The sequence below is a fragment of the Streptomyces doebereineriae genome (assembly GCF_031845645.1).
In the GTDB taxonomy this organism is placed as follows: domain Bacteria; phylum Actinomycetota; class Actinomycetes; order Streptomycetales; family Streptomycetaceae; genus Streptomyces; species Streptomyces canus.
In genome coordinates, this window is the sequence record NZ_JAVREZ010000007.1 from 457980 (window position 1) to 514294 (window position 56315).

A 56315-nucleotide genomic window follows, 5' to 3' on the forward strand; every position below is an offset into this window, starting at 1 on the left:
CCCTCGCAACGGACGCCGAGCACCTCGCGCCGTACCGGGAGGAATTCCGCCACCGTCTCCCGAAGTCGCTGGAGGGGGGAGCTTGCGCGGCGGAAGGCTGCCGCCCGGCGAAGTACGGTGAACTGCCCGCTTAGATGCACGAGTTGACCGAACAGGAAAAGCCCGCGAGCGGTCAGGGAGAATCCAGTTCCCGAACTGCTTCCAGCATGACGTCCTGAGCCTCACGTCGTCTTGGGAAAGGCCCAAGGAGGACCCGCGCAGTGGTGATGGTCCGCTCGGCATCCCGATAGCCCAGTTCGCGCAGCTCGTTGAGCCTGCGAGCGGAGAAATCCAAAAGGCTGATGGCGTTGCCGGTCACGCCGGGTGAGACCAGCGCCTCTGACGGCCGGATTTCGAGGACCGTTGCCGTGGGATAGCGGCTGGCGTCCCACAGCACTCCGCGTTGAAGATGCGTGACCAAGATCAAGTCGAGTGGGCTCTCAGCCATCAGCGACCCCAGTGGCGCATTGGCGTAGACGCCTCCCAGGGCACCATCGCGGTAGAGACGGTCGTCCACACGCCGCCCGGGGACGATGAATGGAAGAGCCGCACTGGCCAGAACTGCCTCCTTGCGCTGGGCCATTGCAAGGTCGTTGACCTTGATCCATTCTGATTGGGCGCCAGTTACCGAACGCACGATGTCGGCAAACCAGTTGTCGTCGGGCACCCCAGGGAAGGCAGCGACCCAGAACGGGAGGCACAGCTGTGCGAGGTCAACGTGTCGGTCCAACACGCCGTCAATGAATTCTGGGTGCAGGACCGGGCCTCGCGCCAGCTTGACGACATCCGACACCGCGCCCAAGCCGGAGTCTGCGTGCCCAGCCGTACGTCCGACCTCGTCCCACACATTCACCAGGTGTTCGACCGCCGCGTCGGGCGACCCCTGTGCGGCGACCACCGCGCCGTTCAGCGCACCGATGCTGGTGCCCGCCACCGCCGCCAAGGAAATATCCACTTCGGCCAGGTATTCCATCACTCCGACCTGGTAGGCCCCTCGGGCTCCCCCGCCGGCCAGAACCAGTCCGATGCGTGCGGCACGTGTGCTGTTCTTCACGACTGCCGCCAGTGGCTCGCGGCCAGTTCGAACTGCTCCTGCACCGCAACGTCCACGATCCTGCGCGCGGTAGCACCCGCATCAAGGTGGGCCACCCGTCGTCGGCTGAGCTCCAGGGCAATCCCGGCCGGCCGCTCGGGCCTGACGTCGTCAGCGAGTGAGGCCAGCTCCATCGTCATCGCGGCCATGTGGTGCAGCGGGCGGCTTGCCAGAGCAAGCCCAGGAACGAGCCCGATGTCGAGCAGTTCTCCTACGAGAGCGCGCTGTTCGGGCCAGACAAGCATGCGCCAGGCTTCTTCGAACTCAGTGGCCAGGCTGATCGTGCGACCGGGCGTCTGGGACACCTGGGGAATCGCGTCCGCTACCGCTCGGGCGGTTCGACTGCGGTACTGCGTGTCACCAGATTCTGCGTACCACCGCCCGCACGGGCCGCTCGCCAGGTGGCGCCCGAGCAGAATAGCCTGGTAGGGCCACGGAACTCCGCGCAGCGATCGTTCCGCACTGGCCAGCGCGCGGTCCGCGAAATCCCTGGCGGCATCTTTCAACTCGACGGCGCCGACCCGGCGTTCGAGGAGCGACAAACGCTCTTCGGTCGCCTTGATGATCTCTCCGACCTCATCAGCGAGCTCCTCATGCGCGCGCTGCAGGTTTGACACCTGCTCCCTCACGGACTTCAGATGCCCGGCTACTCGCGCTATGGCCAGGTCGGTGACCCGGCCATATTCACTGGTTTCGACCGCGAGGGCGGCCAGAGTTTCCTGACCGTTGACCAAGTGACGGATGGTCAAGAGCTGGGCCCTCTGGCTGCTGCCGGTAAGGTCCGCGACCAGCCGCGCGACGACGCCTGATTCTGCACGGTCGGCAGTGATTGCGCGAGCGACGCCGATACCGTTCGCCAGCTCAAGCAGCGCCCTGTCGTGCACCCCAGGCAGACGAGTGGCCAACTGCAGAACTTGGGCATTCATGAAGAGCTCGGAACCAGCCTTTCCACATTCAGGCCGTGAGTCGACACAGGTAGTCGTCAAGCGTCTCGGCTTCCGTCACCAACTCCGCCTCAAGAGCCCTGATCGTCTTTCCGTGATCGATACGCTGCTCCTCGCTCTTCTGATGGACCCCCAGAGAGCTGGTAAGGACATCGTGGTAGCCCTTGAGGTAGTCACCAAGTCCGTCGTAGTAGGCAGTGAGCTCACCGGTGAGCTCACTGCCGACGTATGCACGCAGAGAGTCACGCATGTCGTCGATCTGGGCGTCGAAGAGCTCCCGGAGCTGACGCTCGATGCTTGTGCACGAGACGACGTAGACAGACACCTTGACGGGACGGGTCGCGGTGACCGTCACCTCCTCCGTGGCAATCCACAGAGTCCACCAGATGCGCCTGGTCCGAGTCTCCTCGTACTCCTCTTCGCTTACACGCATCCGCTCTGCGGGATCCTCAAGCTCGACGCGGAACTGCTCGTGGATACCGGGAGGAGGGGGTTTGACATCGACATCGAACGCATTCGAAAGGGTCCGTGCGGCGCGTTCGATGAGACCGCGCACCTTTGACTCCTGCTCATTGACGATGTCGACGGAGGTGCGTCGGACCAGCTTGTCCAGGTCGACGCGCCCCTGGTCGAGTAGTTCGCGGAGCTGCGCGGTGACTGCTCCAGCGATCTCGTCCTTCAGCCGCGTGGCCTCCTCAAGCGTCGGGAACTCGATCTCGTCAGAGACCGATCTGTTCGAGCTGACCGCGTCAAACAACTTCCTTACGATGCTCTTCGTCTGATCCACCAGGGGAATATTTGACTTCTCTGTCCTGGCAGACTCCATTCCCACCGTCTGGATGATCTGGTGACCGTTCGCTTCCAACTCGCTGGCGAATCCCTCGATCTCCCGCCGGAACCGCTCCTGCAACTGCACGACGGTCGGAAGCCGTTCCCTGTGGTCGGCCAGCTCCTCCATTTCACTTTTCAGCTTGGCCAGTTGCAGCTCGATCTCCTTCGCGTCGTGTTCTGCGGCACTCCGTTCCAATGCGAGGCTGGTCCTCAACTCCTCCACAGCAGCCTGGTACCGATGCAGTGCAGATTTCATGACCGCAGGAGCCGCATCACCCCGTAGCTGGTCAATCACCTTCTCGATCAGCGGCACGACCTGGCTCTTCACTAACAGGCGCTCAGCCGTGCGGGTCAGCGCCACCGGAGGCGTATCTCCGAGAAGGGCCTCCAGTTCGGACGCGTCTTCGAGTGGATTGAGTTCACGCAACACGGCAATGGCCGCCTCGCTGTCAGCATGCCTGAACCGGTCCCCCAGCAGGCGTTGTTCGGTCAGGACCCGGGAGCCGAGCAGACCCCAGTTGGCCACGACCTCATGTACCTGTCCCGCGGAGATTGCGAGGGTGTTGCGGACAAGCTGACGCGTCTCATCCGCACTCAGATCATCCTCCGTCTTGCGCGCGTCCACCTTGTTGACCACGGCATACAAGCGCTCCTTCCCAATGACCTCGACGTGCCGACCGAGACGGTTCTCGATGTCGACTGCCGCTTCGCTACCCATCTGGGTGTAGTCGAGCACGACCAGCAGAGCGTGGGCGTCGTGGAGTTGTCGCTCAAGAGCGGGGCCAAGCCTTGCGGCAATGGCGTGTTCGTTGGGGCCGGGTGTGTCAATGATGACGAGCTGCCCGCCCCGCACCCCTCCTGCGGTGAAAGGATGCAGGTGCCCTGTGCGCAGCTCCGGCAGGTCTAGCATGTAGCTGAGATAGTCGTCATTGAGAGCCAGCGAGGCGAGCCGCATCTCATCGTTGATCCTGGCAAGAGCCTTGTGAACGTCGGCTGCTCCAATGTAGCGACGCTCAAGGCGTGGTAGCACTGTGCGGTTGAGGCGTTCGGCCAGATCAGTCAGGTAACCGTGTATGGAGCCGACGGTCCAGCCGCTGCGCAGGCGCCCCAGGAGCTTCCTCTCCAGAGTGTCGTAAAGGCTGAGCAGGGAGTCGGGAATGGTCAGCTCCGGCCTGTCCAGAGCCATACCTTCGACAAGGATGATTCTCGTGGGTACTGTGGTCATAGGATTGGCTCGAGCCGGCAACAACTGATATCCGACGATCGCATTGATCAGTGTCGACTTGCCTGCTTTCATCGGTGCCACGATCGGCATGACGAGCTGCAGTTCCCGTACCGACTCCAGGTGCCGATTGAGCTCTGCTGCTTTCCGCTCGACTTTGCTCTTGAGCGCTGCTCCCTCGTGGTTGTTGTTGCGTTCCAGCCTTGCCGATCGCTCGAACAGAGCAACGACTCGTTCGAAGCCGCGAATGAGGTCTTGATGAAGATCCGCCAGCCGGCCGCCGCGTTCAGAGTGATCCACGGGCGCATCCCCCTATTCCTCACGCTCCGCTATCGACGGGAATACTAGCAGTGACTCTGTCTCCGTAACATGGAGTCGGTAGAATGACTTGTCCTTAACAACGGCTAACACGATGACCCGAGTTGAGTGCGGCTCTTTTGCAGCGCGTCCTGGGACGTCGTCTGGGAGGCGGGGGTGTCGGGTCGAGGAACTCGACCGCCAGGAAGCTGCCGTGCGGGAGGGGATCGCCGAACTGCGGCTATGAATTGCGGAGTTGACAGGCGTCTTGCCGCGAAGGAGGAGGCGTCCCTGCTGGAGATCACACGGGAGACGATCACCGAGGTCCTTCGGGGGCGGGGCGGTAGCGGGCGCCCGCGGGAGCAGGGGTTGTTGAGGAGTGCCGGTCCGCGGCGGGATCCCCGGTCGGGGCGCGACTGGTTCGGCCAGGACGTCGTCGTGCGACGCCTCGTTCAACCGGTGCCCACGCTGCGGAAAGCGCCCGGTCGGCCGTTTGCTGAGCTGGTGTGAGCTCGCGGCCCGGTGGACACCTGAGGGGTGTGGTCACCCACGAGCCGGCTCCCATGTAGGCCCGTTGGGCAAGGATCGGGACACCTTGGCGCTCACGGATGCGGGTGTCTGCGTACAAGTGAACGTGGCCCTGGCAAGATTTTCGTGAAACGGCGGTGTGCCACCGTGCGCCGGTGACGCTCCGTCACGGGTAGTGGCGTCGGAGAGGCGCCATGAGGACGACGCGGTGGCGCAGGAGCGGAACGCCGGCGCGGCCAGCCATGATCCTCTTCTGGAGCTTCAGGTCCGTGATGCGGCCTTCGTTGACGCCGAGGTTGTACGGGGTGGTGATGCCCTGCACGACTGCCTGCTGGTCTTCGCGGATGGTGTTGGCCAGGCTCGCCAAGGCAGACAGGCCAGAGGCCGCGAGTTGGTCGAGCCAGGCCGGCAGCGGGGCGGCGTCGCGGGCATCGAGGCAGGGCTCCAGGGGCAGCGGGACACCGTCATTCTCACGGTCGGCAGCAGAGCTGGTATGGGCCTGATACCCCAACTCGGTCGTCATGGTGATGGATCGGCAGACAGACCCGCAGGCACGGCTCCTGGTGATCATGGAGTGCCGAGTTAGCTGGTCGTTACAACGGAAGACCTTGCCCGCTTTCCCCGAGCGAACCGTCAGGGCCGCAGATCATCAACCGAGCCTGCTTGGGACACGATCACGGGATCTGGATGGGCGGCGAGCCAGCGCTGCAGTTCGGCGTGTCGGAACTGGTACGCGGGACCGGAGTAACGCATGAGGCCGGCAGAGCAGGCCCAGTCCAGGAAGCGGCCCAGTCGAAAGGGCAGCAGTCGGCGCGAGCACAACAGAAAGACCAGGTAGCGCCGCGCGGCGCTGAGACCCGATGCCTGGCCGGATGCGACAGCGGTGGCCGCTCCGACGACAAGACCCGTTCTCGGCTCCAGCAAGAGCGCCACGGTGCCGCCAACGGCCAGCCCTCCGAACAATCCAGTGGAGACGGCGTAAACCAGCCCGTACACAGTATCGTCGTGCAGCGCGACGGGAGGACTGACGGCCCTCGTCGGTGCCCCACGCAATCCGGCTGCCACACTGAACCGGTAGCCTGCGCCGAGCCCGGCGACCCAGCTCACGACTGCCCCAGTGGCTAGCGCGGCCGAGGAGCATCCGGCCGCGGCGAGCGCCGCGCCGACCGCGAGCCCGGCAGCAACACCAACGGCCGTGGCGAGGACGGGATTGACGACAAGGCCCACCACGAATCGGCCCCGCAGACCGGGCACGTGCCGCTTCTGCCAATCCAGCCTGCTGGGGCTGAGAGCGAGCGCGGCCGCCAGACCGGACGCCCCAGCCAGGGCCAGCACACTGGATGCCACCTCGGCGGCCCGGGGGGTCAGCCAGGCTACGGGGAGGACAGCGGTGGTCAGGCAGAAGGTCAGCAGCGCGTCCGCCACTCGGACCGTGCGGGGCCCGGCCAGCGGCCACAGGCTATGCACGGCGATGTCGGTCGTAGGAAATGCCGTGGCGCCGGTCCCCGCCAGATGCCCAGTGAGGTGATGCAGCCAGCGGTGGACCTGATCCGGCCGGTAGGAGGGTGGGGCAGGGTCGCCGAACGCCGGTTCGACAGCAGCCGGTATGTAGCGGCCTAAGAGATGCCGGTCGAGCGCATCCGTGTCGTGCAGCGCCAGCAGGCCCGCCGGGTCACCGTGATAGCGGTAGACGGTGGCGGTCAGCCCGAGCCGCCAGGGGGTCGACAGGGCCTCGGCGTGTATGCCGGAGGGGAAGGCAGCAAGGTGGTCCAGCAGCGGCTGCCAGCGAGTGTGGTCGCGGCAGCGCTCACGCAGATAGGTGAGCGCGGGTTCGGTGGCCACCGGCGAGATGACCGCCAGCGCGGAGTCGATCAGAGGCTCGCACGCAAGGAGCGCTTCGAAGTTCGCGATCCGGCTGGTGAGGACGAGCGGGCCTGCGTTCAGGCCCGCTTGGTGGGCGTTCAGGTGCTGCACGGCTGCCCTTGCCCGGCGTGCGTTCGGGTCCGGCGAGCCGTCGGCGCGTGGGGGATCCATTTCGTCCAGGCCGTCGAGGACGGGCAGCACCATGCCATGGGCCACCAGGCTCTCTGCCATCTCCCGGGGCCAGTCCAGGGCCTGCGTGAGATGGTCTACCAGCAGTTCGGACAGAGTGTGGGCGGTGTCCCACTGAGCCATGGGGATTCGCACCGGCACTGGGTCGACGTCGGCGCGGTCGGTGGCCAGGGCCAGGACCAGTTCCAGGGCCAGGACCGTCTTGCCGGAGCCGGGGACGCCGGCGATGACGAGTCGCTGGGGTCGGGTGGCCCTGAAGAACCCGGCGATGTCCGGATCCGTTCCGGGACTCCCGGAGCCGTGGAAGGTTCGCCCAGCCATCGGGGCCCGGGCCGTGCGCCCCGGCACCGTACGCAGCGTGTAGTGGAGGTCGATGCGCCGGATATCACCACCTAACAACTGGTGCCGCAGCTTGCGCTCGTTCTCCTGCACCTGAACGGCCAGCGTCGCTGCCCACTGCCGCACCAATTCGGCGTCCGTGCCGTTCCAGGGGCGCTGCAGCGCCGCCACCGCGGCCACCAGTCCCGCCACGCCGAGTGGCAGCCCCAGCAGCCCCGCGGTGTCCGCCGGTCCGAGCCCACCGCGCACCAACTGGGACACCGCGTACCCGGCAGTGGCCACTATCAGCACCGCACCGAGCACGACCCCCACGCGGCGCCGATCCCGTCCCCTTCGTCCCCCGATTCCCGCCATGCCTTGCTGCATACCCGTCAGCGGCACCGAACTCCCCCCTCCGCGGCGGCAGCGACACTTGCCCGGTCGAGCCCTCGCACGCGGCAGTTGGCGTCACGGGGCTGGGCCGAGATACCGCAGGACGGCCTTTGGCAGTCAGCCCGTTCCGCAGTCACCGGCCAGCAGGCGGGATACGGCGGACAGAGTCTGGAGAGGGCTGGTCAACGGATCCTGCTGGCAGCGATCCGGCAGGAGGGTCCCGTCGAGGATCACGTACGCCTTCGTCGACACCGCTCGTGCGGCTTCGCTGAGGGTGGGAGCGAGGGCGGCCGGGAGGTTGACGGCCTCGGTGATGTATCGGTAGGCGGTGGTGGTGCCGACCCCGAATCCGGCCGCGAGGGGGACGAGTTGCTGCTCGCCGCCGGTGCCGAAGTAGTAGGCAGCATCGACGGTGGGCCACCAGCTCTGCCGACGCCAGTCGCTGTCGGCGATGAGCCGACCGGCAGGGCCGGTGGTGATGGTAGTGAACACCACGGCGTCCCGGACGAGCCGGTGGATATGGCGTTCGACGGCCTCCGGGACGCGGGGGTGTTCCACCGCTGACCACTCCGCGTCCGCGGGCACCTGACGGTCCCCCTCCTCGCTTCGTGGGTGCCGACCAGATCACCCGGTCAGGCAGCTAACCCACCCAGTTACTCGTCGATCGCCGCAAGCCGACAGAGGACTATGGGGATCTCGTACTCCGCACCTCTCCTCAGGGTCTCTGCTGGGGAGAATTTGGGGAGTATGAGCGCCGCTGGGGAGCGCGTGGGGAGAATCAGCCGTGTAACGCGCAACGACCAGGAAAGTCGGAGAAAGATGCGTCTGCGCAGGTCAGGGTCGGCCGCTCTCACATTGCCGCAGGTCAGCGCCACCGAGTAGACAACTTCAAGAAGATCTCGTCGTGGGCGGCGATTCTCTTTGCTCCGACGCTCGTGGGGACCATTTACGGGATGAACTTCGAGCACATGCCGGAGTTGGGTTGGAGCTTCGGGTACCCCTTCGCGATCGGTCTGATGGGGGTGGTCTGCGTTGGTCTGTACGTGCTTTTCAAGCGACGGGACTGGCTCTAGAAACCGTGAACGTCGCGTCGAGGGCCAGGAACGCCATCGCCCGCGCGACCTCGCTGGTGGTGCCGGACGACCATCACCTGGCCGGCCGCGACTCGGCGTCGCCGCTTCGAGGACGCGCTCGAACTAGTCGCGAGCGGACAGGCGGTCACGGTCCTGCCGGTCGGCGCCCGGCGCGCCTCCCTGCGCGGCGACCTGGCCACCGTACCGGTCGAGGGCGTCCCCAGGAGCAGGGTCGTGGTCGCTACCCGGGTCGGCGACCCGAACCCGCTGGTGGCGGGCTTCGTCCAGGCCGCCCGCGCCCACCTCACTGGGTGCCCTGAGCATCGTGGAGACCGCCGATAAGGAGGTCCAGAGGAAAGCCCGCCTGGTGGTACCCGTCCGCGGCGTGACACGTGCCCGGCCCCGAGGCCTCATGGACAATGGCCGTGCAAAGGCCGGGGGAGGTCTTGGGGCGCCGGGCTTACAGGACCGTTCTTGACCCTCACACCGTGTCAGGCGGTCAACTCGGAGACATCATGTTCACCATCGGAGACTTCGCCCGGCACGGCCGCGTCTCAGTCCGGATGCTGCGTCACTACGACGCGACCGGCCTGCTGCGCCCGGCCCACGTCGACCCCGCCAGCGGCTACCGCTACTACACCGCCGCCCAACTCGCCCGCCTCAACCGGATCATCGCGCTCAAGGACCTCGGATTCACCCTCCAGCAGGTCCAGGACATCGTCGACGAGAAGGTCAGCGCGGAGGAACTGCGCGGCATGCTGCGGCTGCGGCAGGCCGAACTGGAGACCGCCATGGCTGCGGCAGGAGCGCGGCTGATCCAGGTCGAGGCGAGGCTCCGAGCGATCGAGAGCGAGGGGCGCATGCCCACGAACGACGTTGTGATCAAGAGTGTCCCCACCGTCCGGGTGGCGGAGCTGACCGCGACCGCCGCGAGTTACGAGCCCGAGGACATCGGCCCGGTCATCGGGCCGCTGTACGACGAGCTGTTCCGGCGCCTGGGCTCGGCGGGTGTCACCCCCACGGGCCCCGGTGTGGCCTACTACGAGGGCGCCCCGGAGGGCGGTGGCAGGATCAGCGTCCACGCCGCCGTCCAGGTCTCCGCCCCTCTCCAGGAGGGCGACTTCCGCATCCTCGACCTGCCGTCCCTCGACCAGGCGGCGACCATCGTGCACCGCGGCTCGATGGACACCGTGCTCCCCACCGCCCAGGCCCTGGCCCGCTGGATCGACGCCAACGGCTACCAGTCGACGGGATACGCCCGCGAGATCAACCTGGAGTGCCCCGAGAACCGCGACGACTGGGTCACGGAACTGCAGGCACCGGTGACCCGGATCTGACGTGAGAATCGGACTGTGAGGCGGCGGTAGCCGAACAGCCGGGCGATCTCCCGCTCTTCGCTGTTCATCATCGCGGACTCGGTGATCGTCGGGTTCGACGACGACCTGGTCCGCGAGGCCACCAGGCGCGGGTGCGTTCCCCGATGGGACGGGCGGCATCGGCCACCGCATGTGTCCACCTGTTTGAGAACGGCCAGGCCGACGTGGCGCCAAGTCCCGGCCCGCGGGACGACTGGCCGCGATGCCGCCGGTCGCAGATCCCGTCGACGCCTCGCCTGCCGCACCCCGGCCGCCTGAACGACGACGACGTCCATCTTGCGCAGGCCCTGGCGGACTCCGCGGCACTGGCCCTGATGCACTGGTCCACCGAGCCCGCCCGGGCCGACGACGTCATCACCCGCGTGCAGAGCGTCATCGCCTCCAAGGCCACCCTGGAGATCGCCAAGGGCATGATCGCGCAGTACGCGGACACCACCATCGCCGAAGCCGCGCAACTGCTCACCGCCTACGCGAGGCAGCGCCGGCTCCGTCTCACCGACACCGTCCAAGCCCTCGTCACCCGCGACATGAACCCGGCCGCCGTCGTCGAGGCAAAGCCCCGGACGTGACACGCACCCGTGTCGACCGCTGCGGTTGAACGTGCAGCGGCGTGCGTGACGGTGTGGAACCGGAAGTCGTCCGCGCCGTCGACCTGCGTGACCATGCCGATCCCCGTCCGCTTCATCCACGCGCTGCGGCTGGCGCCGAACGGGCCCGGACCGAATTGCCTGCCACCGGAGAGACGGCCCGCAGGCGGACGGAGTAGACCTCAGATACCGTTCCTGTGGACTGAGCGGGAGTGAGTCCGTTCAGCCGCGCGCCCCGAACGGTCTTGGGCGAGCTGGTCCCCGGCGTACTCGACCCCGGGTGGCGACACGCATCCTGTGCGTGATCCGGGCCCGGGAGGCCAGTTCCCTCACGACCTGGCCATGTGGGTACGGCCAAAAGAGACGGGGAGGCCCTGAACCATCCTCTGGTGGAGCAGGGGCCCCGTACGCTGACGCCGCACCCGGTGTCCCAGGTCGCACGACCACGTTAACCCGATCGGCCCAGGCCGCCGCAAGCCCAGAAGCCGACCATCACACGATCGAGCTAATGCGGCCTTGTATGCACTCCTTGGTGAGCAGCACCAACCCCCCGCGATCGGCACACCGGGGCCCGCGAGACCCGGGTCACATTCTCGTTGCGGGCAAGGTCACAGCCCTTCCCCCTCCTGCTCCTTTGGGGGTCTGGCCTAGCATCCGAGCATGACGGTCCTGCCTGACGACGGGCTCTCGCTGGCCGCCGAGTTCCCTGACGCGAACCTTGAACAGTGGCACGGCCTGGTGGCCGGTGTCCTGCGCAAGTCGGGCAAGGAAGTCTCCGGCACGGCAGCTGAGGACGCCCTGTCCACCGCGCTCGAGGACGGGCTGCGCACCCGCCCCCTGTACACGGCGCACGATGCCGCACCCGACCCCGGCTTCCCCGGCTTCGCACCCTTCGTGCGCGGCGCCCGCGCCGAGGGGAACACCACCGGCGGCTGGGACGTACGGCAGCGGCACGCGGTCGCCGACAACACCGCGGTGCTCACGGACCTGGAGAACGGCGTCACCTCGCTGTGGCTGGTCGCGGGCGAGGGCGGCATCCCGGTCGCCTCGCTCGGCAAGGTCCTCGACGGCGTCTACCTCGACCTCGCGCCGGTCGCCCTGGACGCGGGTGGCCAATTCGCCTCCGCCGCACAGGAGTTGCTGCGGCTCTACGACGAGCGCGGCATCGACGGGAAGGCCGCGCGCGGCAGTCTCGGCGCCGATCCGCTGGGCCACGAGGCGCGTACGGGCGAGGCCTCGGACTTCGCGCCGGTCGTCCCGCTCGCCCGCCGGTGCGCCGAGGAGTACCCCGGGCTGCGGGCGCTGACCGTGGACGCGCTGCCGTACCACGAGGCCGGCGGCTCGGCCGCGCAGGAGCTGGGCGCCTCGATCGCCACCGGTGTCGCCTATCTGCGGGAGCTGACCGAGGCCGGACTGAGTGTGGAACAGGCCTGCGCCCAGCTGGAGTTCCGGTACGCGGCGACGGCCGACCAGTTCCTGACGATCGCCAAGCTGCGCGCCGCGCGCCGGCTGTGGGCGCGGGTCGCCGAGGTGTGCGGGGCGCCCGCTGCCGGCGCTCAGGCGCAGCACGCCGTGGTGTCGCCGGTGATGATGACCCGCCGCGACCCGTGGGTGAACATGCTGCGCGCGACGATCGCCACCCTGGCCGCCGGGGTCGGCGGGGCCGACGCCATCACCGTGCTGCCCTTCGACCACGCGCTCGGTCTGCCGGACGCGTTCGCCCGGCGGATCGCCCGCAACACCTCGACGATCCTGGTCGAGGAGTCGCATCTGTCCCGGGTGATCGACCCGGCGGGCGGCTCCTGGTACGTGGAGCGGCTCACCGACGAACTCGCCGAGGCCGCCTGGCGGTTCTTCCGGACGATCGAACGCGACGGCGGCCAGGCAGCCGTCCTGCGCTCCGGCCGCCTCCGCACGGACCTGGCGACGACGTGGGCGCAGCGCTCCAAGAAGCTCGCGACGCGCCGTGAACCCGTCACCGGCGTCAGCGAGTTCCCGTTCCTGTCCGAGAAGCCGGTCGTGCGGGACCCCGCCCCCGGGCAGCCGGCGGGCGGTCTGCCCCGCGTCCGGCGCGACGAGGCGTACGAGGACCTGCGCGCCCGCTCCGACGCCCACCTCGCGGCGACCGGGTCCCGGCCGCGGGTCTTCCTGGCCGCGATCGGCCCCGCCGCCGCCCACACCGCGCGCACGACCTTCGCCGCCAACCTCTTCCAGGCCGGCGGCATCGAGCCCGTCACCGAGGGCACCTTCGAGGAGAGCGGCGCCACCGAGGTCTGCCTGTGCTCCAGCGACGCGCTGTACGAGGAACGGGCCGAGGACGTCGCAGGGACCCTGAAGGCGGCAGGCGCGCGGCATGTGTTCCTCGCCGGGCGGCCCGGGCAGTACGCCGACGTGGACTCCTATGTCTTCGCGGGCTGCGACGCCGTCTCCGTGCTCACCGCCACCCTCGACCGCATGGGAGTGTCCTGATGGGAATCCCCGACTTCACCGGCATCGAGCTGGGGACCCCGACCACCGCCGGCGGCGCCGACGAGTGGCGTACGGCTGTCAAGAACGCCACCGAGGGCGCCGAGCCCGTCTGGGAGACGCCGGAGGGCATCGAGGTCAAGCCGCTCTACACCGGCCGTGACCTGGAGGGCCTGGACTTCCTGGAGACGTACCCGGGTGTGGCCCCGTATCTGCGCGGGCCGTATCCGACGATGTACGTCAACCAGCCCTGGACGATCCGCCAGTACGCGGGCTTCTCCACCGCCGAGGAGTCCAACGCCTTCTACCGGCGCAACCTCGCGGCCGGCCAGAAGGGCCTGTCGGTCGCCTTCGACCTGCCCACGCACCGCGGTTACGACAGCGACCACCCGCGGGTGACCGGTGACGTCGGCATGGCGGGTGTCGCCATCGACTCGATCCTCGACATGCGGCAGCTGTTCGACGGCATTCCGCTGGACAAGATGTCCGTGTCGATGACGATGAACGGCGCCGTGCTGCCGGTGCTGGCGCTGTACATCGTCGCCGCGGAGGAACAGGGCGTACCGCCCGAGAAGTTGGCCGGGACCATCCAGAACGACATCCTCAAGGAGTTCATGGTCCGCAACACCTACATCTATCCGCCGAAGCCGTCGATGCGGATCATCTCCGACATCTTCGCCTACACCTCGCAGCGGATGCCCCGCTACAACTCGATCTCCATCTCGGGCTATCACGTCCAGGAGGCGGGTGCCACGGCGGACCTGGAGCTGGCGTACACCCTCGCGGACGGCGTGGAGTACCTCCGGGCGGGCCGTGAAGTCGGCCTGGACGTGGACGCGTTCGCGCCCCGGCTGTCCTTCTTCTGGGCGATCGGCATGAACTTCTTCATGGAGATCGCCAAGCTGCGCGCGGCGCGCCTGCTGTGGGCCAAGCTGGTCCGGCAGTTCGACCCGCAGAACCCCAAGTCCCTTTCCCTGCGCACCCATTCGCAGACCTCGGGTTGGTCGCTGACCGCGCAGGACGTGTTCAACAACGTGACGCGCACCTGTGTCGAGGCGATGGCGGCGACGCAGGGCCACACCCAGTCGCTGCACACCAACGCCCTCGACGAGGCACTGGCGCTGCCCACCGACTTCTCCGCGCGCATCGCCCGCAACACCCAACTGCTGATCCAGCAGGAGTCCGGCACCACCCGGGTCATCGACCCGTGGGGCGGCAGCGCGTACGTGGAGAAGCTGACGTACGACCTCGCCCGCAAGGCCTGGCAGCACATCCAGGAGGTGGAGGCGGCGGGCGGCATGGCCAAGGCGATCGACGCCGGCATCCCCAAGCTGCGTATCGAGGAGGCCGCGGCCCGCACCCAGGCCCGTATCGACTCCGGGCGCCAGCCGGTGATCGGCGTCAACAAGTACCGGGTCGAGACCGACGAGGCGATCGACGTCCTCAAGGTCGACAACTCCTCCGTGCGGACCCAGCAGATCGAGAAGCTGCGGCGGCTGCGCGCGGAGCGGGACGAGACCGCGTGCCGGGACGCGCTGGACGCGCTGACCCGGGCCGCCGACGGCGAAGGCAACCTCCTGGAGCTGGCCGTGCACGCGGCCCGCGCGAAGGCCACCGTCGGCGAGATCTCCGACGCCCTGGAGAAGGTGTACGGCCGGCACGCGAGCCAGATCCGTACGATCTCCGGCGTGTACCGCAACGAAGCAGGGGAGTCCCCGTCCGTGGACCGCACCCGCGCGCTCGTGGACGCCTTCGACGAGGCCGAGGGCCGCCGCCCGCGCATCCTGGTCGCCAAGATGGGCCAGGACGGCCACGACCGCGGCCAGAAGGTGATCGCCACCGCCTTCGCCGACCTCGGCTTCGACGTCGACGTCGGCCCGCTGTTCCAGACCCCGGGCGAGGTGGCCCGGCAGGCCGTGGAGGCCGACGTGCACATCGTCGGCGTCTCGTCCCTGGCCGCGGGACACCTCACCCTCGTACCGGCGCTGCGCGAGGCGCTCGCCGAGGAGGGCCGGGAGGACATCATGATCGTGGTGGGCGGGGTCATTCCGCCGCAGGACGTGCCGACCCTCCTCGAGATGGGCGCGGCGGCCGTGTTCCCGCCGGGGACGGTGATCCCGGACGCGGCGTACGACCTGGTCGAGCGTCTGTCGGCCGACCTCGGGCACGGGCAGTGATCGATCTCGACGCCTATGTGAAGGGAGTACTCGACGGGAAGCGGGCGATCGTGGCCCGCGCCATCACCCTCGTCGAGTCCACCCACCCCCGACATCGGTCGCAGGCACAGGAGTTGCTCACCGAGCTACTCCCGCACAGCGGCCGGGCGCGGCGGATCGGGGTGAGTGGGGTGCCGGGCGTGGGCAAGTCGACGTTCATCGACGCGTTCGGCACGATGCTGACCTCGCTCGGGCATCGGGTGGCCGTTCTCGCCGTGGACCCCTCCTCCAGCCGCACCGGGGGCTCGATCCTCGGCGACAAGACCCGGATGGAGCGCCTGGCCGTCGACCCGGCGGCCTTCGTACGGCCCTCCCCCAGCGCGGGCACGCTCGGCGGAGTAGCGAAGGCGACCCGGGAGTCGATGGTCGTGATGGAGGCCGCCGGCTACGACGTGATCCTGGTCGAGACCGTCGGCGTCGGGCAGTCGGAGACCGCGGTCGCCGACATGGTCGACTCCTTCCTCCTGCTGAGTCTGGCCCGCACCGGTGACCAGCTCCAGGGCATCAAGAAGGGCGTCCTGGAACTCGCCGACGTGATCGCGGTCAACAAGGCGGACGGCCCGCACGAGCGCGACGCCCGCTCGGCCGCACGTGAACTGGCGGGCGCACTGCGGCTCATGCACGGCAAGGACGCCTTCTGGACTCCCCCGGTGCTGAGTTGCAGTGCCCGCGAGTCGACCGGCCTCGACGTGGTGTGGGAGCGGCTCGAGCAGCACCGGACGCTCCTCGACTCCACCGGGCGGCTCACCGCCAAGCGGCGGGACCAGCAGGTCGGCTGGGCCTGGGCGATGGTGCGGGACGAGCTCCTCGGCCGCCTGCACGCCGACCCGGCCGTGCGGTCCCTCGCCCCGGACCTCGAACAGCAGGTCCGGGACGGGCAGTTGACGGCCACGCTGGCCGCCGAACGGATCCTTGAGGCGTTCGGTCAGGACACCGAGCGCAGGTAGGTGGGTTCCGCTCGACGCCGCTCTCCCAGCGCCGCCGTGGGCCCCGGCGGTCAGGCCCGTGGAATGTCCCTGCCGGTCGGCCGGTACTCCAGCAGCAGAACCCGCCCGTCCAGGGCCCGGTGCCCGATCATGGCCAGGTCGGCAGAGGCGGTGCCCGCGAAGAACGGCTCGCGGCCCGACGCCCCCAGCAGCAGGGGGAACGTCATGAGCCTGAGCCGGTCGACGAGACCGGCGCCACACAGCCGGCGTGCCACGGAGAGGCTCCCCATGGTGCGGATCGGTACGTCACTCTCGCGCTTGAGCCGGCCGACCTCGGCGACGACGTCGTCACGGCAGACGCGGGTGTTCGGCCACACGGCCGCCTCCAGCGTCCCCGAGAACACGATCTTGTTCAGCTGGGCCAGCCGATGCGACGACGCGTCCCACGCCTCCTCGGGCAGGCCCGCGAGCGCCTCGTAGGTCCGTCGTCCGAGGATCACGAGTTGCGGCAGGGCGAGTTCGGCGGTGATCCACTCCTCGAGCTCGGGGCCGGGGTATCCGAAGTAGCCGGGCGAGGTCGCCCCGCCCGCCCATCCGTCGACCGAGAGGAACACATCGACGGTCACGGGTTGTGTCCGGGTCTGCATGGCCGGTCCTCCGGGTTCTCCTGCGTCGTGGCCCTTGCACCGGATACGTCGAAGCCGAGCCGGACTTCTCGACACGCACCGGAGGTCGGTCCACTCGGCACACGCCGGCGGTCGGACTTCCCGGCAGGAGCGGCCCGTTCGTTCCCCGCGGCGACGCCCCGGGCGCGAGCCCCGTCCCGCCGACCGCGGCGCTGCGTAGGGCGCGGAAAGGTCCTCGGGCGGTCCGGCCTTGAGGACGTAGCCGCGTGCGACCGCCTCCTGTGCCCGTACGACATCGACCCGTCCGGAGAAGCCTGCGAAGATCACCACGGGCACCTCTGGAGCCCGGGCGGCCGACGCGGACCGCTTCGACCCCATCGGCCACGCCCGTGCCTCGCGCGGCACCGCGTCGTCCGTACGACCAGGTGGGCCAAGTCGTCCTCCCCGCACCGGAGTTGACGGGTCGGCAGCGGAGGTGCTCCAGGCACTCCGCGCCGGCCGCGAAGTGCCGCTCGTCGGCAGCGGTCGGCGTCGGAGTCTCCGACGCGGTCGGGGGAACTCCTGGGCGTCACACAGCCGGTCGGGGCGGGGGGGTCTGAGACTCCGGCCCCGCCTCCCGCACCGGCACGTCGTCGGACGGGATCGGTGAGGTCTCCCGCACCTTGGCGACGGCCACCGCCATCTGCTGGCGCAGCTCCTCCGGCACCTGGGCGCCGTGGACGGCTCTCATCAGGTCCTGCGCCAGGTGGTGCAGCTTGGTGTTGGTGTTCTGGGAGGCGCTGACGAGCACTGTCCAGGCGTCCTCGGCGCTCAGCCCGAAGGTGGCCATGACGATTCCGCGGGCCACGTCGATGGTCGGCCGAGTCCGCATCGCCCGGCGCAGCTGGTCCACCTCCAGGCGCAGCTCCTGATCGACGTCCATGGCCCCGGACCGCTCCTCGGGGACGGGCGCGTGCCCGGCGGCCGGGGCGTCGGAGTTTCCAGAGTTCTCGGTCACGAACAGCTCCCGGGCACCGGTCAGCTCGAGCAGGCGTCCGACGGCCGGGCTGTACGCCTGGACGGTGACCGTCTTGCCCTGGGCCAGGGCCTCCCGGCGCAGGTCCAGCAGGAGGTTGAGGCCGCCGCAGTCGCAGAACGCGACTCCGTCCAGATGCAGATCCACCCCGGTGGCCGAGCGATCGAGGACGGCGTACAGCTCGGACTGGAGCGCCTGGGCTCCGATGTCGAACTCACCGCGGCAGGTGACGTTCGTCCGTTCCCCGGCCACCACGGCCTCGATCGTGGCCAGACACGGCGGACGCGCGTCCAGCGTGGTGAGGCGCTGCGCCGAGTGCGCAGGTTCCGGCATGGCCCTCTCCCTCATGTGCTCGGCTGCCTCCGCCTCTCAGATTCCCTCTCCCCACCCACGTACGTCAACCAATACATGAAATTAAGTTCCGGTTTTTGAATGCGTGAACATATGGTCGCTAGACTGCTGCCATGGATGGAGTGCCCGAATCTCACACCGGATGGACGTTCGTCACCAATCACGCGCGGGTGCTGGCGGTGATCGCCGACAATCACAGCGCCCGGATCCGCGACATCGCGGCGCACTGCCGCCTCACCGAACGCGCCGTCCAGAAGATCATTTCCGACCTGGAGCAGGACGGATACCTCTCGCACGTACGGGAGGGTCGCACCAACACCTACCGCATCGAGCCGGGCAAGGTCCTGCGCCATCCCGCCGAGGCCGGCCTGACGGTGGCGTCACTGCTCTCCCTGCTCGTCCAGGACGAGGCGGACCGCAACCCGCTCCCCGACAGCCGGCGGCACACGCCGGCCTGATGCGGCGCACGGGACCCACCCGCCCCGGCAGGCGTCTGCTGTAGCGGAAACACACCTCGACGCGACCTCGATCAGCGGGGGTGAGATTCCGGAAACGCCGTGTTCATGACACTCGGGCCCGCAGGTAACAACCGCTTTCTAGCGTGACGGGCCGTGGGATCCGAGTCGTATACAGGGTCATGAACCGCTCATGACGGCCCGTCGACCTCCCGGCCTGCCGACGACGCCAAGGCGGGGCTCCCACGCATCCCCCACCGCCCGCACGAGCAGCACCGGGAGGCGTGACATGAGCACCACAGAGTCGCGGCCGGCAACGGCAGACCCGTCGAAATCCGCCGATCAGGCTGTCAAGGAGACCCTGGAGGACTACACCCTCCGGTTCGCGCCCCGCAGTTACCGTCGCTGGACTCCCATGGTCGTGGCCACCACGGCACTCGGCGGCATCGCCTACATGGCCGACTTCTCCATCGGCGCCGGCATCGGCCTGGCCCATGGCACCGGCAACGCGCTCGTGGCGATCGCGGTCGCCGCCGTCGTCATCTTCGTCACCGGCTTCCCTCTCGCCTACTACGGCGCCCGCTACAACATCGACCTCGACCTGATCACCCGCGGCTCCGGCTTCGGCTACTACGGGTCGGTCCTCACCAGCGTCATCTTCGCCAGCTTCACCTTCATCTTCTTCGCCCTCGAAGGCTCGATCATGGCCCAGGGCCTCAAGCTCGGCCTCGGACTGCCCTTGTGGCTGGGTTACCTCGTCTCCACGCTGATGGTGATCCCGCTGGTCATCTACGGCATGAAGGCGCTCAGCAAGCTCCAGGTCTGGACGACCCCGGTCTGGCTGCTGCTGATGGTCGGCCCGCTGGTCTATCTCGTCGCCACCGACCCGGGCACCGTCGACCGCTTCCTCGCCTACGCGGGCACCGACGGCGACGGCGGCGTCAACACCGCCTCCGTGCTGCTGGGCGCGGGTGTGTGCCTCTCGCTCATCGCGCAGATCGGTGAGCAGATCGACTATCTGCGCTTCATGCCGCCCAAGACCGAGGCGAACAAGCGCACTTGGTGGACCGCGGTGGTCATGGCCGGACCCGGCTGGGTGGTGCTCGGCGCGCTCAAGCAGGCCATCGGTGTCTTCCTCGCCGTCTACATCCTGGCCAAGGTCGGACCGGACGTCGCGCCCGAGCCGATCCAGCAGTTCAAGGGCGCCTTCGACGCGATGATGCCGTCCTGGCTGGTGCTCCCGCTGGCCGTGGCCCTCGTCGTGATCAGCCAGATCAAGATCAACGTGACGAACGCCTACTCCGGCTCGCTCGCCTGGACCAACTCCTTCACCCGGCTCACCAAGCACTACCCCGGCCGCATGGTCTTCGTCCTGGTCAACCTGGGCTTCGCGCTGGTCCTGATGGAGGCCGACATGTTCAGCTTCCTCAACGACATCCTGGGCTTCTACTCGAACTGCGCGATCGCCTGGGTCGTCACCGTCGCCACCGACATCGGCATCAACAAGTACCTGCTGAAGCTCTCCCCGCTCCAGCCCGAGTTCCGCCGCGGCATGCTCTACGCCGTCAACCCGGTGGGTGTCGTGGCCTTCGTCGCCGCCTCCGGGCTGTCCATCGCCATGTACTTCCACGGCCTCGGCGACACCCTCCAGCCGTACTCCCCCGTCGCCGCCGCCGTCATCGCCTTCGTCCTCACCCCGCTGATGGCGATCGTCACCAAGGGCAAGTACTACCTGCGCCGCTCGGACGACGGCATCGACGAGCCCCTCCTCGACGCGGAGGGCAACCCCAGCGCGGTCACCTACGACTGCCACGTCTGCCACCAGCCCTACGAGCGCCCGGACCTGGCCGCCTGCGCCACCCACGACGCGGTGGTCTGCTCCCTGTGCCTGAGCACGGACAAGACCGGGGACCACGTCCTGCCCGCCACCGTCTGACACCACCCGGTACGCCCTCCAGTCGGGGGGCGTACCGTGCCGGCGGCGGGAGCCGGTTGCCGCCAAAAGGCGCTCCCCGCCGGTCACTTGACCTCCCCCTCGGTCTGCCTCACTCTCGGGCGGCCGCGCCGAACCACCTGGGCAGCCGGTCGAGCAGTTCCCGCTGGTCCTCGCCGACCCACGCCACATGGCCGTCCGGTCGCAGCAGTACCGCGGGCGCGTCCAGTTCCTCGCTGACGTCGACGACATGGTCGACCCGGTCCGACCAACCGGCCACCGAGAGCCGGCCGGTCTGGTCTAGCAGCAGTCCGCGGCCCGCGTGCATCAGCCCGTAGAGGCGGCCGCGCTTCAGCGTGAGGTCCCGCAGGCGCCGGCCGAGCAGTACATGGCCCGCACCGAAGTCGTAGCGGACACCGATCGCGGTGATCTTCTCGATCAGGTACCGGTTCACCTCGTCGAAGTCCATCAGCTGCGCGAGCAGCCGACGCACCGCCTGCGGCCCCGGCTCGGTGGACAGCAGCTCCATCTGCGCACGGGTGTTGCTCAGCACGTCGGCGGCCACCGGGTGCCGTTCGGCGTGGTAGCTGTCCAGCAGGTCCCGCGGTGCCCAGCCGGCCACCTCGGCGGCCAGTTTCCAGCCCAGGTTGAACGCGTCCTGGATACCGAGGTTGAGGCCCTGCCCGCCCACCGGCGGGTGGACGTGCGCCGCGTCACCGGCAAGCAGCACCCGGCCGATCCGGTAGCGCTCGGCCTGCCGGGTGGCGTCCCCGAAGCGGGAGAGCCAGCGTGGTGAGTGCACGCCGAAGTCCGTGCCGGCGACCGCCCTGAGCTGTCGCTTGAAGTCCTCCAGGGTCGGCGCGACCGAGCGGTCCCCGGTCACCGCCTCGGCGGGCACGACGACGCGGTACAGCCCGTCCCCGACCGGACCGAGGCCGAACAGCTTCTGGGTTTGCCGGACTTCGCTCACCACGGCGGCCACCGTCTCCGGCGGCACGCCCACCTCCATCGCGCCCAGCAGGATCTCGACCTCGGCGGGCGCGCCGGGGAAACCGACACCGAGCAGCTTGCGCACCGTGCTGCGACCGCCGTCGCAGCCGACGAGATAGCGCGAGCGCAGCCGTGTGCCGTCGGCGAGTTCGGCGCTCACCCCGTCGGTGTCCTGGCTCAGCCCGACCAGCTCGCAGCCGCGCCGGACCTCGGTGCCGAGCTCGACGGCGTGCTCGGCCAGCAGGCGGTCGGTGACCGTCTGCGGGATGCCGAGGACATAGGCGTGCGCGCTGTCCAGCCGGGCAGGCCAGGGCTTGTCGATGGCGGCGAAGAAACCGCCTGCCTCTAACCGCTTTCCGTGCGCGAGGAACCGCTCCAGCAGCCCGCGCTGGTCCATCACCTCGATGCTGCGCACGTGCAGGCCGAGCGAGCGGACGATCTCGGTCGGCTCCGCCGCCTTCTCCAGCACGACCACCCGCACACCGTGCAACCGCAACTCGGCGGCCAGCATCAGACCGGTCGGTCCGCCACCGGCGATGATCACGTCGAACACTGAATCCCCCGTTTCCGCAGGTTCTGGCCTCGGACGGGGATTGTGCGGCACCACCGGGGCCTTGCCGCAAGGCCCCCCGTGGGCTATACGTTGAAGAGGGCAAGGAGGTGTGACCTCCTTGCCTTTGCTCATGTGCCCACGCGGCTCATGTGCCCATGCGGAACGCGGATCAGGGCGAGCCGGTCCGCCGAGTCGGGGCCGCCCCGCGGTCAGGCGGCGGCCGGTGTCGGCCCGACCAGCTCGGACAGGACGTCCTCCATGGTCACGAACCCGAGGACGGCCCCCGTCTCCCCCGTCACCGCCGCCAGATGACTCCCGTCGGCGCGCAGCGCGGTGAGGGTGTCGTCCAGCGGGGTGTCGATGCGGACCCGGGTGACCGGGTGCAGGGTGGCCCGGGGGAAGGGCCGGTCGCGGTCGGTGACGCCGAGGGTGTCCTTGATGTGCAGATAGCCCAGCAGGGTGCCGTCCGGGCCGGTGACCGGGAAGCGGGAGTAGCCCGCCTCGGCGGCGATCCGCTCGAGCCGCGCCGGGGTGACCGAGACGTCCACGGTCCGCATCTTCTGGGTGGGGACGAGGATCTCGCCGACCGGCCGGGTCCCCAGCTCCAGCGCGTCCCGCAGCCGCTCGCCGTCGACGGGCGAGAGCAGTCCCGCCTCACTGGCGTCGACGACCATGCGGGCGAGCTGGTCGTCGGTGAACACCGACTCGACCTCGTCCTTGGGCTCCACGCGCAGCAGTTTCAGCAGGGTGTTGGCGAAGGTGTTGATGCCGAACACGAAGGGCTTCAACGCACGCGTGAGGGCCACGAGAGGCGGTCCGAGCAGCAGGGCGGTCGGCACGGGGGCCGCGAGCGCGATGTTCTTCGGGACCATCTCACCGATCAGCATGTGCAGATAGGTGGCCAGCGACAGGGCGATGACGAAGGCGATCGGGTGGATCAGGCCCTGCGGGATGTGGGCCGCGTGGAAGGCGGGCTCCAGCAGGTGGGCGATGGCCGGTTCGGCGACCGCGCCGAGCACCAGCGAGGAGACGGTGATCCCGAGCTGGGCGGTGGCCATCATCGCGGAGAGGTGTTCGAGACCCCACAGGGTCATCCGGGCCCGCTTGTGGCCGGCACGCGCGCGTGGCTCGATCTGGCTGCGGCGCACGGAGATCAGGGCGAACTCGCCGCCCACGAAGAAGGCGTTGGTCAGCAGCGTCAGGGCGCCGACGAGCAGTTGGACGGTGGTCATCGGGTCTCCTCCCCGGCCTGGACCAGGTCCCGGGCGGGCTCCGGCGCGGTGATGCGGACGCGGTCGGCGCGGTGGTGGCCGACTTCCAGGACCTCCAGGCGCCAGCCGTCCAGGTCGAGGTCGTCGCCCTTGGCGGGGATGCGTGCGAGGCGGGTGGCGACCAGTCCGGCCACGGTCTCGTACGGCCCCTCGGGCGCCGTGAGCCCTATCTCGCCGAGCCGGTCGACGCGGACCGAGCCCTCCGCCTCCCAGGCCCGCACACCGGCGGGCCGCAGGTCGGGTATCTCCACGGGGTCGTGCTCGTCGCGGACCTCTCCGACGACCTCCTCCACGATGTCCTCGACCGTCGCCACGCCCGCCGTGCCGCCGTACTCGTCGATGACGACGGCCATGGTGCGCATCGCCCGCATCCGCTCCAGCAACCGGTCCGCGGTGAGGCTGTCGGGAACCAGCAGGGGATCGGTGGCCAGTTCGGTGACCGGGGTGACGGCCCGCTTCTCCGGCTCCAAGGCGAGCACGTCACGGATGTGCACGGTGCCGATGACCTCGTCCAGGCTGTCCCGGTAGACCGGGAAGCGGGACAGGCCGGTGGCGTGGGTGAGGTTCGCGGCGTCGGCTGCGGTGGCGTGGGCTTCGAGGGCCTTGACGTCGACGCGCGGTGTCATGACGTTCTCGGCGGTCAGCTCGCCCAGGTGCAGGGTGCGCACGAACAGTTCGGCGGAGTCGGCTTCCAGGGCACCCTCGGCCGCGGAGTGCTCGGCGAGCGCGACCAGTTCCTCGGGGCTGCGGGCGGAGGCCAGCTCCTCGGCGGGCTCCAGGCCGAAACGCCGTACGAAACGGTTCGCGGTGTTGTCGAGATGGCGGATGAAGGGGCCGAAGAGGGCGGTGAAGGCGCTCTGCGGTCCGGCCACCACCTTGGCGACGGCCAGCGGGCGGGAGATCGCCCAGTTCTTCGGCACCAGCTCGCCCACCACCATCAGCACGACGGTGGACAGGGCCACGCCCAGCGCGGTCGCCACCGGCGCGGCGCCTCCCCCGAGGCCGGCGGCCTCCAGCGGGCCCCTGAGGAGCACCGCGAGGGAGGGTTCGGCGAGCATGCCGATCACCAGCGAGGTGACCGTGATGCCGAGCTGGGCGCCGGAGAGCTGGAAGGTCAGCCGGCGTACGGCCCTGAGCGCGCCCTCGGCGCCGCGCTCACCCGCCTCGGCGGCCCGCTCCAGGTCACCGCGCTCGACGGTGGTCAGGGAGAACTCGGCCGCGACGAACACGGCACAGGCCAGGGCGAGGAGCAGGGCCAGCATCAGTAGCAGGATTTCGGTCACCGGTGCACCCCCGCCCGTCCGTGTGGGGGAATCGCGGCGCGGCCGGTACTGGGAGGCTCACCCATTGCGGAACTGTGGCTCCTTCTTGGCGGGGCAGGTTGACCCAATAGTAAAGGATGGGCAAAGCAACCTGAGGCACTCCCACGTCGGCTGCATCACTTGGCCTTCCCCTTCGCCCCCGGTCTGCGGGTACGCTGCCGGTCCGGCGGGCGTCTCGTCCGACCCAGGTGCCCACCTCTGACGGAGGTCTTCCCCCATGTTCGGACTGAGTGAGCTCGCGATCATCCTGATCGTCGTCATAGCGGTCATCGCCGTCAGGAAGGGTCCGGAACTGACCCGTACCGCGGGCAAGTCGGCACGCATCCTCAAGGCGGAGGCGCGTGCGGCGAAGGTGGGCGGCCCAGAACCCCAGGTCATCCAGGGGGAGGTCCTCCGGCCCGGGACCGCCGCGGGGACCGAGCAGAGCCACGGCACGCGCTGAGAAAAGGCGACGCCGGGAGTACGGGTTTCCCCTGCCGTCCGGCCCCGCGATGCCCCATGATGAGCGGGCCATGTACCTGCCGATCACCACGACTCGCGCGCCTCTGCCCGTTCTGCGGGCCGCGGTGTTCGCCGTCGTCGGTACGGTGCTCGGGATCAGCGCCCATCATCTGCTCGCCGAGGGCCCGGTGCCCTGGAGGCAGGGTGCCGCCGCGACGGCCGTGCTCTTCGCGGTGGGTCTCATCGGGGTGCAGCGGCCGCGAAGCCTGGCGACGGTTGTCGCCTGCAGTGTCGCGGGACAGTCCGGGCTTCATCTGTGGCTGACGCTCAACGCGGCCGGGCATCACCATGGCGGACATGTGCACGACGCCCACTCGGCGTGGCACGAACAGCTCTACGGCTCCCTCGCCATGACGGCGGCCCACTCGCTGGTCGCCGCCCTCGTCGCCGTCCTGCTGCACCGCGCGGACGCGGCCTGCTGGACGGTGGCCCGCGGGGTGACGGCGGCGCTCGACGCGGTCCGGGACCGATTGGCCGCCGCCCGGCTGCTGTTCACCCGTCCCGCGTCACCCGCGCCCCCGGCCGCGGTGGTCGTCGTACCGACGTACGACGAACGGCCGCTCACGGAACGGCCGTTGCTGGCGCACACGGTGGTACGGCGGGGTCCTCCGGCGGCGAGCGCAGCTCTCGCCCGCTGACCCCACCGGGAAGCGCCGGTCCGGCCCCGCCGGACGGCCGTCCCGCCGTACCGCCCTGCCTGGAGACCTGCATGTCCCGTATCACCCTGTCCCGCCTTTGCGTTGCGGCCGTCGGAGCCGCAACCGCCGTACTCCTGACCGCCGTTCCGGCCGCCGCCCACACCGAGGTCGAGGCCGACAAGGCGCAGGCCCTCGCCGAGAACGTCACCGTCTCCTTCCACGCCGAGGCCGAGTCCGACACCTCCGGGATCAAGGAGGTGCGCGTGGTCCTGCCCGAGGGCATCGCGCCGGCCGACGTGACGTACGGCGAGGGCCCCAAGGGCTGGAAATTCAGCGCGACCGACGACGGCTACACCGTCAAGGGCGCGGAACTGAAGACCGGCGAGAGCGCCGAGTACTCCGTCGTCGTGCGGCAGTTGCCGGACGCGGAGGAGGTGCCCTTCAAGACCCTCCAGACCTACGGCGACGGGCACGTCGACCGCTGGATCGAGCTCGACGAGAACGGCGAGAACCCGGCGCCGATGCTGAAGCTGAAGGCCGCGGCACCGGGTGCGAAGCCGGTCAGCCCCTCCCCCAGCGCGTCGGCGTCACCGTCGCCCACCCCTGAGGAGACGACCCCCGCGTCCTCCCCGCAGGCCGCCGACACCGGGAAGGACGACGAGGGCGGGCTGTCCGCGGGTGCCTGGACCGGGATCGGCGCGGGGATCCTCGTCGCGGCGGCGGCCGTGGTCTTCGCGGTACGGCGGCGGGGCGGCGCCGAGGAGTAGGCGCGCCGTGTGCGGGGTTTTCCCCCACGTCCTGGATGAATCCCCCGCCTCCGGGTAGGCCAGCCACACGGCGTACCCGGGAGATGGAGTGCCATGACCTGTGCGAACCTCCCTGCACGGCACGGGACCTGGGCGGTGGCCCTGGCGGTCACCGCCCTCGTCCTCACCGGAGCCTGTGACAACGACGGCGGTGGTGACGGCGGGGCCGCCCGGACCGCCCGGTCCTCCGCCGCCGGGTCGCCGGGCGCGACCACGGCCGGCGGCTCCCCGTCGCTCTCCGCCTCCCCGGCTCCGACCGCCACCGCGCCCTCGGATCCACGACAGGCCGAGCAGGACATCCGGGAGGCGTGGACGGTCCTCTTCGACCCGAAGTCCTCCCTGGACCAGCGCAGTGACGTCGTCGAGGACGGCGACGAGAACGCCCTGATGATCGACAACCTGTTCCGCGACCCCAGCGGCAGCAAGCTGCGCACCGAGGTGACCTCCGTGTCGTACACCTCGGACGTGCGCGCCGATGTGGCCTACGACCTCACACGCGAGGGCCGCCGGCTGGATCCCGGCGGTCCGGGGGCGGCCGTACTCCAGGACGGCGGCTGGAAGGTTGCCCTGCGTACCGTCTGCGCGCTGACCCGGCACGCCGAGGACGCCCCTGAGGCACCGAGCTGCGTGGTACCGCCCTCCAGCCCTGCCCCCGGTTCCGCCTCCAGCCCTGCCTCTAGCCCTGCCGGAACAGGTCGTTGAGCTCCGTCTGGGAGAGCTGGTCGGCGGCGTACGAGAACGTCCCGCTGTCGGCCAACTCCCGTGCGGCGTCGAGCAGATGGCGGTACATCGCGCGGGCGATGCTGCCGCCGACGGTGACCCGGCGGACGCCGAGTTCGCGCAGGTCGTCGAGGGAGAGCGCGTTGCCGGTCAGGCCCATCACCACGTTGAGCGGGCCGTCGAGTTCGCGGACGAGCGTGCGGATGGTCTTGGCGTCGGCGGCGCCGGGGACGAACGCGCAGTCGGCGCCGGCCTCCAGATAGGTGTTCGCGCGTCGTACGGCCTCGTCGAGCGGGCCGCCGACCAGCAGCACGTCGGTGCGGCCGACCAGGACGAAGGGCTCGCCGTCGGCCGCAAGGGTCTCCCGGGCGGCGCGGATGCGGTCGGCGGACAGCTTCTCGTCGTAGAGCGGACGGGTGCGGTCGCCGGTGAAGTCCTCGATGTTGCCGCCGGCAGCTCCGGCGGCGAGGGTCCTCGCGACGGTGGTGGCGACGGTCTCGGGCGACTCGCCGTATCCGTCCTCCAGGTCCGCGCTCAGCGGTACGGAGATCCCGCCCGCGATCTCGTGGACCCGGCGCAGCATGGTCTCGCGGTCGACGCGGTCCTCGGCCGGCTGTTCGGCGAAGAAGTCGTGGTCGGTGCGTCCGAGGGAGAAGGCGACGCCCGCGCTCGTGGTCGCCACGGCCGGGAACCCGGCCGCCTCCAGGATCCGGGCGCTGCCCACGTCCCACGCGTTGGGGAGCAGGAAGCAGCCCTCACGGTGCAGATCGGCGAAGCGCTGCGCCTTGGCTCGACTGTCGGTGTCCACACGGTCCTTCCCGTCCCGCCGCCCCTCGACGGGCTCCCGGAGAACGTACGCCGTGGGCGGCGCGAGGCGGACTCGTTTTGCGGCGTGGTCTTCTGCGCCCGTCGTGAGCCGGCCGTGGGCCGTCGGAGCGGCTCAGGCGCCGGCCAGGCCCCGGCCGACACACCGCGTAGCCTCTCCTCAGGAACGCCCTGTGGGTTCGCAGTGTCCCTGCCGGGGCCGTGCCGGCGCGATCAGGGAGACGCCGGCCGGGCGGCGGAGGCGACGGCGACCCGCCCGGAGGCAAGCTCTGAACGGAGGGCGGTGCGGGGACGTACCGTACGCCGACGGCCTCGGTGCACAGCCGTGGCACAGCCCTCTCTAGGATGAGTCCGATGACCAGGCCCGACCACCTTCCCGCACGACCGCCCCTGTGGCGGGCGTTGCTCGTGCTCGGGATGCTGGTCGGGGTGCTGGCCATGCACGGGCTTGCTCCAGGGGGCGGGCTTCACGGCCACGAAGGCTCGCGCTCCGCGCACATGACGACCGTCGCGGTCAGCGTCGACGCGACCTGTCACGACGGTTGCGGGTCCGGGCACCTTCACCATGCCGACGCGACCTGCGTCTCGGGGGCCGTGAGCGGTGGGCCGGTGCTGCCCGCGCTCGCTCCCGACCCCGCCGCCACGGCCGTATCCGACGACAGCCTGTGCCCCGAGGCGGTCACGTCGCAGGACGGCGCCCGCGCACCGCCCTCCCTCGCGGAACTCCAGCTCCTGCGGATCTAGACACGGCGTGCTCCGTCACGTCCAGATCCCTTTCGCACAACAGGAGTTCCAGCATGCGTACCACCCGTTTCGCGGCGCTGACCGTGAGTGCCGTGTTCGCCCTCGCCGCCTGTGGGGGCGGTGACGACAGCGGCTCGGCCGCCTCGTCGCCCTCGGTGTCCGCCGAGACCTCGGCCGACGCCCACAACGCCCAGGACGTCTCCTTCGCCCAGGGCATGATCCCGCATCACCAGCAGGCCATCGAGATGGCGGAGCTCGCCGACGGCCGGGCCGCCTCCACCCAGGTCAAGGACCTCGCCGCCCGCGTCGAGAAGGCGCAGGGGCCGGAGATCACGACCATGACGGGCTGGCTGAAGGCCTGGGACGAGAAGGTCCCCGAGTCGATGCCCGGCATGGATCACTCCGGCATGGACGGCATGGACGGCATGGCCGGGATGATGGACAGCGCCGACATGGGCAAGCTGAAGAAGGCCTCCGGCAAGGACTTCGACTCCATGTTCCTGACCATGATGGTCGAGCACCACGAGGGTGCCGTGGAGATGGCCACGACCGAGAAGGCCAAGGGCGAGTACAAGGCCGGCACGGCCATGGCCGGTGACATCGTCACGGCGCAGAACGCCGAGATCAGCGAGATGAAGAAGCTCCTCGGCGAGAACTGACCCGTCCGCGGGTCGCCGCGGTGCCCGCGCCGCCCGGCGCGGGCACCGCCAACTGTCGGCCTTCCCCCCTTGGTGACCGGACGGTTCACGGGTCCTTCTGCGGGCACCCGAAGAAGGACTCTCCGGATCCGCGAGGAGCGACAGTGACGACAGGGCGACTCCCCGATCACGAACAGCGCATTCTGGACGAGGTGGAACGCGCCCTGCGCCGCGACCGCCGACTGGACCGCCGACTGCGCACCGGTCGGCTGCGCCGACGGCCCGACCTGTCCCGGGTGACGCACTACCGGCCGCACGTCCTGACCGTGGGCCTGCTGCTCGCGGTGTCGATCGCGCTGCTGGTCACCGGGATCGTCACCTCGCGGCCCGCGGTGATCTGGACCTTCGCGGCCGTCTGGCCACTGACCCTGTTCGCGGTGTTCCGGCTGGTGTGCCGGTGGACGGAACGCTGACCGTCAGCCCTCCCCCGGCTCGAAGGCCGACTCGATCGGCCGCTCGTCGACCAGGACCCGCCCCTGCGGCGGCCCGGTGAGCAGCGCGCGTACGGCGGTCAGGACGTCCGGCGCCACATGACCGGCCCGTGCCGTCTCCTCCGGCCGGGTCCGCTCGTCCGGTACGAGGATCCCGTGGGCGCCCACCCGGGCCGCGGCCTCGGCGTCCGCGGCCGTGCCGACGACCGCGCAGTCGGCCGGTGCGGTGCACACCCGGCCCGCCGCCCAGAGGATCAGGCCCGGTTCGGGCGGACGGCAGTGACAGCCGTCGTCGGGCCCGTGCGGGCACACGCCCCAGATGTCGAAGGGGCCGAGGAGGTCGTCGACACGGTGGTTGACTGCCCGTACGTCGGCGTCGCTGAGTCGCCCGTGCCCGCCATCCGGTCGCAGGGCGACGAACCCGGTGCGGACGCCGTGCAGGCGCAGCATGCCGAGCGCCTCACGGGCACCGGGCGCCGGCCGCACCCCGTCGGGGCCGGACGGGTCTTCGGCGAGGATGCTGTCACGGTCGAACAGCACCGTACGCACGCGCGTCATGCGGCCACCTCCCGGCTCTCGGGTGCACTTCTTCCTCTCCGCGAGTAACCGAGCGGGGCCGGTCCATGCGGCGGGGCGCGATCTACCAGGTCAGGTGGAGGCGCTGGGGCGAGCGGTGGATCATCGTCGGCCGCATGTCGACCGGCTGCCCGTCCGCGAGCCGGAGCCCCGGAAGCCGGCTGGTGAGCTCCTGGAGCGTGAGGGTCAGCTGTTCGCGGGCCAGTTGTGAGCCGGGGCAGCTGTGCACGCCGTGTCCGAAGGCGAGGTGGCGGACGGGCGGGCGGGTGATGTCGAACGTGTCGGGGCGCGGGTGCCGGGCGCCGTCCCGGTTACCGCCGCCGAACGCCACGAACACCGTTGCTCCGGCGGGCAGTTCGGTGCCCGCCAGGGTGACGGGACGGGTGGTGACCCGGCGGAAGCCCTGCAGCGCGCTGTCGTAGCGGGCGGCCTCCTCGACGGCCGCCGGTATGCGCTCGGGTTCGGCGCACAGCAGCTCCCACTGGTCCCGGTGGCGCAGCAGGTGCAGGACGGTCGTGCCGATGAGCGCGGTCGTGGTCAGATGCCCGGCGATCAGCAGGTTCTGGAGGTGGGCGACGAGTTCGTGCCGGTGATCGAGGGTCAGTTCGCCCGGCCCGGTGAGGGACACGACGAGTTCGCCGCACAGGTCCTCGCGCGGCTCGGCGTGCCGCTCGCGTACGCAACGGTCGAGGATGAGCTGCATCGCCACCACGTCCTCGGCGGCGGCAACCTGCTCGCTCTCCGCCAGCGGCCGGAACAGCAGTTCCTCGGCGCGGTGGCCGCCGTGGACCACGGCCGGGACGTCGACGGGGTCGAGGCCGACGATCCGCCCGATGACGTCGCCGGGCAGCTTCCGCGCGTACGCCGACATCAGCTCGACCCGGCCGTCCTTCACGAACCCGTCGACGAGGGCGGCGACGCGCTCGGCGGCGTAGGGAAGGACCGCGGCGACCCGCGACGGCGAGAGCCCGCGCACGATCGGCGCGCGCAGCCGCTGGTGCAGGTCGCCGTCCGCGGTGACGACGACCGGGCGGCCGCCGAATCCGCCGCCGAGGACGGCGAACGCGGCCGGCGACGGCAGTACGTCGGGCACGAGGGCGTTCGCCGACGAGAAGTCCTCGGGGCGGCGCAGCACTTCACGTACGTCCGCGTCCCGGGCGACGAGCCAGGCGTCGAACTCGTCGATGCGCGCCAGCCCTTCCGTGTCCCGGGCCCGCTCGTAGTGCGGGTACGGATCGCTCTGCAACGCGTCGAGCCTGCCGTGCCGTTCGCTGTCCACGAGACGTCCCCCCTGCGGCCGGTGGTGCGGTCGCGCTCATGGTGCCGTACGGATTCGGGGGTGGGAACTGCTGCCGCTGGACTTGGCAGAAGTGACTGCTGGTGATCGCGGGTGAGCGCCTGTACTGGATGCGGTGGTTCATCTGCACGCCAAGAGGCTCTGTCGGCGGGGTCGTGCTGCCCGCGGTTTCGGGAGGGAACGCAAGTTCGTGGGTCGAATGGGTGACCTTTGCGGATGCTGCTCGTTGACTGCCGTGGACGGGGATCTTCGGCAGGGCGGGGGTGTACGAGTGGGCGGGCTGCGGGAGTTGGCGGCGTCGTTCGTGGTGCCCGGCCCGGCCGGAGTGGCGATCCGGGACCGGCTGCGGGTGTCGGATGCGGACGCGGCGGTCCTCACCGAGGTCGGCGTCTACTTGGGTTCACTGGCGGCCAGTGATCTCGCGGAGCGCTCCCGGCAAGGACTGGCACATGATGCCGCGGGGTGGGCGGTGCGCAGGCGGGAGCTGACGGGGAGGTCGTCGGCTCGGTGGGCGGGCAGTATCACCAAGGCCACGCACGATCAGTGGGCGCTGGCCAGGCGCGGGCAGGCCGCCTATCTGGGCTGGCTGCGTGGGCAGATCGCGTCCATCGAGGCGCGGCTGGCCCGGCCCTTGGGTGCCAAGGCCGACAAGCGGGCGGGCCTGGCGCGCGGCTATGCCACGCGGGGCGAGTGGCATGCCAAGTCCCGCCGCCTGCAGACGCTGAAGGCCCGGCTCGCGGGGGTGGAGGCGGACTGGGCGGCGGGCCGGGTGCGTGTGGTGCGCGGCGGTAAACGCCTCGCCCACGCCCGCCACCACCTTCAGGCGGCCGGGCTGGACGAGCAGGCGTGGCGGGAGCGCTGGCAGGCGCAGCGCATGTTCCTGGCCGCCGACGGGGAGTCCGGCAAACGCTTCGGCAACGAGACGATCCGCGTCACCGACACCGGACAGCTCTCCCTCAAGCTGCCCGCTCCGCTGGCCCACCTGGCGAACGCCCCGCACGGCCGGTATGTGCTGGACGCGGCCGCACGGTTTCAGCATCGGGGGCAGGAGTGGCTGGACCGGATCGCCGTCAACCGGGCGGTGGCCTACCGCATCCACCACGACCCGGTACGCGGCCGCTGGTATGTCACCGCCTCCTGGCAGCGTGCCGCCGCCCCCACCCTGCCGTTGGAGGCTGCGCTTGCGCGGGGGGTGGTGGGAGTGGACATGAACGACGACCACCTCGCCGCATGGCAGTTGGACGGGCACGGCAACCCGGTCGGCGAGCCGCAGCGCTTCTTCTATGACCTCACCGGCACCGCCCAGCACCGGGACGCGCAGATCCGGCACGCCCTGACCAGGCTGCTCCATTACACCGGCGTTGCGGGGCGTCCGCGATCGCCATCGAGGACCTCGACTTCACCGACGGCACCAGCCGCGAGAAGCACGGCCGCAACCTGGTGTCGATGGCCACCGAGCAGGACATCGCCGTCGTCGCGGTCAACCCCGCCTACACCAGCCGCTGGGGCGCCCAGCACTGGCAGCAGCCTCTCACCACGACAACCCGCAAGATTTCCCGGCACGATGCGGCGAGCATCGCGGTCGGGCGACGCGCCCTCGGACATCCGATCCGGCATCGGACGACACCGCCCCCGCCCCACCAGAGTGATGGTGCGGGGCATCGGACCGCCCAGGCCCGACCGGAGGTTCGTCGGCGTGAGGAAACCCGCCCCCACATTCCCGGACCGCGCACCGGATGCGCGCCGCCCGGTAGTGGAGCGAAAGCGGGCGACCAGGGTGCCCAACACCGTTCGGAGCACCCGACCGAGCACGGGTCCTGGCAACAGGACTCACTCCCGCTCAGTCTGTAGGAACGGTGTACATGCACGCGTCGGCAGGGGTGGGGCCCGGGACCCCGTCCAGGGGCGTGTTCGCCCGCGGTACGCCAGCGTGCCCTCACCCCGCTGAACCAAGTATGTGAGACCCCTATGAAATCCCCGCTGAGCAGGACCGATTCCCTAAGATCAGCTCGTGGTCACCTTCCTCCTCGAACGCACGGCCCCGCTCTCCCCGGACGAGGCCTGGCGCCGCCTCACGGAGTGGCCCCGCCACGGCGAGGTCGTCCCCCTGACGCGCGTCACGATCGTGCCGCCGGGCCCGACGACCGAGGGCACGCTCGTCGTCGCCCGTTCGGGGATCGGCCCGCTCGCCTTCGCCGACCCCATGGAGGTCACGGTCTGGCGCCCACCCGCGGAGGGCGTCTCCGGCCTGTGCCGCCTGGAGAAACGCGGCCGGGTGGTGCGGGGCTGGGCCGAACTGGAGGTGCACCCGGGTCCGGGCGGCCGGGCCCGCGTGATCTGGCGCGAGCAGCTGCGGGTTCCCTTGCTCCCCGAACCCTTGCTCGGCGTGGCGGCCAGGTCTGTCTTCGGACGCGCGCTGAACCGGCTGCTGCGAGGCGCCTGAAGGACATGCAACAGTGGGCGTCATGACGGCAGTTGACGGTACGACGGTGCAGGTGGACGAGGTCGAAAAGCTCGCGGTGGACGGGCTGCGGTGGCTGGTGGCCGCCGCGCGGGAGACGGCGGACGGCGGACTCGCCTGGCCGACCGCACCCTCGCAGGAGAGGACCGACCCGACCCTGTACAGCGGCACGGCGGGGATCGTCTCCGTGCTTCTGGAGGCATGGCGGCACCTGGGCGACGACTCCTACGCCGACCTCGCACTCCGCGCGGGCCGCGGTCTGGCCGCCGCCGTCGACGGCCACGACGACGACTCCCTGTACTTCGGCCGGTCCGGCATGGCCCTCGTCCTGCACACCCTGCACGACGAGCTCGGCGACGCCGCCTGCGGTACGGCGGCCGATCACGCGATGACTCTCGTGCGCTCGCACTTCGACGGGGAGCGCTGGGGGGAGCTGTTCGAGCTGATGGGCGGCAACGGCGGCAACGGCCTGGCCGCTCTGGCGGTCGGCGATCCCGAGTTCGCCGTCCTCGCGGTGGAGCCCTATCTGCGGGCCGCCGAGAAGACCCCGTGGGGCGTCACCTGGCCGCACCGCCCGGGCACGGAAGCCCGCTTGCACCACATGTCCCACGGCACGCTGGGCATCGCCTACGCCCTCGTCCGGATCGGCCACGCGACGGGCCGCGCCGACCTGGTCGACCTGGGGCTGGCGGGCGTCGCGGATGTCGTGGCCCGCGACGAGGGCGGCCCGGACGGCTTCCTGGTCCCGCACTCCACCCCGCAGTTCCGTCCGGACCTGATCGAGCCGGTCAGCTACGGCTGGTGCCACGGCCCGGCCGGTGACGCCCACCTGTTCCGGCTGCTGAGGGACACCCAGGGCGACCCGGCCTGGGCCGCGCTCGCCGACCGCTGCTGGCACACGGTCGTCCACTCCGGAATCCCACAGCGGCTGCGGCCGGGGTTCTGGGACAACAACGGCCGTTGCTGCGGCACGGCGGGCGTCCTCGCCCTCGCCGGCGACCGGATCGCCGAAGGGGCAGGAGGACAGGAGGCGTACGACTTCGCGCGGGTCCTCGTCGCCGACCTCGCCGCCCGCGCGGTCCGGGACACCGACGGTGCCCGCTGGTCCAACGTCGAGCACCGGGCCACCCCGAGCGACCTGGAACCGGGCACCGGCTGGGCACAGGGCGGTGCGGGCATCGTGCGTGAACTGCTGCGCTTCGTCCGGCTGAGCCGGGGCGGCGATCCGGGGTACGCGTTCACGTGGCCGGACCAGCCCCAGGTGTCCGCTCAGGCCACCGACCCGATCCGGCGGACCGGTTCCGAGGTCACGTCGTGATGGATCGGCGTGTGTGCGCCGGTGAGGGAGACCCCGCTGCCGCCCCGCCGGCTCGCGACGATCTCCGCCGCGATCGACAGGGCCGTCTCCTCGGGCGTCCGCGCGCCGAGGTCCAGGCCGATGGGTGACCGCAGCCGCGCCAACTCCAGCTCCGTCACGCCCACTTCGCGCAGGCGCTCGTTGCGGTCGAGGTGGGTGCGGCGGGAGCCCATGGCGCCCACGTAGGCGACCGGGAGGCGCAACGCCAGCTGGAGCAGGGGGACATCGAACTTCGCGTCGTGGGTCAGCACGCACAGGACCGTCCGGGCGTCGACCTCCGTACGCTCCAGATACCGGTGCGGCCACTCGACGACTATCTCGTCGGCCTCCGGGAAGCGCGCCTCGGTCGCGAAGACGGGGCGCGCGTCGCACACGGTGACCCGGTAGCCGAGGAACGTGCCGATCCGCACCAGCGCCGACGCGAAGTCGATCGCGCCGAAGACGATCATCCGGGGCGGCGGCACGGAGGACTCGACGAGCACGGTGAGCGGGGCGCCGCAGCGCGAGCCCTGTTCGCCGATCTCCAGGGTGCCGGTCCGGCCCGCCTCCAGGAAGGCGCCGGCCTCGGCGGCGATCGTGCGGTCCAGCTCGGGATGGGCGCCGAAACCGCCGTACCCCGAGAGGTCCTCGGGGCGTACGACGAGCGCGCGGCCGACGAGTTCCCGCGGTCCGGAGACGATCCGCGCGAGCGCCGCCGCCCCGCCCCGCGCCGCGGCTTCCACCGCGGCCGCGACCACGGCATGGACGGGGTCGCCCACCCGGACCGGGGTGACGAGGATGTCGATGACGCCGCCGCAGGTCAGGCCGACGGCGAAGGCGTCCTCGTCGCTGTAGCCGAAGCGTTCAAGGACTGACTCCCCGTCCTCCAGCGACTGTTGGCACAGTGCGTAGACCGCGCCCTCCACACAGCCGCCGGAGACCGAGCCGATCACCGTGCCGTCGGCGTCCACCGCGAGGGCGGCGCCGGGCCGGCGGGGCGCGCTGCCGCCGACGGCCACCACGGTGGCCACGGCGAAGTCACGTCCCTGCTCGACCCACCGGTGCAGCTCGTCGGCGATGTCCAGCATGTCTCGGTCTCCTTCACAGCGGTTGCGTACGGGTGCGTTCGAGCGGTTAGTGCACGCCCATCCAGCTCTCGATCGGGTTGAGGGCGTAGTACACCAGGAAGATCGCCGTCAGTCCCCACATGAAGGCGCCGATCTCCCGCGCCTTGCTCTGCGCGACCTTGATCGCGACATACGAGATGACGCCGGCGGCGACGCCCGCCGTGATCGAGTAGGTGAACGGCATGATGACGACGGTCAGGAAGACCGGGATGGCGGTGGCGCGGTCGGCCCAGTCGACATGGCGGGCGTTCATCATCATCATCGCGCCGATCACCACCAGGGCGGCGGCCGCGACCTCGCCCGGCACGATCGCCGTGAGCGGGGTGAAGAACAGACAGGCCGCGAAGAACAGGCCGGTGACCACGGACGAGAGGCCGGTACGGGCGCCCTCACCCACTCCCGTCGCCGACTCCACGAAGACGGTCTGGCCGGAGGCACCCGCCACTCCGCCGATCGCACCGCCCGCGCCGTCGATGAACAGCGCCTTGGACAGGCCCGGCATCCGGCCCTGCTCGTCGGCGAGCTCGGCCTCGGTGCCGACGCCGATGATGGTGGCCATCGCGTCGAAGAACCCGGCGAGCACCAGCGTGAACACGATCATGCCGACCGTCATCGCGCCGACCTCGCCCCAGCCGCCGAACTCGACCTTCCCGAAGATCGAGAAGTCGGGCATGGAGACCGCGCTGCCGTGCAGTTCGGGGGCGCCGCTCGCCCACTGCTCGGGGTCGACTGCCCCGGCGGCGTTGAGGAACACGGCGAGCACGGTCCCGCCGACGATGCCGATCAGGATCGCGCCGGGGACGCCTCGCGCCTGGAGCATGAAGATCGCGAGGAGGGTGACTGCGAACAACAGGACGGGCCAGCCCGCGAGTTCACCCGTGGGACCGAGGGTCACCGGGGTGGCCTTGCCCTGGTGGACGAAACCGGCCTTGTAGAAGCCGATCAGCGCGACGAACAGGCCGATGCCCATGGTGATCGCGTGCTTGAGGGCCAGCGGGATCGCGTTCATGATCATCTCGCGCAGGCCGGTGACGACCAGCAGCATGATGACCACGCCGTACATCACGCACATGCCCATGGCCTGCGGCCAGGTCATCACGGGCACGACCTGCGAGGACAGCACGCCGGAGACGGACAGGCCGGCGGCGAGCGCCAGCGGCACCTTGCCGAAGAAGCCCATCAGCAGCGTGGTGAAGGCCGCCGCGAACGCGGTCGCGGTGATGAGTGCCTTCTGGCCGAGCGTGTCCCCCGCCGCGTCCTTGCCGGACAGGATCAGGGGGTTGAGCAGGAGGATGTACGCCATCGCCATGAAGGTGGTGACGCCGCCGCGCAGTTCGCGCGCGACCGTGGATCCTCGCCGGGATATGTGGAAGTACCGGTCGAGCCAGGACCTGCCGGCCGGGACGCGGGTGCCTTCTCCCGCGTCGTCGGCCGTGGTCCTGGGTTCCAGGGACTGCTGGGTCATGGTGCCGTCTCCCAAGGTTCACAGGGACACCCGCGCAACCGCCTTTTCGGGCACGGGATTTGGGATGTGCACGACCCGGGGGACGGCCCAGGACGGACAGTTGGGGCCCGGGGGACCAGGCCCCCGGGGAATCACCGGTTCATCACGTGCCGGTCAGGTGCTCCGGCCGTACCGGTGTCCTGTTGAGCTCCAGCCCGGTCGCGTTGCGGATCGCCGCGAGCACGGCCGGGGTCGAGGACAGGGTGGGTGCCTCGCCGACGCCGCGCAGCCCGTACGGCGCGTGGTCGTCGGCGAGTTCGAGCACGTCGACGGGGATGGTCGGCGTGTCGAGGATCGTGGGGATCAGGTAGTCCGTGAAGGAGGGGTTCCTGACCTTCGCCGTCTTCGGGTCGACGATGATCTCCTCCATCACCGCCACGCCCAGGCCCTGGGTCGTACCGCCCTGGATCTGGCCGATGACGGACAGCGGGTTCAGCGCCTTGCCGACGTCCTGCGCACAGGCCAGCTCGATCACCTTGACCAGTCCGAGCTCGGTGTCGACCTCGACGACCGCCCGGTGGGCGGCGAAGGAGTACTGGACGTGTCCGAAGCCCTGCCCGGTCCGCAGGTCGAAGGGCTCGGTCGGCCGGTGCCGCCACTCCGCCTCGACCTCGACGCTCTCGCCTTCGAGCACGTCGACCAGGTCCGCGAGGACCTCACCGCCGTCGGTGACGACCTTGCCGCCCTCCAGGAGCAGCTCGGCGGTGGCCCAGGCCGGGTGGTACGAGCCGAACTTGCGGCGCCCGAGCTCCAGCACCTTCTCCCGGACGAGCTCGCAGGAGTTCTTGACGGCGCCGCCGGTGACGTACGTCTGGCGGGAGGCCGAGGTCGAACCCGCCGAGCCCACCTGCGTGTCCGCGGGACGGATGGTCACCTGTGCGACCCCCAGCTCGGTGCGGGCGATCTGCGCGTGGACGGTGACCCCGCCCTGCCCGACCTCCGCCATGGCCGTGTGCACGGTGGCGACGGGCTCGCCGCCGACGACCTCCATGCGCACACGCGCGGTCGAGTAGTCGTCGAAGCCCTCGGAGAAGCCGACGTTCTTGATGCCGACCGCGTAGCCGACACCCCGCACGACGCCTTCACCGTGGGTGGTGTTGGACAGACCGCCCGGCAGCTGCCGTACGTCGGCCTCCTCACCGGCCGCGAGCCACTGCTGCTCCGGAGGAAGCGGCATCGCCTTGACGCGGCGCAGGAGTTCGGCGACGGGCGCCGGGGAGTCGACGGGCTGACCGGTCGGCATGATCGTGCCCTGTTCCATGGCGTTCAGCTGCCGGAACTCCACCCGGTCCATGCCCACCGCGTCGGCGAGCTTGTCCATCTGCGCCTCGTAGGCGAAGCACGCCTGGACCGCGCCGAAGCCGCGCATCGCGCCGCAGGGCGGGTTGTTGGTGTAGAGCGCGAGGGCCTCGATCTCGACGTCGTCGACGACGTACGGCCCGATGCCGAGCGAGGCGGCGTTGCCGACGACCGCCGGTGAGGCGGAGGCGTACGCGCCGCCGTCGAGGACGATCCGGCACTTGACGTGCGTCAGCCTGCCCTCACGTGTGGCGCCGTGCTCGTAGTAGAGCTTGGCCGGGTGCCGGTGAACGTGCCCGAAGAAGGACTCGAACCGGTTGTAGACGATCTTGACCGGCTTGCCGGTGCGCAGCGCGAGCAGGCAGGAGTGGATCTGCATCGACAGGTCCTCGCGGCCGCCGAAGGCCCCGCCGACGCCGGACAGCGTCATGCGCACCTTGCGCTCGGGCAGGCCGAGGACGGGCGCGATCTGCCGCAGGTCGGAGTGCAGCCACTGGGTGGCGATGTAGAGGTGGACGCCACCGTCCTCGTCCGGCACGGCGAGACCCGACTCGGGGCCGAGGAAGGCCTGGTCCTGCATGCCGAAGGTGTACTCGCCCCTGACGACGAAGTCGGCCTTCTTCGAGGCCTCCTCGACGTCACCGCGGATGATCGGCTGCCGGTGCACGATGTTCGGGTGCGGGACGTGCCCTACGTGGTGGTCGTCGCGGCCCTCGTGGACGAGGATCGCGTCGGGGGCGGTCGCGGAGGCCTCATCGGTGATGACGGGCAGCTCGCGGTACTCGACCTTGATCTTGGCGGCGGCGCGGCGGGCCGTCTCCGGGTGGTCGGCGGCGACGATCGCGACCGGCTCGCCGTGGTGCCGGACCTTGCCGTGGGCGAGGACCGGGGTGTCCTGGATCTCCAGGCCGTAGTTCTTCACCTCGGTCGGCAGGTCGTCGTACGTCATGACGGCGTACACGCCCGGCATGGCGATGGCCTCGCTCGTGTCGATGGACACGATCTCGGCGTGCGCGACCGGCGAGCGGAGGATCTGCCCCCAGAGCATGTCCTCATGCCACATGTCGGACGAGTACGCGAACTCGCCGGTGACCTTGGGGGTGCCGTCGGGGCGGAGCGTGGACTCGCCGATGCCGCCCTTGGTCTTCGAACCCTGGGTGATCTTGGTGGGAGTGCCGTTAGGAGTGGACACGTCAGACCGCCTCTCCCTGCCGGGCGGCCGCGAGGCGTACCGCGTCCATGATCTTCTCGTAGCCGGTGCAGCGGCACAGGTTGCCCGACAGCGCCTCGCGGATGTCCGCGTCGCTCGGGTTGGGGTTGCGCTCCAGCATCTCGTCGGCGGCGACCAGCAGTCCCGGCGTGCAGAAGCCGCACTGGACGGCGCCGGCGTCGATGAACGCCTGCTGGACGGGCGAGAGTTCGGTGCCCTCGCCGGTGTGGGAGTCGTGCCCCTCCGGCACCTGGTGACCGCACGAACGCTGCTTCGCGTAGTCCGCGAGCCCCTCGACGGTCACGACCTCGCGCCCCTCGACCTGCCCGGCGGCGACGAGGCACGAGCACACCGGAACCCCGTCCAGCCGGACCGTGCAGGACCCGCACTCTCCCTGCTCGCAGGCGTTCTTCGAACCGGGCAGCCCGAGCCGCTCCCGCAGCACGTACAGCAGGGACTCGCCCTCCCACACGTCGTCGGCTTCCTGCGGACGTCCGTTGACAGTGAAGTTGACGCGCATTACGCAGCTCCCTCCGTGGTGGCGGCGGTGCCGCGGTACGACTCCCAGGTCCAGGTCAGCGTGCGGCGGGCCATGATGCCGACCGCGTGGCGGCGGTAGCTCGCCGTGCCCCGGACGTCGTCGATCGGGTTGCAGGCGGCGGCGCAGAGGTCCGCGAACTGCTTGGCGACCGAAGGAGTGATGATCTTGCCGTTGTCCCAGAACCCGCCCTCTTCCAGAGCGGCGTTCAGAAACTCCTCGGCGGTCTTGGCCCGAACGGGTGTGGGAGCGGCCGAACCGATCCCCGTCCGCACGGTCCGCGTCCCGGGGTGCAGGGCGAGCCCGAAGGCGCACACGGCGATGACCATGGCGTTGCGTGTGCCGACCTTGGAGAACTGCTGGGGCCCGTCGGCCTTCTTGATGTGCACGGCGCGGATGAGCTCGTCGGCCGCCAGCGCGTTGCGCTTCACGCCGGTGTAGAACTCGTCGATCGGGATGAGCCGCGATCCGCGCACCGACTCGACCTCGACCTCGGCGCCGGCCGCGAGGAGGGCGGGGTGGGCGTCACCGGCCGGTGAGGCGGTGCCGAGGTTGCCGCCGACGCCGCCGCGGTTGCGGATCTGCGGAGAGGCCACGGTGTGCGAGGCGAGGGCCAGGCCCGGGAGCTCGCCGCGCAGGTCCTCCATGATCCGGGTGTACGGCACGGAGGCGCCGAGCCGCACGGTGTCCTCGCCGACCTCCCACTCGGTGAGGTCGCCGACGCGGTTCAGGTCGAGCAGGTACTCGGGCCGCCGATGGTCGAAGTTGATCTCGACCATCACGTCGGTGCCGCCCGCGATGGGCACAGCGGTGGGGTGCTCGGCCTTGGCGGCGAGCGCCTCCTCCCAGCTGGCGGGGCGAAGGAAGTCCATGACCGGCTCTCTTCTTCGTCTTGGGGGTCGTACGGATCGAGCCAGATCGTGTGCGGCGGGGCCCGGCTCGTTCATGTGCTGTTCACGTGGAGTGGAGCCAGTACACAGCGGCGTACTCCGACAGGGTCAGTCACGGAAACCATGAAGGAGTTGGCTGGTCGGGGCCGCCATCTTGTAGATTCGTATGAACGGAGGCCCTCGGTTACCTCCATGTTTTCCTGCGGAAACGTTCGACACAGCCCACGTGACCTGGGACACAGCCCCGAGGGCGGCAGGGCCGCTCCGCACCTCACCGGACCCTTCCTCCATCGTAGATTTCGAGACAAAGAACGGCGGCGACGAGAATGCGGCTGCGCGCACTGCTGGACACCGACGCGCTGGGCCTGCGGCTGCTCGGCGGCGAGGACGAACTGGATCGCACCGTGCGCGGGGTGATGACCACGGACCTGCGCGACCCGAGCCGCTACCTCTCGGGCGGGGAACTGGTCCTGACGGGTCTCGCCTGGCGCCGGGACGCCACCGACTCGGAGCCTTTCGTACGACTCCTCGTGCAGGCCGGGGTGGCCGGGCTGGCGGCCGGTGAGGCGGAACTGGGCAATGTCCCGGAGGACCTGGTCGTCGCCTGCGTACGCCACCGCCTCCCGCTGTTCGCGGTGCACGAGTCGGTGGCCTTCGCGACGATCACCGAGCATGTCGTACGGCAGGTCTCGGGGGAGCGGGCCGGCGACCTGGCGGCCGTGGTGGACCGCCACCGCCGCATGATGACCTCGGGCCCGGCGGGCGGCGGCCCGGACGTGGTCCTCGACCTCCTGGGCTCCGACCTGGACCTGCGCGCCTGGGTCCTGTCCCCCACCGGCCGTCTGATCGCGGGCGCCAAGGTGGCGGGTCCCGGTCTCCCGGCGGACACCTGCGCGAAGCTCGCGGCGGAACACCTGGCGGCGGCGCGCACCGGGCGCCGAGGGCCCCACCGTGTCACGCTCGGCTCGTCGACGTACTCCCTCTTCCCGGTCCGCAGCTCCGGCCGCTCTCCCCAGGCCTCCAGGGACGTACGCGAGACGGTCCTGTCGGACTGGCTGCTGGCGGTGGAGGCCGACGCCGGCGACTGGCCGGAGGAACGCCTGGACCTCCTCCGGGGCGTCACCCAGCTGATCGCGGTCGAGCGGGATCGCAGGGACGCGGCCCGCACGGTCCGCCGCCGCCTGGCCCAGGAAGTCCTGGAACTGGTCCAGACGGGAGCGGCACCGGCCGAGATCGCCGCCCGCCTCAGGGTGGCCGCCCCGGTCCTCCTCCCCGGCCTGGGAACTGCCCCTCACTGGCAGGTGGTGGTGGCCAGGGTCGAGTGGCAGGACGGCGACCTGGAGGGCGGTCCCGTGGCCCAGTCGCTCCTGGAGGAGATCCTGGTGGACCCGTCGGCCACGGGCCCCGAACCCTCCGACCGCATAGCGGTGGCCCACACGGGCGACGAGGCGATCGCCCTGGTGCCCCTCCCGGCGGTCTCCACCGAGCACGACGGCTCCGAGGCCGGCATCCTGGCGGACGTCCTCCTTGAATCCGTACGGGACCCCCTCTCGGCCGGCTTGGACGACGACGGCAGGGTCACCCTGGGCGTCAGCGCGTCGGTCCACTCGGCGGAGGGCCTCAGAGGCGCCCTGGAGGAGGCCCGCCACGCCCGCAGGGTGGCGGCGGCCCGCGCCGGCAGGGTCTGCGCGGCAGGCCACCAGGAGCTGGCCTCGCACGTCCTGCTGCTGCCCTTCGTGCCGGACGACGTCCGCCGGGCCTTCACGGCCCGCCTCCTCGACCCGCTCCGCGACTACGACCGCCGCCACCGGGCCGAGCTGATCCCCACCCTGGAGGCCTTCCTGGACTGCGACGGCTCCTGGACCCGCTGCGCGACCCGTCTCCACCTGCACGTCAACACGCTGCGCTACCGCGTCGGGCGGATCGAGCAGTTGACGAGCCGGGACCTCTCACGCCTCGAGGACAAGCTGGATTTCTTCCTGGCACTGCGGATGAGCTGAAACCTGTGAGGCCCCGGACTCCCACGACTTTGTGAATTCCTTCACCCACCCCCTTGGCCGGGCCCGTCGTTTCGTGCTGAGATGCCGCCACCACTCATAGCTCGACGGCGCGCTCGGGGAGGGCAACGTGGCGTATACCGCCATGTCTGGTAACGGAACGACCGCCGGTGACGATCCACTCCAGACCGCGGTATGGCGGCTGCGCTCGCGGGCCTGCTGGGCCGACGCGGCCGCCCTGCTCCAGCCGGTCACCGCGCAGGCGGCGCTGCAGAGAGCGGCACTTCTGGTGGAACGCTGCCTGTACACGGAGCAGGGCTGGCCGGAGGCGGAGGACGCACTGCGCACCGCCGAGGCGCTGGCCCACAGCGACGACGAACGCGGGGCGGCCGCTTGTGAACGAGGGCAACTTGCGTACGCCTCGACGCTCCACGGGGTCCGTGACCGCGCGGACGAGGCGAGGGCGGCGCTGGGTCGTGCGGCGGCGCTGATCCCTCCGGGGGTGGCGGCGAGGGCACTGCTGGACTTCCGCCGGGGCCTGCTGGCGGAGAACCTGGCCCACGCTCCCCAGGCGGCCCGGGCGGCCTACCGCCGCGCCCACGCGGGCGCCACGGCCCACTCCGACCCGCTGCTCCTGTCCTTCACTTGGCGCCACCTCGCCGGACTCGCCCTGCGGGACGGCGAGTTGGCCGAGGCGCGGCACGGCTTCGCCGAATCACTCCGGATCCGGGAGGAGTTGGGCTACCTGGTGGGAACGGCTCCGGCCCTCGCTTCCCTCGCGGACGCGGAGGTGGAGCCGGAGGCGTCCCGGCTCCGCGAGGAGGCGAGGCGGTTGTACCGGTTGCTGGGGGGCGTACCTACGTGGCTGGCCCGGCAGTTGGCTCCGCCGGCGGCTACGGCGTGAGGTGAGCGGGGCGCCCGTGGGGGTGCCGGGGTGGGGTTGGGGGAGTTGCGGTCACCGACGCCGAGATGGACCGTTCGTCACCTCACCCCCCGCAGGCCTCCGTACGCCTCAGGAAGCCCCGGCGAAATGCCCGCCCACCAGACCCCGCACCACATCCAGATCCCGCGCGATCAACGCGTCCAACAGCGCCGTGTGCTCCGCAGCGTCCGCGATCAGGTCCGCCCGGCCACGCGCCGCGGAACCACCCACCAGCGGCCACTGAGACCGCCGGTGCAAGTCCTCCGCGGTCTGCACCAGTTGCTCGTTCCCCGACAGCAACAGCACCGCGCGGTGGAACGCCCGATCGGCCTCCGCGTACGTCGCCCGGCATCCCGACGACGCCGCCCGCACGCTCGCCTCCGCCACCGGCCGCAGCTCCGCCCACCGCTCCACCGACACACTCCGCGCCAGCCGCAACACCACCGGCACCTCGATCAGTGCCCGCACCTCGGCCAACTCGGCCAGCTCACGTGCCCCCCGCTCGACGACCCGGAACCCACGGTTGGGAACAACCTCGACGGCCCCCTCCAACGCGAGCTGCTGCATGGCCTCCCGCACCGGAGTGGCGGACACCCCGAAGCGCTCCCCCAGCGCGGGCGCCGAGTACACCTCACCGGGCCGCAGCTCCCCCGTGACCAACGCCGTACGCAAGGCGTCGAGGATCTGCCCCCGCACGGAGGCCCGCTGGACGACAGGCCGCGGAATCGGCACCTCACTGTGCGTGTGCTCACCCCGGACCCCGGAATTCGCCTCGGCCCTGGCCCGCGCCGCATCGGAGGCCCGCATCTGCGCCGGCACCCGAACCGCGCCCACGGCCAGGTCCGCGTCCCGCTCCGCACCACCCGTCCCGGCGGAGCCCTGCGCACCCTGCTTCACGGGTCCTCCTCCGGACGTGTCGGTACTTGGGGTCATTAACGAGGGCTTGTTACTCACCCGTCAAGCACCTTAGGCGCAGAACGCTCCAGTTCAAATCCCGAAGATCTTGGGTAAGGTAAGGCTTACCTTTAGACGACCGCTCTGGACGACTGCGAATCGGTGCTCCCCGCATGCCCCTACCGCCGCCCGCCCCCCGCCCCGCCGTTCACTCGGCCGTCACAGCCGCCTACGCGCGCGTGACCGGGGCTCTCCCGGCGCTGACGGTCACGGAGCTGCCCGAGGACACCCCGCTCCCGGCCGGTGACGGCTGGGTCACCGCCGCGGCCCTCGCGGGGAACGGCACCGCCCTGGACACCTTCCTCGCCTGGGACGACGAGCAGGTCCTCAGGGACAACGCCAGGAAGGGCCGCCCGGACGTGATCGCCGGCTTCGGTCTGCACCGCTACGCCTGGCCGGCCTGCCTCCTCTTCACGGCACCGTGGTTCCTGCACCGCAGGGTCCCCCGCTACCCGGTGACTCAGGTCTCCTACGACCGCACCCGGGGCCCGATGGCCCTCGCGGTCCACCCCGGCCCGTTCGCCTGCCTCCCGGACGACCCGGCCGCCGCACTCCCCGGCGCGTACACGGTCCCCGACGAGGAGTCCCTGCGCGCGGAACTGAGGGACGCGATCGCCGAGCACATGGAGCCGCTCCTCGCCGCATTCGGCCCGCGCATGCGCCGCCGCGGCAGGGCTCTGTGGGGCATGGTGACCGACGAGATCGTCGAGGGGATCTGGTACGTCGCCGAACTGCTCGGCGAGCACGAGAAGCGCCGGGCAGAACACGCCCTGGAGCTCCTCCTGCCCGGGACGACGAAGCCGTACGTCGGTTCCCCGGCCTTCCGCGTGCTCACCGATCCCGACGGCAGGCCCCTGGCCACCCGGGACCGGATCAGCTGCTGCATGTACTACACACTGGACCCGGACGACACCTGCGCGACCTGCCCGCGCACCTGCGACACGGACCGGATCGCCAAGCTCACGGCGGTCGCCGCCAGTTGAGGTCCCGTCAGAGGGGACCCCGCCGCAGACCCCCCTGCCGCGTCCCGTAAGATCAACGCCGACTGGGACGCCCGTTCGGTTACAGCCAATTCACAATTTCCTCACTTGGCGCAGGAACTTTCCGGGGAACCACCCGTACGGGTAGTCTTATTCGAACTCAACTCCCGCCCCTCAAGCGGCAGTTCGAGCAGAACGCCGCCCTGGGCAACCCCTTGCACTTCCTTGGCGGCCTCTTGCCCCGAAAACGCCTGAGGGCCGTTGGGATTGGGCCACTATGGCGGGCGTTACGCCCTATCCCAATGCAAGGGACCCCAGATGAGACTGACCGACATATCGCTGAACTGGTTGCTTCCGGGCGCCGTACTGCTCCTGGGCATGCTGGCGGCGGTGGCGGTGCTCGCGCGGAGCAAGCGGTCCGGCGGGGAGCACGCGAAAGACGACTCGTGGGAGCGGAGCGAGGAGCGCCGCAGGCGCAAGGAGGCCATATATGGCACCGCCTCCTATGTCCTTCTGTTCTGCTGTGCGGCGGTCGCCGCCGCCCTCTCCTTCCACGGTCTGGTGGGCTTCGGCCAGCAGAACCTGAACCTGTCCGGCGGCTGGGAGTACCTCGTCCCGTTCGGCCTGGACGGCGCGGCGATGTTCTGTTCCGTGCTCGCGGTGCGCGAGGCCAGCCACGGTGACGCGGCACTCGGCTCCCGGATACTCGTGTGGACGTTCGCCGGCGCGGCGGCCTGGTTCAACTGGGTGCACGCGCCCAGGGGGTTCGGCCACGACGGCGCACCGCAGTTCTTCTCCGGCATGTCCCTCTCGGCCGCCGTCCTCTTCGACCGCGCGCTGAAGCAGACCCGCAAGGCCGCTCTGCGCGAGCAGGGTCTGGTGCCGCGTCCGCTGCCCCAGATCCGCATCGTCCGCTGGGTGAGGGCGCCGCGTGAGACGTACAAGGCCTGGTCGCTGATGCTGCTGGAGAACGTGCGCAGCCTCGACGAGGCGGTCGACGAGGTCCGCGAGGACAAGCGCGAGAAGGAAGCGGCCCGACTGCGTCGGCGCGGCGAGCAGCGTGTGGAGCGCGCCCAGCTCAAGGCGATCAGCCGGGGACACCGCGGCTTCGCCGGCCGGGGCGGCGGGCGCGAGTTGGAGTCCCAGGCGGCGGCCCCGGCTCTGGAGCGAGCCTCCGCGGAGCCTGCCATATCCAACCCGGAGCCGCTGCCCGTACGCCAGCGTCCCTCTCTCCAGCCCGTCCGCGGCGCGTCCGAGTCGCACTCCGTCGACCTCACCGCGGAGGACGACACAATGGCCCTGCCGCGTCTCGACTCGCTGGAGCGCAAACTCAAGGATCTTGAGCAGCAGTTCGGCTGAGGCGAAAGCCGAGCCCAGGGCCGGAGCCAAGGCCTGAAGGGCGCGGCCGAGAGGCCGGAGCACCACGGGAAGGGGGCGTGACCGACGCGGTCACGCCCCCTTCCCGTGGTTCACGCCGTTCCGGCGTCGAGTTCGAACCAGACGGCCTTGCCCACGCCATGTGTCCGTACACCCCAGGCGTCCGCGAGGGACTGCACCAGGACCAGACCCCTGCCGTGTGTACCGTCGTCGGCGTTCGGTACGCGCATCCGGGGTCTGCGGGCGACGAAGTCCCGCACCTCGACCCTCAGCGCCCGGGGTCCCACCGTGGCCGTGACGACCGCGTCGTCGTCGGTGTGCACGAGTGCGTTGGTGACGAGTTCACTGGTGAGCAGTTCGGCTATCTCGGATCGTCCGGGCCTCCCCCAATGTCGTAACAGCTCGCGCAAGGCCCTGCGTGTCTCAGGTACGGCCCCCAGGTCCGCCTGCTCCAGTCTGCGCCGGAGCTGAGGCGACTGCGCCTGCTCCAGGGCGCTGTCGGCCTTCTCCTCCACGGTCTTTGCCGAGAAGGCCCCTACTGTCGTGGGACCGCCTCCTCGTGCCTGCCTCTTCATGACCCCCGCCCGCGTGCCGATGTCGGTTTCCCTCCTGCTCGAACACGTTCACGGGGATCCATGCCCCGTAGTTCATGCGGCAGTCATGTCGAATCGTCAACGACCAGGTGTTCGGCCACGTTTGCGGTGGCGACCACGGCCATGTCGGCAGAGCGGACGAATCCCGGGCCACGCCCCGCGGACCGCAGCGCACGGCGGCGCCGCTCCGGTGGGGCGGCGCCCCGCGGCGGTCCGTACGGCCCGCCCGGCACGCGGCGTGTGTGCCGCCGGCCCCCTCCCTGCGGCATGTGCCCTGCGAACCGGTGTCGGCGTGCCGGATGCCACGGGCGCCGCGTGAGCCCGTCACACCGGGAAGGCGCGGTAAATCACCTGGTCGGCGGGGTGGTTCCGAGGGACGCGAAGAGCGGGCGGACCTGGGCATCCGGGCGGGACCGGCCCCGGATTCCACACGTTCCGGCCCGGGCCCCGAGGCGAGGAGCCTGCCGTACGACGACCCGCGCGCCCCCAAAAACGGCGTGCACCCCCGCCACCGGCACCCGACGATCGGGCCCGGCGAGCGGAGGTGAGCCGGTGCATCCGTTCCCGGAGAGGGCAGCCGACCCCGCAGTGCCGCAGGGCTGCTGAGCCACATGGCTCCGGGACACCTGGACCACCGGGCATGGGCCGATCTGCCGACGCCGCGCTGCCGACCTCGCCGTACCCGGCGAAGAGGTGTGGCAGCCGGGAAACTGGCCGGAATCCGCCGCTACTTGCCTGCGACGCCCTTGGTGCCGATGTGGAAGATCTTGTGGCTGCCGCGGGTCATGTCGACGACGAGGGTGCTGGTCTGGCCGGCACTCCAGGTGAGGGTGACGACGGCCTCCGTGTGGTCGGCGGTGCCGTTGTCGGTGACCTTCCAGGCGAGGGGCACGTTCTGGGCGCGCAGGACGCCGTCGGCGTGCTCCTTGTCCTCCCAGGCGTTCAGTTGCTTCTGGAAGGCCGGGGTGAGGTAGTGCGCGCGGAGCGCGTCCTGGAGGTCACCGCCGCCCTCGTCGGTGACCGCGTCGATGTAGGCGCCGTAGAAGTCGGCGATGCGGGTGATGTTGTCGGACGGCTTCCCGCTGACGCTGCGCGGTGCTCCGGCGGAGGCCTGGGCGGTGATGCCGAGGCCGAGGGCCAGGGCGAGGCCGACGGCCAGGGTGGTGCGGCGGGTCGCCTTGGTCGTGTTCATCTGTGTTCCCCGTTTTCTTTCTGGGTCTTTCCGGGTCTTTCCGGGTCTTGCCGATGGTGAGGCGATCCTGGCGGGGCCGCCCGCCCGACCCCCGTGCGGGAGGGCGGCCCCGCTTCTCAGTGGAGCTTGTTCACCGCGGTGGCGGTCGTCTTCTTGAAGGCCTTCACCGGGGCACTGGTGAAGTCGCCCATCTGGGACCACTCCACGACGGTGACGGTCCGGTCGTCCCGGCCGACGGACAGCAGGCGGATGTCGGTGGCGCCGTACGCGTACTCGGTGTGCAGGCCGTGTACTCGGGCGCCCTCCTCGACCGCGACCTTGCCGTAGTCCTTGTACGTCGCCTCGAGCTCCGGGTCGCTCTGTTCGAGGCGGTCCGCGCAGGTGCGGATCTCCCTGTTCATGCGGGAGGCGAGGGCCGCGGCCTTGGCCTTGGTGCCGACCTCGATCGTCAGCTGGCGGGCGCTGGTCTCCAGTTCGGTGCGGAAGTCGCGGTAGCGGGAGTCGTAGCCCGGCAGCGCGTCCTCGAGGCAGAGCAGCAGTTCGTCCGGGACGCCGTCGGTCACCTTGCCCGCCGTCCAGGCGGACGAGGGGTGCGGCGGGAGGTCGGTGGCCGAGAGGAACCTGGGCGCGGCCGGCGCGGCCCCGGCCTGCACGGCGAGTGTGACGCCGAGCACGAGGCCGGTGAGAGAGAGTACGGTGAGCGCGCCTGCTCGGGTGCGCTTGGGCATGGGTGTCCCCCGTGAGATACGTGCATGGGTGTGGGATGCCACCACGACGGCGGATGGTCGGTCCGGCCCGGTCGGTGCGACACCAAGAGCATCAGCGGTCACACGGGGCGGATGCAACACGGGACACGGGATCCGTCGGCATGGAACCATCCCAGGCCGTCTGACGTGCAGGTATAGGGAGTGCCTGGGATACGGGATCAGGGGGGAATCGTTGTCGGCACCGGAACCACAGGACGATGTCCAGGAGTTCGCGGCCCTGCTGCGGCGGCTGAAGGAGCGCACGGACCGCAGCTACGGTTCGCTGGCCCGGCGGCTGAACATGAACACCTCGACCCTGCACCGGTACTGCGCGGGCGACGCGGTACCGGTCGACTTCGCACCGGCGGAGCGGTTCGCGGCGCTGTGCGGGGCGTCGGCCGAGGAGCGGATGGATCTGCACCGGCTGTGGCTCTCGGCGGTGGCGGCACGACAGCGGCCACGGGCCGGGGAGGCGGCGGGGGCGGCAGGGCAGGAGGATGCGGCGCCCGCGGGTGCCTCGGTGGACGCGGCGACGGGGACGGTCGCCGCTACGGCAACGGAAGCAGCAGTCGGCGGGGGAAGCGGGGCGGGGGGAACTGACGGCGCGACGGCGACGGCCGCTGTGGCCCCGGCAGCAGATGGCGGTGCGTCAGCAACAGCCGGCGAGGTGAACGCGGCGACCGCGGCGGCGGGCGGCGGGGCGGTGGGCGGTGACGCGGAGGTCAGCAGCGCGGGCGGCGGGGCGGTGGGCGGTGACGCGGAGGTCAGCAGCGCGGGCGGCGGGGCGGCGGTCGGTGACGCGGCAGACGAGGGAAGCGCGGCGACAGCCAGCGACGCGGCGAGCGGCGGTGTGGGCGGCGACGTGAGCGCGAGCGCCGGCAGCGCGCCGAGCGTCCGCGCGGTGAGCGCGGCGACAGCCGGCGACGCGGCGGGCGGTGACGTGGGCGCGAGCGACGAGGGTGAGGGGGACGCCTTGGTCGGGGGGCGCGGTGTTGCTGCGCCTCGCCCCTGGTACCGCCGTCGGCGCGTCGTCATGACCGCGGCCGCCGCGGTGGCGCTGCTCGCCACGCTGGGCAGCCTGTCGGCGCTGCCCTCGGGGCTTTCCGCGTCGGACGAGGTCGCCCAGGCCCCGGACCCGTCGTCCCCTACGACCGCGACGGCGTCGGGTTCGCCCGGCCACTCCCCGTCCAAGTCGCCGAGCCCCTCCGCCACCTCCGGCTCCCCGTCGCCCAAGGGCACCCGGCACAGTCCCTCCGCGTCGGCGACGGACGGCGGCGCCGCCACGAAGGGCACCGGCAAGTCCGGGCAGCAGGGAACCGCCACCGGCACCCCGCTCACCTGGACCGTCAACTCCCACATCTGGAACGCGGGCTGCGGCCACGACTACGTCATCGACAAGCCGCCCGCCCAGGTCCCGCCGCCCCCGACGGCCCAGGACGCCGCGAACTGGGCGGGCACGCTGGGCGCGATCCACGGTCGGCAGACCATGGTGCAGATCTCGGTGCAGGGCCGGAACTCCACGGCCGTCGTCCTGGAGGACCTCCGGGTCCGGGTCGTCTCGCGCGGCACCCCGGCCAAGGGCAACTCGTACGCCATGGACCAGGGTTGCGGCGGCGCGCTCACCCCGCGCTACTTCTCCGTCGACCTGGACAAGGACCGGCCGATCGCCCACTCGCAGTCCGGCAACGACGGCGAGAACGTCATCCCGGCCGTCAGGATGCCCTACCGCGTCTCCTCCGAGGACCCGGAGGTGCTGCTGGTCACGGCGGAGACCGAGGGCTGCGACTGCGGTTGGTACCTGGAACTGGACTGGTCCTCCCAGGGCCGCACCGGCACGGTCCGCATCGACGACAACGGCCGCCCGTTCCGCACGACCGCCATCAAGGGCCTGCCCCGCTACTGGTACGGCACGAACACCGCAGGTGGGCGGGCCTGGGTGGACTACGACAGCTAGGAGCCGACCGCGGACCCCACACGGTGAGCCGTGCCGTCGGGGTCCACGTAGGCGAACTCCCGTAGCCCGTAAGGCGTGTCGGCCGGCTCGACGAAGCGGCCCTCGACGCCGGAAGCCACCCACTCGGCATGGACGGCGTCGGCGTCGCTCACGTACAGGTAGACAACGGCTCCGGTGCGCAGTGGGTCGTGCTCGGACCACTCGCTGAGGTGCATCGAGACCGAGCCCCGCTCGACGTAGCCGTAACGCTCGGGTCCGTCGTAGGCACGCGCGGCGAAACCCAGCCGACGGTATCGATCCAGGGCCGCGGCGAGGTTGCGGACCGGGACGACGGGCGCGACTTCGGTGAAGGCGATCTCTGGCATGCGACCAGTCTTGCATCCACGGGGCTTTCAGGGCCGGGGCACGTTACGGAGGTTGGAGCGGGCCATCTGGAGCATGCGGCCGACTCCTCCGTCGAGGACGATCTTCGAGGCGGACAGGGCGAAGCCGGTGACCATCTCGGTGCTGATCTTCGGCGGGATGGAGAGGGCGTTGGGGTCGGTGACGATGTCGACGAGGGCGGGACCCTTGTGCTTGAACGCCGACTTCAGGGCCCCGGCGAGGTCCTTGGGCTTCTCCACGCGCACGCCATGGGCACCGCAGGCGCGGGCCACGGCCGCGAAGTCGGGGTTCTTGTTGGTGGTGCCGTAGGAGGGCAGCCCGGCGACCAGCATCTCCAACTCGACCATGCCCAGCGAGGAGTTGTTGAAGAGGACGACCTTCACGGGGAGGTCGTACTGGACGAGGGTCAGGAAGTCGCCCATCAGCATGGAGAACCCGCCGTCGCCGGACATCGACACGACCTGCCGGCCGCGGTCGGTGAACTGCGCCCCGATCGCCATCGGCAGCGCGTTCGCCATCGAGCCGTGCGAGAAGGAACCGATCACCCGGCGACGGCCGTTGGGCGAGATGTAGCGGGCGGCCCACACATTGCACATGCCGGTGTCGACGGTGAACACCGCGTCGTCGTCGGCGAGTTCGTCGAGTACGGAGGCCACGTACTCGGGATGGATCGGGACGTGCTTGTCGACCTTGCGGGTGTACGCCTTCACGACCCCTTCGAGTGCGTCGGCGTGCTTCTTGAGCATCTTGTCGAGGAAACGCCGGTTCGTCTTGGCCTTCACCCGGGGCGTCAGACAGCGCAGGGTCTCCTTCACATCGCCCCACACGGCGAGGTCGAGCTTGGAGCGGCGGCCCAAGTGCTCGGGACGTACGTCGACTTGGGCGATCTTGACGTCGTCGGGGAGGAAGGCGTTGTACGGGAAGTCGGTGCCGAGCAGGATCAGCAGGTCGCACTCGTGGGTGGCCTCGTAGGCGGCGCCGTAGCCGAGCAGACCGCTCATGCCGACGTCGAAGGGGTTGTCGTACTGGATCCACTCCTTGCCCCTGAGGGCGTGCCCCACCGGTGACTTGATCTTCTCCGCGAACTCCATGACCTCGGCGTGCGCGCCCGCCGTGCCGCTGCCGCAGAACAGGGTGACCCTGTCGGCCTTGTCGATCATCTCGACGAGCTTGTCGATCTCGGCGTCGCCGGGGCGGACGCTGGGCCGGGAGGTGACGAGGGCGGTCTCGGCGGCCTTGTCGGGGGCGGGCTGGTCGGCGATGTCGCCGGGGAGGGTGACGACGCTGACGCCGGAGCGGCCGACGGCGTTCTGGATGGCGGTCTGGAGCAGCCTCGGCATCTGCTGGGGGTTGGAGATCATCTCGCTGTAGTGGCTGCACTCCTGGAAGAGGCGGTCGGGGTGGGTCTCCTGGAAGTAGCCGAGGCCGATCTCGCTGGAGGGGATGTGCGAGGCGAGGGCGAGCACGGGGGCCATCGAGCGGTGGGCGTCGTAGAGCCCGTTGATGAGGTGCAGGTTGCCGGGTCCGCAGGAACCGGCGCAGGCGGCGAGTGTGCCGGTGATCTGGGCCTCCGCGCCCGCGGCGAAGGCGGCGGTCTCCTCGTGCCGTACGTGCACCCAGTCGATGGCGGAGTTGCGGCGGACGGCGTCCACGACGGGGTTGAGGCTGTCGCCGACGACGCCGTAGAGGCGTTTCACCCCGGCCTTGACGAGGATGTCCACGAACTGTTCGGCGACGTTCTGCTTGGCCATGGATCCATGCACCCCTTCGGTCTCCTTGGGTCCATCAATCCACAATGGCCGCGATCACGCCTCCCAAACAGCGGCGGCTGTACGGTCGTCGGCGTATCCCTTGACCCGGACTTGGGAGTCGGCGAGGAACGCGGCGAGGCCGGGCGGGGGTCCTGACCACCTTCCCGTGAGGTACTCGCACAGTTCGGGCTCGCCGCGCAGGGGGTCGGCGAAACCTCCGGTGCACATCAGGAGCGTGTCACCCGGGCGGGCGACGGAGGCGCGGAAGCGGAAGGGTTCGCGGGGCGGCTCCGGGGCGGGTTCGTAGGGGCTCGGGGGTGTGGGGATGCCGAGGTCCATGGTGAGGCGGTCGCCCTCGGGGGTCTCGGTCGGCAGGGAGCCGAAGCCGACGACCGGTTCGCCGGTGACGTCGGTGAGGCGGGGTTCGATGTCGTGCCACTCGCCGTCGCGGAGGCGGAAGAGGCCGCCCGCGCCGACGCCGAAGAAGACGCGGATCCGGCAGTCGGGGTCGGCGGGCAGGAGCAGACAGCGCAGGGTGGCGGCGTACTCCTCCGGGTCGATGCCCTGCTCGACGGCGCTGGCGCGCAGCTTTCCGAGGCTGCGGTCGGTGAGCCGGTGCAGCCCGGACTTGAGGTCACCGCGGCGGGCGGCGCTGATGTCCTGCGCGAGCCGGGCGTGACTGCGCCCGACGGCCCGCCCGATCCAGTGACAGGCCTCGGCGGCGGCGCGGTGGGCACCGGGGGTGGCGCGGGCGCCGGTGGCCATGGCGACGAGGATCAGCGCCTGCTCGCCGGTGCCGAACCGGGCGGTGAGCAGGGAGTCCCTTCGGGGCTCGCCGCGGAACCTGGCCGAGTCCCCTCGCACGGACACCGCTCGCAGCGTGCACGCCCCGTACCTGGCGCCGTCCAGCACGGTGTCCGCCACGAGGTCGTCGAGTTCGTCGGGGTCGGCGGGTGGGAGGGCGGTGGGTTCGGCGTCGTAGGTGGG

The 56315-nt window shown here is 70.5% G+C and carries 47 protein-coding genes and 4 pseudogenes; 24 read left to right on the top strand and 27 right to left on the bottom strand.

What is annotated here, in order from left to right:
• Positions 1–172: 172 nt before the first annotated feature.
• The 7 genes and pseudogenes from RNB18_RS22965 to RNB18_RS53750 form a co-directional block, all read right to left on the bottom strand.
• Positions 173–1093 carry a patatin-like phospholipase family protein gene (locus RNB18_RS22965; RefSeq protein ID WP_311715972.1) on the bottom strand — a complete coding sequence of 307 codons (921 nt, stop codon included), beginning with the start codon at positions 1091–1093 and terminating at the stop codon, positions 173–175.
• On the bottom strand, positions 1090–2058 hold the full coding sequence (locus tag RNB18_RS22970) for a hypothetical protein (RefSeq protein WP_311715973.1): 969 nt from the start codon (positions 2056–2058) through the stop codon (positions 1090–1092). The genes RNB18_RS22965 and RNB18_RS22970 overlap by 4 nt, the downstream gene beginning before the upstream one ends.
• A gap of 28 nt (positions 2059–2086) precedes the next feature.
• Positions 2087–4429: a dynamin family protein gene (locus RNB18_RS22975; RefSeq protein WP_311715974.1), complete on the bottom strand. Its 2343-nt coding sequence runs from the start codon at positions 4427–4429 to the stop codon at positions 2087–2089.
• Positions 4430–4742: 313 nt separating this feature from the next.
• A pseudogene (locus tag RNB18_RS53745) lies at positions 4743–5039 on the bottom strand (hypothetical protein); the annotation flags it as partial.
• 81 nt (positions 5040–5120) lie between these two features.
• The gene (locus RNB18_RS22985) at positions 5121–5477 is read right to left on the bottom strand and encodes a hypothetical protein (protein WP_311715975.1); all 357 of its coding nucleotides are present in this window, start codon (positions 5475–5477) and stop codon (positions 5121–5123) included.
• Between the two features lie 110 nt (positions 5478–5587).
• On the bottom strand, positions 5588–7657 hold the full coding sequence (locus tag RNB18_RS22990) for an NACHT domain-containing protein (RefSeq protein WP_311715976.1): 2070 nt from the start codon (positions 7655–7657) through the stop codon (positions 5588–5590).
• Positions 7658–7906: 249 nt separating this feature from the next.
• Positions 7907–8180, bottom strand: a pseudogene (locus RNB18_RS53750) (IS5/IS1182 family transposase); the annotation flags it as partial.
• A gap of 418 nt (positions 8181–8598) precedes the next feature.
• On the opposite strand from RNB18_RS53750, the pseudogene RNB18_RS23000 reads away from it, so the two are divergent.
• From RNB18_RS23000 to meaB, 7 genes and pseudogenes are all read left to right on the top strand, one after another.
• Positions 8599–8790 (top strand): annotated as a pseudogene (locus tag RNB18_RS23000) (CorA family divalent cation transporter); the annotation flags it as partial.
• A gap of 72 nt (positions 8791–8862) precedes the next feature.
• Complete coding sequence (locus tag RNB18_RS23005) at positions 8863–9132, top strand: LysR substrate-binding domain-containing protein (protein WP_311716033.1); 270 nt, start codon at positions 8863–8865, stop codon at positions 9130–9132.
• Positions 9133–9305: 173 nt separating this feature from the next.
• Positions 9306–10127, top strand: a complete 822-nt coding sequence (locus tag RNB18_RS23010) for a MerR family transcriptional regulator (protein ID WP_311715977.1) — start codon at positions 9306–9308, stop codon at positions 10125–10127.
• A 203-nt stretch (positions 10128–10330) separates the two neighbouring features.
• Positions 10331–10735 carry an ANTAR domain-containing protein gene (locus tag RNB18_RS23015; RefSeq protein ID WP_311715978.1) on the top strand — a complete coding sequence of 135 codons (405 nt, stop codon included), beginning with the start codon at positions 10331–10333 and terminating at the stop codon, positions 10733–10735.
• A gap of 678 nt (positions 10736–11413) precedes the next feature.
• Positions 11414–13222, top strand: a complete 1809-nt coding sequence (locus RNB18_RS23020; RefSeq protein WP_311715979.1) for a methylmalonyl-CoA mutase family protein — start codon at positions 11414–11416, stop codon at positions 13220–13222.
• The gene (gene scpA, locus RNB18_RS23025) at positions 13222–15396 is read left to right on the top strand and encodes a methylmalonyl-CoA mutase (RefSeq protein WP_311715980.1); all 2175 of its coding nucleotides are present in this window, start codon (positions 13222–13224) and stop codon (positions 15394–15396) included. Before RNB18_RS23020 ends, scpA begins: the two co-directional genes overlap by 1 nt.
• Positions 15393–16382: a methylmalonyl Co-A mutase-associated GTPase MeaB gene (meaB, locus tag RNB18_RS23030; protein WP_059206911.1), complete on the top strand. Its 990-nt coding sequence runs from the start codon at positions 15393–15395 to the stop codon at positions 16380–16382. Before scpA ends, meaB begins: the two co-directional genes overlap by 4 nt.
• 50 nt (positions 16383–16432) lie before the next feature.
• Here meaB and RNB18_RS23035 read toward each other — a convergent pair whose 3' ends face one another.
• On the bottom strand, positions 16433–17008 hold the full coding sequence (locus RNB18_RS23035) for a dihydrofolate reductase family protein (RefSeq protein WP_311715981.1): 576 nt from the start codon (positions 17006–17008) through the stop codon (positions 16433–16435).
• A gap of 547 nt (positions 17009–17555) precedes the next feature.
• On the bottom strand, positions 17556–18335 hold the full coding sequence (locus RNB18_RS23040; RefSeq protein ID WP_311715982.1) for an ANTAR domain-containing protein: 780 nt from the start codon (positions 18333–18335) through the stop codon (positions 17556–17558).
• 131 nt (positions 18336–18466) lie between these two features.
• On the opposite strand from RNB18_RS23040, the gene RNB18_RS23045 reads away from it, so the two are divergent.
• Together RNB18_RS23045 and RNB18_RS23050 are read left to right on the top strand one after the other, a co-directional pair.
• A complete protein-coding gene (locus RNB18_RS23045) occupies positions 18467–18811 on the top strand; it encodes a helix-turn-helix transcriptional regulator (protein ID WP_311715983.1) in 345 nt (114 codons plus the stop codon).
• Positions 18812–19097: 286 nt separating this feature from the next.
• Positions 19098–20744 carry a purine-cytosine permease family protein gene (locus RNB18_RS23050; RefSeq protein ID WP_311715984.1) on the top strand — a complete coding sequence of 549 codons (1647 nt, stop codon included), beginning with the start codon at positions 19098–19100 and terminating at the stop codon, positions 20742–20744.
• 109 nt (positions 20745–20853) lie between these two features.
• Here RNB18_RS23050 and rox read toward each other — a convergent pair whose 3' ends face one another.
• The 3 genes from rox to RNB18_RS23065 all read right to left on the bottom strand — a co-directional run bounded on the left by rox (position 20854) and on the right by RNB18_RS23065 (position 24838).
• Positions 20854–22284: a rifampin monooxygenase gene (rox, locus tag RNB18_RS23055; protein WP_311715985.1), complete on the bottom strand. Its 1431-nt coding sequence runs from the start codon at positions 22282–22284 to the stop codon at positions 20854–20856.
• 209 nt (positions 22285–22493) lie between these two features.
• Positions 22494–23516 carry a hemolysin family protein gene (locus tag RNB18_RS23060; protein WP_311715986.1) on the bottom strand — a complete coding sequence of 341 codons (1023 nt, stop codon included), beginning with the start codon at positions 23514–23516 and terminating at the stop codon, positions 22494–22496.
• Positions 23513–24838 (bottom strand): hemolysin family protein, encoded by a 1326-nt coding sequence (locus RNB18_RS23065; RefSeq protein ID WP_311715987.1) that lies wholly within the window; start codon positions 24836–24838, stop codon positions 23513–23515. Before RNB18_RS23065 ends, RNB18_RS23060 begins: the two co-directional genes overlap by 4 nt.
• Positions 24839–25094: 256 nt before the next feature.
• On the opposite strand from RNB18_RS23065, the gene RNB18_RS23070 reads away from it, so the two are divergent.
• From RNB18_RS23070 to RNB18_RS23085, 4 genes are all read left to right on the top strand, one after another.
• On the top strand, positions 25095–25319 hold the full coding sequence (locus RNB18_RS23070; RefSeq protein ID WP_311715988.1) for a translocase: 225 nt from the start codon (positions 25095–25097) through the stop codon (positions 25317–25319).
• 70 nt (positions 25320–25389) lie between these two features.
• Positions 25390–26016, top strand: a complete 627-nt coding sequence (locus RNB18_RS23075; RefSeq protein WP_311715989.1) for a hypothetical protein — start codon at positions 25390–25392, stop codon at positions 26014–26016.
• A 71-nt stretch (positions 26017–26087) separates the two neighbouring features.
• The gene (locus tag RNB18_RS23080) at positions 26088–26783 is read left to right on the top strand and encodes a DUF1775 domain-containing protein (protein WP_311715990.1); all 696 of its coding nucleotides are present in this window, start codon (positions 26088–26090) and stop codon (positions 26781–26783) included.
• 93 nt (positions 26784–26876) lie between these two features.
• On the top strand, positions 26877–27524 hold the full coding sequence (locus RNB18_RS23085; RefSeq protein WP_311715991.1) for a hypothetical protein: 648 nt from the start codon (positions 26877–26879) through the stop codon (positions 27522–27524).
• Here the strand turns inward: RNB18_RS23085 and RNB18_RS23090 are convergent.
• Complete coding sequence (locus RNB18_RS23090) at positions 27499–28350, bottom strand: isocitrate lyase/PEP mutase family protein (protein WP_311715992.1); 852 nt, start codon at positions 28348–28350, stop codon at positions 27499–27501. The two genes, RNB18_RS23085 and RNB18_RS23090, sit on opposite strands and share 26 nt — an antisense overlap.
• A gap of 371 nt (positions 28351–28721) precedes the next feature.
• On the opposite strand from RNB18_RS23090, the gene RNB18_RS23095 reads away from it, so the two are divergent.
• The 3 genes from RNB18_RS23095 to RNB18_RS23105 all read left to right on the top strand — a co-directional run bounded on the left by RNB18_RS23095 (position 28722) and on the right by RNB18_RS23105 (position 30222).
• Positions 28722–29111, top strand: a complete 390-nt coding sequence (locus RNB18_RS23095) for a DUF6153 family protein (RefSeq protein WP_311715993.1) — start codon at positions 28722–28724, stop codon at positions 29109–29111.
• Between the two features lie 53 nt (positions 29112–29164).
• Positions 29165–29770 (top strand): DUF305 domain-containing protein, encoded by a 606-nt coding sequence (locus tag RNB18_RS23100; protein WP_311715994.1) that lies wholly within the window; start codon positions 29165–29167, stop codon positions 29768–29770.
• Positions 29771–29913: 143 nt separating this feature from the next.
• On the top strand, positions 29914–30222 hold the full coding sequence (locus RNB18_RS23105) for a DUF3040 domain-containing protein (protein ID WP_311715995.1): 309 nt from the start codon (positions 29914–29916) through the stop codon (positions 30220–30222).
• A 3-nt stretch (positions 30223–30225) separates the two neighbouring features.
• On the opposite strand, the gene RNB18_RS23110 is transcribed toward RNB18_RS23105, so the two are convergent.
• Together RNB18_RS23110 and RNB18_RS23115 are read right to left on the bottom strand one after the other, a co-directional pair.
• On the bottom strand, positions 30226–30798 hold the full coding sequence (locus tag RNB18_RS23110) for an HAD-IIIA family hydrolase (protein WP_311715996.1): 573 nt from the start codon (positions 30796–30798) through the stop codon (positions 30226–30228).
• A gap of 82 nt (positions 30799–30880) precedes the next feature.
• Positions 30881–32095 carry a cytochrome P450 gene (locus RNB18_RS23115; RefSeq protein ID WP_311715997.1) on the bottom strand — a complete coding sequence of 405 codons (1215 nt, stop codon included), beginning with the start codon at positions 32093–32095 and terminating at the stop codon, positions 30881–30883.
• Positions 32096–32384: 289 nt separating this feature from the next.
• On the opposite strand from RNB18_RS23115, the pseudogene RNB18_RS23120 reads away from it, so the two are divergent.
• From RNB18_RS23120 to RNB18_RS23130, 3 genes and pseudogenes are all read left to right on the top strand, one after another.
• Positions 32385–33964 (top strand): annotated as a pseudogene (locus tag RNB18_RS23120) (IS200/IS605 family accessory protein TnpB-related protein).
• 160 nt (positions 33965–34124) lie between these two features.
• Positions 34125–34556: an SRPBCC family protein gene (locus RNB18_RS23125; protein WP_311715998.1), complete on the top strand. Its 432-nt coding sequence runs from the start codon at positions 34125–34127 to the stop codon at positions 34554–34556.
• A gap of 22 nt (positions 34557–34578) precedes the next feature.
• The gene (locus RNB18_RS23130) at positions 34579–35892 is read left to right on the top strand and encodes a lanthionine synthetase LanC family protein (RefSeq protein ID WP_311715999.1); all 1314 of its coding nucleotides are present in this window, start codon (positions 34579–34581) and stop codon (positions 35890–35892) included.
• Here RNB18_RS23130 and RNB18_RS23135 read toward each other — a convergent pair.
• From RNB18_RS23135 to RNB18_RS23155, 5 genes are all read right to left on the bottom strand, one after another.
• Positions 35844–36998, bottom strand: a complete 1155-nt coding sequence (locus RNB18_RS23135; RefSeq protein WP_311716000.1) for an XdhC family protein — start codon at positions 36996–36998, stop codon at positions 35844–35846. The genes RNB18_RS23130 and RNB18_RS23135 overlap by 49 nt on opposite strands.
• 46 nt (positions 36999–37044) lie before the next feature.
• Positions 37045–38502, bottom strand: coding sequence for an NCS2 family permease (locus RNB18_RS23140; protein WP_311716001.1), 1458 nt, complete (start codon positions 38500–38502; stop codon positions 37045–37047).
• A 142-nt stretch (positions 38503–38644) separates the two neighbouring features.
• Positions 38645–41032 (bottom strand): xanthine dehydrogenase family protein molybdopterin-binding subunit, encoded by a 2388-nt coding sequence (locus tag RNB18_RS23145; RefSeq protein ID WP_311716002.1) that lies wholly within the window; start codon positions 41030–41032, stop codon positions 38645–38647.
• 1 nt (position 41033) lies between these two features.
• Positions 41034–41570: a (2Fe-2S)-binding protein gene (locus tag RNB18_RS23150; protein WP_311716003.1), complete on the bottom strand. Its 537-nt coding sequence runs from the start codon at positions 41568–41570 to the stop codon at positions 41034–41036.
• Positions 41570–42460 (bottom strand): FAD binding domain-containing protein, encoded by an 891-nt coding sequence (locus tag RNB18_RS23155; RefSeq protein ID WP_311716004.1) that lies wholly within the window; start codon positions 42458–42460, stop codon positions 41570–41572. Before RNB18_RS23155 ends, RNB18_RS23150 begins: the two co-directional genes overlap by 1 nt.
• A gap of 344 nt (positions 42461–42804) precedes the next feature.
• Here RNB18_RS23155 and RNB18_RS23160 point away from each other — a divergent pair, with 344 nt between their 5' ends.
• Together RNB18_RS23160 and RNB18_RS23165 are read left to right on the top strand one after the other, a co-directional pair.
• A complete protein-coding gene (locus RNB18_RS23160; protein ID WP_311716005.1) occupies positions 42805–44478 on the top strand; it encodes a PucR family transcriptional regulator in 1674 nt (557 codons plus the stop codon).
• Between the two features lie 127 nt (positions 44479–44605).
• Entirely contained in the window at positions 44606–45379 is a 774-nt protein-coding gene (locus tag RNB18_RS23165; protein WP_311716006.1) for a hypothetical protein, read from the top strand.
• Between the two features lie 108 nt (positions 45380–45487).
• Here RNB18_RS23165 and RNB18_RS23170 read toward each other — a convergent pair whose 3' ends face one another.
• Positions 45488–46294, bottom strand: a complete 807-nt coding sequence (locus tag RNB18_RS23170) for a GntR family transcriptional regulator (RefSeq protein WP_311716007.1) — start codon at positions 46292–46294, stop codon at positions 45488–45490.
• A 170-nt stretch (positions 46295–46464) separates the two neighbouring features.
• On the opposite strand from RNB18_RS23170, the gene RNB18_RS23175 reads away from it, so the two are divergent.
• A complete protein-coding gene (locus tag RNB18_RS23175; RefSeq protein ID WP_311716009.1) occupies positions 46465–47334 on the top strand; it encodes a (2Fe-2S)-binding protein in 870 nt (289 codons plus the stop codon).
• Between the two features lie 315 nt (positions 47335–47649).
• Positions 47650–48690, top strand: coding sequence for a DUF2637 domain-containing protein (locus tag RNB18_RS23180; RefSeq protein ID WP_311716010.1), 1041 nt, complete (start codon positions 47650–47652; stop codon positions 48688–48690).
• A gap of 110 nt (positions 48691–48800) precedes the next feature.
• Here RNB18_RS23180 and RNB18_RS23185 read toward each other — a convergent pair whose 3' ends face one another.
• The 3 genes from RNB18_RS23185 to RNB18_RS23195 form a co-directional block, all read right to left on the bottom strand.
• Entirely contained in the window at positions 48801–49223 is a 423-nt protein-coding gene (locus RNB18_RS23185; RefSeq protein ID WP_311716011.1) for an ATP-binding protein, read from the bottom strand.
• Between the two features lie 805 nt (positions 49224–50028).
• A complete protein-coding gene (locus RNB18_RS23190) occupies positions 50029–50493 on the bottom strand; it encodes a hypothetical protein (RefSeq protein ID WP_311716012.1) in 465 nt (154 codons plus the stop codon).
• Between the two features lie 116 nt (positions 50494–50609).
• Positions 50610–51221 carry a hypothetical protein gene (locus RNB18_RS23195; RefSeq protein WP_311716013.1) on the bottom strand — a complete coding sequence of 204 codons (612 nt, stop codon included), beginning with the start codon at positions 51219–51221 and terminating at the stop codon, positions 50610–50612.
• A gap of 211 nt (positions 51222–51432) precedes the next feature.
• Between RNB18_RS23195 and RNB18_RS23200 the strand changes: the two genes are divergently transcribed.
• The gene (locus tag RNB18_RS23200) at positions 51433–53193 is read left to right on the top strand and encodes a helix-turn-helix domain-containing protein (protein WP_311716014.1); all 1761 of its coding nucleotides are present in this window, start codon (positions 51433–51435) and stop codon (positions 53191–53193) included.
• On the opposite strand, the gene RNB18_RS23205 is transcribed toward RNB18_RS23200, so the two are convergent.
• The 3 genes from RNB18_RS23205 to RNB18_RS23215 form a co-directional block, all read right to left on the bottom strand.
• Positions 53190–53558, bottom strand: a complete 369-nt coding sequence (locus tag RNB18_RS23205) for a bleomycin resistance protein (protein WP_311716015.1) — start codon at positions 53556–53558, stop codon at positions 53190–53192. The two genes, RNB18_RS23200 and RNB18_RS23205, sit on opposite strands and share 4 nt — an antisense overlap.
• 27 nt (positions 53559–53585) lie before the next feature.
• Positions 53586–55328 carry a pyruvate dehydrogenase gene (locus RNB18_RS23210; protein ID WP_311716016.1) on the bottom strand — a complete coding sequence of 581 codons (1743 nt, stop codon included), beginning with the start codon at positions 55326–55328 and terminating at the stop codon, positions 53586–53588.
• Between the two features lie 54 nt (positions 55329–55382).
• Positions 55383–56315 (bottom strand): protein phosphatase 2C domain-containing protein (locus RNB18_RS23215; RefSeq protein ID WP_311716017.1); only part of this gene is annotated, 933 nt, incomplete at its 5' end.

Coding starts and splice junctions, on each gene's coding strand:
- RNB18_RS22970 (WP_311715973.1), bottom strand. CDS start 2,058: ATGAATGCCCAAGTTCTGCAGTTGGCCACTCGTCTGCCTGGGGTGCAC.
- RNB18_RS22985 (WP_311715975.1), bottom strand. CDS start 5,477: ATGACGACCGAGTTGGGGTATCAGGCCCATACCAGCTCTGCTGCCGAC.
- RNB18_RS23010 (WP_311715977.1), top strand. CDS start 9,306: ATGTTCACCATCGGAGACTTCGCCCGGCACGGCCGCGTCTCAGTCCGG.
- RNB18_RS23020 (WP_311715979.1), top strand. CDS start 11,414: ATGACGGTCCTGCCTGACGACGGGCTCTCGCTGGCCGCCGAGTTCCCT.
- scpA (WP_311715980.1), top strand. CDS start 13,222: ATGGGAATCCCCGACTTCACCGGCATCGAGCTGGGGACCCCGACCACC.
- RNB18_RS23035 (WP_311715981.1), bottom strand. CDS start 17,008: ATGCAGACCCGGACACAACCCGTGACCGTCGATGTGTTCCTCTCGGTC.
- RNB18_RS23040 (WP_311715982.1), bottom strand. CDS start 18,335: ATGCCGGAACCTGCGCACTCGGCGCAGCGCCTCACCACGCTGGACGCG.
- RNB18_RS23045 (WP_311715983.1), top strand. CDS start 18,467: ATGGATGGAGTGCCCGAATCTCACACCGGATGGACGTTCGTCACCAAT.
- RNB18_RS23050 (WP_311715984.1), top strand. CDS start 19,098: ATGAGCACCACAGAGTCGCGGCCGGCAACGGCAGACCCGTCGAAATCC.
- RNB18_RS23060 (WP_311715986.1), bottom strand. CDS start 23,516: ATGACCACCGTCCAACTGCTCGTCGGCGCCCTGACGCTGCTGACCAAC.
- RNB18_RS23070 (WP_311715988.1), top strand. CDS start 25,095: ATGTTCGGACTGAGTGAGCTCGCGATCATCCTGATCGTCGTCATAGCG.
- RNB18_RS23075 (WP_311715989.1), top strand. CDS start 25,390: ATGTACCTGCCGATCACCACGACTCGCGCGCCTCTGCCCGTTCTGCGG.
- RNB18_RS23080 (WP_311715990.1), top strand. CDS start 26,088: ATGTCCCGTATCACCCTGTCCCGCCTTTGCGTTGCGGCCGTCGGAGCC.
- RNB18_RS23085 (WP_311715991.1), top strand. CDS start 26,877: ATGACCTGTGCGAACCTCCCTGCACGGCACGGGACCTGGGCGGTGGCC.
- RNB18_RS23095 (WP_311715993.1), top strand. CDS start 28,722: ATGACCAGGCCCGACCACCTTCCCGCACGACCGCCCCTGTGGCGGGCG.
- RNB18_RS23100 (WP_311715994.1), top strand. CDS start 29,165: ATGCGTACCACCCGTTTCGCGGCGCTGACCGTGAGTGCCGTGTTCGCC.
- RNB18_RS23110 (WP_311715996.1), bottom strand. CDS start 30,798: ATGACGCGCGTGCGTACGGTGCTGTTCGACCGTGACAGCATCCTCGCC.
- RNB18_RS23130 (WP_311715999.1), top strand. CDS start 34,579: ATGACGGCAGTTGACGGTACGACGGTGCAGGTGGACGAGGTCGAAAAG.
- RNB18_RS23135 (WP_311716000.1), bottom strand. CDS start 36,998: ATGCTGGACATCGCCGACGAGCTGCACCGGTGGGTCGAGCAGGGACGT.
- RNB18_RS23140 (WP_311716001.1), bottom strand. CDS start 38,502: ATGACCCAGCAGTCCCTGGAACCCAGGACCACGGCCGACGACGCGGGA.
- RNB18_RS23150 (WP_311716003.1), bottom strand. CDS start 41,570: ATGCGCGTCAACTTCACTGTCAACGGACGTCCGCAGGAAGCCGACGAC.
- RNB18_RS23155 (WP_311716004.1), bottom strand. CDS start 42,460: ATGGACTTCCTTCGCCCCGCCAGCTGGGAGGAGGCGCTCGCCGCCAAG.
- RNB18_RS23160 (WP_311716005.1), top strand. CDS start 42,805: ATGCGGCTGCGCGCACTGCTGGACACCGACGCGCTGGGCCTGCGGCTG.
- RNB18_RS23175 (WP_311716009.1), top strand. CDS start 46,465: ATGCCCCTACCGCCGCCCGCCCCCCGCCCCGCCGTTCACTCGGCCGTC.
- RNB18_RS23180 (WP_311716010.1), top strand. CDS start 47,650: ATGAGACTGACCGACATATCGCTGAACTGGTTGCTTCCGGGCGCCGTA.
- RNB18_RS23190 (WP_311716012.1), bottom strand. CDS start 50,493: ATGAACACGACCAAGGCGACCCGCCGCACCACCCTGGCCGTCGGCCTC.
- RNB18_RS23195 (WP_311716013.1), bottom strand. CDS start 51,221: ATGCCCAAGCGCACCCGAGCAGGCGCGCTCACCGTACTCTCTCTCACC.
- RNB18_RS23205 (WP_311716015.1), bottom strand. CDS start 53,558: ATGCCAGAGATCGCCTTCACCGAAGTCGCGCCCGTCGTCCCGGTCCGC.
- RNB18_RS23210 (WP_311716016.1), bottom strand. CDS start 55,328: ATGGCCAAGCAGAACGTCGCCGAACAGTTCGTGGACATCCTCGTCAAG.